The sequence below is a fragment of the Streptomyces xanthophaeus genome, assembly GCF_000725805.1.
In the GTDB taxonomy this organism is placed as follows: domain Bacteria; phylum Actinomycetota; class Actinomycetes; order Streptomycetales; family Streptomycetaceae; genus Streptomyces; species Streptomyces xanthophaeus.
In genome coordinates this window covers 398356-456026 of sequence record NZ_KL647132.1, presented here as the reverse complement: position 1 = coordinate 456026, position 57671 = coordinate 398356, and the positions used below count along the sequence as shown (strand labels likewise).

At 71.7% G+C, this 57671-nt stretch carries 51 protein-coding genes (1 of these 51 running past the window's edge); 29 read left to right on the top strand and 22 right to left on the bottom strand.

Features of this window, described 5'->3' with window-relative positions:
* The first annotated feature begins 38 nt into the window (after positions 1-38).
* Positions 39-1307: an FAD-dependent oxidoreductase gene (locus tag IO30_RS0131440; protein ID WP_031148632.1), complete on the top strand. Its 1269-nt coding sequence runs from the start codon at positions 39-41 to the stop codon at positions 1305-1307.
* A gap of 52 nt (positions 1308-1359) precedes the next feature.
* On the opposite strand, the gene IO30_RS0131435 is transcribed toward IO30_RS0131440, so the two are convergent.
* The gene (locus IO30_RS0131435) at positions 1360-2799 is read right to left on the bottom strand and encodes an NsdA family TPR-like regulatory protein (protein ID WP_031148630.1); all 1440 of its coding nucleotides are present in this window, start codon (positions 2797-2799) and stop codon (positions 1360-1362) included.
* A gap of 384 nt (positions 2800-3183) precedes the next feature.
* Here IO30_RS0131435 and IO30_RS0131430 point away from each other — a divergent pair, with 384 nt between their 5' ends.
* From IO30_RS0131430 to IO30_RS0131385, 10 genes are all read left to right on the top strand, one after another.
* On the top strand, positions 3184-3375 hold the full coding sequence (locus tag IO30_RS0131430; protein ID WP_031148628.1) for a hypothetical protein: 192 nt from the start codon (positions 3184-3186) through the stop codon (positions 3373-3375).
* Complete coding sequence (locus IO30_RS0131425; RefSeq protein WP_031148627.1) at positions 3362-3883, top strand: DUF6879 family protein; 522 nt, start codon at positions 3362-3364, stop codon at positions 3881-3883. Before IO30_RS0131430 ends, IO30_RS0131425 begins: the two co-directional genes overlap by 14 nt.
* On the top strand, positions 3880-4710 hold the full coding sequence (locus tag IO30_RS0131420) for a helix-turn-helix domain-containing protein (protein ID WP_078904869.1): 831 nt from the start codon (positions 3880-3882) through the stop codon (positions 4708-4710). Before IO30_RS0131425 ends, IO30_RS0131420 begins: the two co-directional genes overlap by 4 nt.
* Before the next feature lie 868 nt (positions 4711-5578).
* Positions 5579-6010, top strand: a complete 432-nt coding sequence (locus IO30_RS46510) for a glycine-rich domain-containing protein (protein WP_202205134.1) — start codon at positions 5579-5581, stop codon at positions 6008-6010.
* Between the two features lie 121 nt (positions 6011-6131).
* On the top strand, positions 6132-6503 hold the full coding sequence (locus IO30_RS0131405; protein WP_237403476.1) for a hypothetical protein: 372 nt from the start codon (positions 6132-6134) through the stop codon (positions 6501-6503).
* Positions 6504-6785: 282 nt separating this feature from the next.
* Positions 6786-7118 (top strand): hypothetical protein, encoded by a 333-nt coding sequence (locus IO30_RS44000; protein ID WP_078904868.1) that lies wholly within the window; start codon positions 6786-6788, stop codon positions 7116-7118.
* 75 nt (positions 7119-7193) lie between these two features.
* Positions 7194-7991 carry a lipoyl(octanoyl) transferase LipB gene (gene lipB, locus IO30_RS0131400; protein ID WP_031148618.1) on the top strand — a complete coding sequence of 266 codons (798 nt, stop codon included), beginning with the start codon at positions 7194-7196 and terminating at the stop codon, positions 7989-7991.
* 110 nt (positions 7992-8101) lie between these two features.
* Positions 8102-9061 carry a lipoyl synthase gene (gene lipA, locus IO30_RS0131395; RefSeq protein WP_031148616.1) on the top strand — a complete coding sequence of 320 codons (960 nt, stop codon included), beginning with the start codon at positions 8102-8104 and terminating at the stop codon, positions 9059-9061.
* 220 nt (positions 9062-9281) lie between these two features.
* Positions 9282-9479, top strand: a complete 198-nt coding sequence (locus tag IO30_RS0131390) for an SCO2195 family GlnR-regulated protein (protein WP_031148614.1) — start codon at positions 9282-9284, stop codon at positions 9477-9479.
* Between the two features lie 9 nt (positions 9480-9488).
* Positions 9489-10187, top strand: a complete 699-nt coding sequence (locus IO30_RS0131385) for a DUF4191 domain-containing protein (RefSeq protein ID WP_031148612.1) — start codon at positions 9489-9491, stop codon at positions 10185-10187.
* Between the two features lie 109 nt (positions 10188-10296).
* Here IO30_RS0131385 and IO30_RS0131380 read toward each other — a convergent pair whose 3' ends face one another.
* Positions 10297-10764, bottom strand: coding sequence for an RDD family protein (locus IO30_RS0131380; RefSeq protein ID WP_037895705.1), 468 nt, complete (start codon positions 10762-10764; stop codon positions 10297-10299).
* A gap of 185 nt (positions 10765-10949) precedes the next feature.
* Here IO30_RS0131380 and glnA point away from each other — a divergent pair, with 185 nt between their 5' ends.
* A complete protein-coding gene (glnA, locus tag IO30_RS0131375; protein WP_031148608.1) occupies positions 10950-12359 on the top strand; it encodes a type I glutamate--ammonia ligase in 1410 nt (469 codons plus the stop codon).
* Positions 12360-12512: 153 nt separating this feature from the next.
* Here the strand turns inward: glnA and IO30_RS0131370 are convergent, their stop codons facing one another.
* Positions 12513-14477 (bottom strand): serine/threonine-protein kinase, encoded by a 1965-nt coding sequence (locus IO30_RS0131370; RefSeq protein WP_051902678.1) that lies wholly within the window; start codon positions 14475-14477, stop codon positions 12513-12515.
* A gap of 374 nt (positions 14478-14851) precedes the next feature.
* Here IO30_RS0131370 and IO30_RS46505 point away from each other — a divergent pair, with 374 nt between their 5' ends.
* Complete coding sequence (locus IO30_RS46505; RefSeq protein WP_031148604.1) at positions 14852-15391, top strand: hypothetical protein; 540 nt, start codon at positions 14852-14854, stop codon at positions 15389-15391.
* Positions 15392-15469: 78 nt separating this feature from the next.
* On the opposite strand, the gene IO30_RS0131360 is transcribed toward IO30_RS46505, so the two are convergent.
* The gene (locus tag IO30_RS0131360; protein WP_031148603.1) at positions 15470-16123 is read right to left on the bottom strand and encodes a TetR/AcrR family transcriptional regulator; all 654 of its coding nucleotides are present in this window, start codon (positions 16121-16123) and stop codon (positions 15470-15472) included.
* A gap of 88 nt (positions 16124-16211) precedes the next feature.
* Between IO30_RS0131360 and IO30_RS0131355 the strand changes: the two genes are divergently transcribed.
* Positions 16212-16982, top strand: a complete 771-nt coding sequence (locus tag IO30_RS0131355) for an SDR family NAD(P)-dependent oxidoreductase (protein WP_031148600.1) — start codon at positions 16212-16214, stop codon at positions 16980-16982.
* Between the two features lie 8 nt (positions 16983-16990).
* Here the strand turns inward: IO30_RS0131355 and IO30_RS0131350 are convergent, their stop codons facing one another.
* From IO30_RS0131350 to IO30_RS0131325, 6 genes are all read right to left on the bottom strand, one after another.
* Positions 16991-17509, bottom strand: coding sequence for a DUF4240 domain-containing protein (locus IO30_RS0131350; RefSeq protein WP_031148598.1), 519 nt, complete (start codon positions 17507-17509; stop codon positions 16991-16993).
* Between the two features lie 119 nt (positions 17510-17628).
* Positions 17629-20313 (bottom strand): pyruvate dehydrogenase (acetyl-transferring), homodimeric type, encoded by a 2685-nt coding sequence (gene aceE, locus IO30_RS0131345; RefSeq protein ID WP_031148596.1) that lies wholly within the window; start codon positions 20311-20313, stop codon positions 17629-17631.
* A 219-nt stretch (positions 20314-20532) separates the two neighbouring features.
* Positions 20533-21156: a GntR family transcriptional regulator gene (locus IO30_RS0131340; RefSeq protein WP_031148594.1), complete on the bottom strand. Its 624-nt coding sequence runs from the start codon at positions 21154-21156 to the stop codon at positions 20533-20535.
* A gap of 150 nt (positions 21157-21306) precedes the next feature.
* The gene (gene sucB, locus IO30_RS0131335; protein ID WP_031148592.1) at positions 21307-23091 is read right to left on the bottom strand and encodes a 2-oxoglutarate dehydrogenase, E2 component, dihydrolipoamide succinyltransferase; all 1785 of its coding nucleotides are present in this window, start codon (positions 23089-23091) and stop codon (positions 21307-21309) included.
* Positions 23092-23144: 53 nt separating this feature from the next.
* Positions 23145-24533: a dihydrolipoyl dehydrogenase gene (gene lpdA / locus IO30_RS0131330; protein WP_031148590.1), complete on the bottom strand. Its 1389-nt coding sequence runs from the start codon at positions 24531-24533 to the stop codon at positions 23145-23147.
* Between the two features lie 300 nt (positions 24534-24833).
* Entirely contained in the window at positions 24834-26372 is a 1539-nt protein-coding gene (locus tag IO30_RS0131325) for a leucyl aminopeptidase (protein WP_031148588.1), read from the bottom strand.
* Positions 26373-26729: 357 nt separating this feature from the next.
* Here IO30_RS0131325 and IO30_RS0131320 point away from each other — a divergent pair, with 357 nt between their 5' ends.
* From IO30_RS0131320 to IO30_RS0131300, 5 genes are all read left to right on the top strand, one after another.
* Positions 26730-28757, top strand: a complete 2028-nt coding sequence (locus IO30_RS0131320; protein ID WP_051859738.1) for a hypothetical protein — start codon at positions 26730-26732, stop codon at positions 28755-28757.
* Between the two features lie 129 nt (positions 28758-28886).
* Positions 28887-30500 (top strand): GT4 family glycosyltransferase PelF, encoded by a 1614-nt coding sequence (pelF, locus tag IO30_RS0131315; RefSeq protein WP_031148585.1) that lies wholly within the window; start codon positions 28887-28889, stop codon positions 30498-30500.
* Positions 30497-32095, top strand: coding sequence for a hypothetical protein (locus IO30_RS0131310; RefSeq protein ID WP_308443106.1), 1599 nt, complete (start codon positions 30497-30499; stop codon positions 32093-32095). Before pelF ends, IO30_RS0131310 begins: the two co-directional genes overlap by 4 nt.
* A 40-nt stretch (positions 32096-32135) precedes the next feature.
* Positions 32136-32798 carry a spherulation-specific family 4 protein gene (locus IO30_RS0131305; protein WP_031148582.1) on the top strand — a complete coding sequence of 221 codons (663 nt, stop codon included), beginning with the start codon at positions 32136-32138 and terminating at the stop codon, positions 32796-32798.
* Positions 32795-33631, top strand: a complete 837-nt coding sequence (locus tag IO30_RS0131300; RefSeq protein ID WP_051859737.1) for an endo alpha-1,4 polygalactosaminidase — start codon at positions 32795-32797, stop codon at positions 33629-33631. The genes IO30_RS0131305 and IO30_RS0131300 overlap by 4 nt, the downstream gene beginning before the upstream one ends.
* 28 nt (positions 33632-33659) lie before the next feature.
* Here IO30_RS0131300 and IO30_RS42310 read toward each other — a convergent pair whose 3' ends face one another.
* The 5 genes from IO30_RS42310 to IO30_RS0131275 all read right to left on the bottom strand — a co-directional run bounded on the left by IO30_RS42310 (position 33660) and on the right by IO30_RS0131275 (position 39983).
* Positions 33660-34844, bottom strand: a complete 1185-nt coding sequence (locus tag IO30_RS42310; protein WP_107066947.1) for a sensor histidine kinase — start codon at positions 34842-34844, stop codon at positions 33660-33662.
* Between the two features lie 71 nt (positions 34845-34915).
* Positions 34916-35629, bottom strand: coding sequence for a hypothetical protein (locus IO30_RS46500; protein ID WP_031148576.1), 714 nt, complete (start codon positions 35627-35629; stop codon positions 34916-34918).
* Entirely contained in the window at positions 35626-37521 is a 1896-nt protein-coding gene (locus tag IO30_RS0131285; protein WP_031148574.1) for a phosphatidylglycerol lysyltransferase domain-containing protein, read from the bottom strand. Before IO30_RS0131285 ends, IO30_RS46500 begins: the two co-directional genes overlap by 4 nt.
* An 84-nt stretch (positions 37522-37605) precedes the next feature.
* On the bottom strand, positions 37606-38670 hold the full coding sequence (gene cobT / locus IO30_RS0131280; protein ID WP_031148572.1) for a nicotinate-nucleotide--dimethylbenzimidazole phosphoribosyltransferase: 1065 nt from the start codon (positions 38668-38670) through the stop codon (positions 37606-37608).
* Positions 38671-38777: 107 nt separating this feature from the next.
* Entirely contained in the window at positions 38778-39983 is a 1206-nt protein-coding gene (locus IO30_RS0131275) for a bifunctional adenosylcobinamide kinase/adenosylcobinamide-phosphate guanylyltransferase (RefSeq protein ID WP_031148570.1), read from the bottom strand.
* A gap of 104 nt (positions 39984-40087) precedes the next feature.
* Here IO30_RS0131275 and IO30_RS0131270 point away from each other — a divergent pair, with 104 nt between their 5' ends.
* Positions 40088-40300 (top strand): hypothetical protein, encoded by a 213-nt coding sequence (locus tag IO30_RS0131270; protein ID WP_031148568.1) that lies wholly within the window; start codon positions 40088-40090, stop codon positions 40298-40300.
* A gap of 82 nt (positions 40301-40382) precedes the next feature.
* On the opposite strand, the gene IO30_RS0131265 is transcribed toward IO30_RS0131270, so the two are convergent.
* Together IO30_RS0131265 and IO30_RS0131260 are read right to left on the bottom strand one after the other, a co-directional pair.
* A complete protein-coding gene (locus IO30_RS0131265; RefSeq protein ID WP_031148566.1) occupies positions 40383-41129 on the bottom strand; it encodes a class I SAM-dependent methyltransferase in 747 nt (248 codons plus the stop codon).
* 65 nt (positions 41130-41194) lie between these two features.
* Positions 41195-41803 carry a DUF3043 domain-containing protein gene (locus tag IO30_RS0131260; protein ID WP_107065210.1) on the bottom strand — a complete coding sequence of 203 codons (609 nt, stop codon included), beginning with the start codon at positions 41801-41803 and terminating at the stop codon, positions 41195-41197.
* A 278-nt stretch (positions 41804-42081) separates the two neighbouring features.
* On the opposite strand from IO30_RS0131260, the gene IO30_RS0131255 reads away from it, so the two are divergent.
* Complete coding sequence (locus IO30_RS0131255) at positions 42082-42873, top strand: PspA/IM30 family protein (RefSeq protein ID WP_078904332.1); 792 nt, start codon at positions 42082-42084, stop codon at positions 42871-42873.
* A 13-nt stretch (positions 42874-42886) separates the two neighbouring features.
* Positions 42887-43165, top strand: coding sequence for a PspA-associated protein PspAA (pspAA, locus tag IO30_RS0131250; RefSeq protein ID WP_031148561.1), 279 nt, complete (start codon positions 42887-42889; stop codon positions 43163-43165).
* Between the two features lie 98 nt (positions 43166-43263).
* Here the strand turns inward: pspAA and IO30_RS0131245 are convergent, their stop codons facing one another.
* Positions 43264-44145 carry a hypothetical protein gene (locus tag IO30_RS0131245; RefSeq protein ID WP_237403478.1) on the bottom strand — a complete coding sequence of 294 codons (882 nt, stop codon included), beginning with the start codon at positions 44143-44145 and terminating at the stop codon, positions 43264-43266.
* A gap of 85 nt (positions 44146-44230) precedes the next feature.
* Between IO30_RS0131245 and IO30_RS0131240 the strand changes: the two genes are divergently transcribed.
* The 3 genes from IO30_RS0131240 to IO30_RS0131230 all read left to right on the top strand — a co-directional run bounded on the left by IO30_RS0131240 (position 44231) and on the right by IO30_RS0131230 (position 49137).
* Complete coding sequence (locus IO30_RS0131240; RefSeq protein WP_051902677.1) at positions 44231-45049, top strand: adenosylcobinamide-GDP ribazoletransferase; 819 nt, start codon at positions 44231-44233, stop codon at positions 45047-45049.
* Between the two features lie 36 nt (positions 45050-45085).
* Complete coding sequence (locus IO30_RS0131235; RefSeq protein WP_051859734.1) at positions 45086-45823, top strand: response regulator; 738 nt, start codon at positions 45086-45088, stop codon at positions 45821-45823.
* Positions 45824-46005: 182 nt separating this feature from the next.
* Positions 46006-49137, top strand: a complete 3132-nt coding sequence (locus tag IO30_RS0131230; protein WP_031148555.1) for an efflux RND transporter permease subunit — start codon at positions 46006-46008, stop codon at positions 49135-49137.
* A 76-nt stretch (positions 49138-49213) separates the two neighbouring features.
* Here IO30_RS0131230 and nadA read toward each other — a convergent pair whose 3' ends face one another.
* Positions 49214-50401: a quinolinate synthase NadA gene (nadA, locus tag IO30_RS0131225; protein WP_078904331.1), complete on the bottom strand. Its 1188-nt coding sequence runs from the start codon at positions 50399-50401 to the stop codon at positions 49214-49216.
* Between the two features lie 296 nt (positions 50402-50697).
* On the opposite strand from nadA, the gene erpA reads away from it, so the two are divergent.
* Complete coding sequence (gene erpA, locus IO30_RS0131220) at positions 50698-51054, top strand: iron-sulfur cluster insertion protein ErpA (RefSeq protein WP_031148553.1); 357 nt, start codon at positions 50698-50700, stop codon at positions 51052-51054.
* Positions 51055-51127: 73 nt separating this feature from the next.
* Here erpA and IO30_RS47760 read toward each other — a convergent pair whose 3' ends face one another.
* The gene (locus IO30_RS47760) at positions 51128-52591 is read right to left on the bottom strand and encodes a hypothetical protein (RefSeq protein WP_031148551.1); all 1464 of its coding nucleotides are present in this window, start codon (positions 52589-52591) and stop codon (positions 51128-51130) included.
* A gap of 76 nt (positions 52592-52667) precedes the next feature.
* Positions 52668-52907: a hypothetical protein gene (locus IO30_RS0131210; RefSeq protein WP_051859733.1), complete on the bottom strand. Its 240-nt coding sequence runs from the start codon at positions 52905-52907 to the stop codon at positions 52668-52670.
* A gap of 132 nt (positions 52908-53039) precedes the next feature.
* Here IO30_RS0131210 and IO30_RS0131205 point away from each other — a divergent pair, with 132 nt between their 5' ends.
* The gene (locus tag IO30_RS0131205; RefSeq protein ID WP_031148547.1) at positions 53040-54017 is read left to right on the top strand and encodes a carbohydrate kinase family protein; all 978 of its coding nucleotides are present in this window, start codon (positions 53040-53042) and stop codon (positions 54015-54017) included.
* A 70-nt stretch (positions 54018-54087) separates the two neighbouring features.
* On the opposite strand, the gene IO30_RS0131200 is transcribed toward IO30_RS0131205, so the two are convergent.
* Positions 54088-55467, bottom strand: coding sequence for a cysteine desulfurase/sulfurtransferase TusA family protein (locus IO30_RS0131200; RefSeq protein WP_031148545.1), 1380 nt, complete (start codon positions 55465-55467; stop codon positions 54088-54090).
* Positions 55468-55750: 283 nt separating this feature from the next.
* Between IO30_RS0131200 and ctaC the strand changes: the two genes are divergently transcribed.
* Positions 55751-56725, top strand: a complete 975-nt coding sequence (gene ctaC / locus IO30_RS0131195) for an aa3-type cytochrome oxidase subunit II (RefSeq protein WP_031148543.1) — start codon at positions 55751-55753, stop codon at positions 56723-56725.
* Positions 56722-57671, top strand: the 5' portion of a protein-coding gene (gene ctaD, locus IO30_RS0131190) for an aa3-type cytochrome oxidase subunit I (protein ID WP_031148541.1). 784 nt of this gene lie beyond the right edge of the window; the window shows 950 of its 1734 coding nt (coding positions 1-950); it begins with the start codon at positions 56722-56724; its stop codon lies beyond the right edge, outside the window. Before ctaC ends, ctaD begins: the two co-directional genes overlap by 4 nt.

Sequence of the window (57671 nt, the reverse complement as noted above, 5' to 3'; positions counted from 1 at the left end):
CATCCCCACACAGCCGCGCCGACCTCGGGGAGGGGCACGTGCTCAGCAGCGCACACCATGCCGCACACCATGCGGACGTAGTCATCGTAGGAGCCGGGGTCTCCGGACTCGCGGCCGCGCACCACCTGATCGCGGCGGGGGTCACCGTCACCGTGCTGGAAGCCGCGGACGATCCCGGCGGGCGGATGGCCACCGAGTCGGCCGACGGGTTCCGGCTGGACCGGATCGGCCAACTGCTCAACACCTCGTACACGGAACTGACCCGCACCCCCGGCCTGGAGGGGCTCACCCTGCGCCCCTTCGCCCCCGGGGTCCTCGTCCACACCGAGGGCAAACAGCTCCGGGCCGGGGCACTCACCCCGGCCCGCGCCCTGGCCAGCGGCTCCCTCGACCAGGCCCGGCTCAGCGCCGCCCTCGGCCGGCTCGCCGCCCTGCCCCCGGAGCGGCTGCTCGCCCGGCCCGAACGCACCGCCTCCGCCGCCCTGCGCTCCCGGGGCCTGCCGCCCCGCACCGTCAACGCGGTGGTGCGGCCCCTGCTCGCGGCCCTGCTGCGCGACCCGGACCTCACCACCTCCAGCCGCATCGCCGACCTCGCGCTGCGCACCTTCGCCCGCGGCCGCCTCGCGGTGCCCGAGGGCGGGGCCGCGGCCCTGCCCGGTCTGCTCGCCGCGGGCCTGCCGCCCGGCACCGTCCGCACCGGCATCCGGGTCCGCTCGGTCGCCACGAACCTGGTCACCACCGAGGAGCACGGCGACTTCCGCTGCCGCTCGGTCCTCCTGGCGACCGGCGCCCGCGCCGCCGCCGGACTCCTGCCGGGCCTGCGCGTCCCCGGCTTCCACGAGGTCACCGTCCTGCACCACGCCGCCGCCGCGCCCCTGCCCTGGGACGGCTCGCTGCTCCTGGACGGCGACCCCAAGTGGCCCGTGGCGCACACCGCCGTGATGAGCGCGGTCGACCCGACGCGGGCCCCGGCCGGCCGCGCCCTGGTCACCACCACCGTGCTCGGCCCGCCGCCGCCCGCCCGTACGGTCGCCTCCCGGCTGGCCCGGCTCTATGAGACGGCCACCCGCGACTGGGAGCTGCTGGCCGTCCACCACACCCCGGAGGCCGTCCCCGCCATGCCCCCGCCGCACGACCTGCGCCGCCCGGTCCGCGTGGTGGCCGGGCTGTACGTGTGCGGCGACCACCGCGACACCAACACCGTGCAGGGCGCCCTGCGCTCGGCCCGCCGCGCCACCACCGCGGTCCTGCGCGACTTCGGCATCCCGCTCCCGGCCGCGGAGCCCGCACTCCCGGTGGCGGCCTGAGAACCACCCCAGACCGGGCCCGGCCTCTCCCCCGTGGAGGCCGGGCCCGTACCTACGAAAGGGCCGCCACCCGGTCCCGGTAGGTCCGCACGGCCGAGGCGTCCCGGAACGGCTCCAGCCGCCGCTCGAAGTCCCGTACGTACTCCACCGCACGCACCGACCGCATCTCCATCGCCTGCTGCGCCGCCTCCGCGCCCAGCGCACACGCCTGGTCCAGCTCGCCCAGCCCCAGCCGGGCCGTGGCCAGCACCACCCGGCAGAACAGCCGGGACCGGGCGTACGCGGGCGCCCGCAGCTGGAGCGAGCGCTCCGCGTGCTGCGCCGAGGCCCGGTACTGCTGGAGGTCCCGGTGGCAGTGCCCGAACTCGTCCGCCAGCTGCGCCTCGTCGAAGAACCGGCCCCAGTGCGGTACGTCGTCCCCGGGCCGCGCCGCGCCCAGCGCCCGCTCGGCCCGTACCAGCGAGGCCGTCGACGCCCGGACCTCGCCCAGGACCGCGTGCCCCCTGGCCTCCGCCGAGTGCAGCAGCGCCTGGACCACCGGCGGCGGGCCGGACCCCACGCCCTGCTGCGCGACCCGGGCCAGCTGCACCGCTTCCCGACCGTGCCCCAGGTAGACCGCCTGGCGGCTCATCGTGACCAGCACGTAGCTGCCGTACGGCCGGTCCCCGGCGGCCTGCGCGAGGCGCAGCGCCTGCACGAAGTAGCGCTGGGCGAGCCCGTGCGCGGCGATGTCGTACGAGGTCCAGCCGGCGAGCCGGGTCAGATCGGCGGCGGCCGCGAACAGCCGCCGCCCGGTGGTCTCCCCGTAGGTCCCGCGGAGCATCGGCTCCGCCTCGTGCTCCAGGTACCGCACCAGCGCCTGCCGGGCGTGCCCGCCCCCGTAGGCCTGGTCCAGGGTGCGGAACAGCTCGCTCACCGAGCGCAGCGCCGCGATGTCCCCGCCCGTCACGCGCTGCCCGGGGCTGCGGTCGATCTGCCGCTGCCGGGGCACCGAGGTCCGCCCCTGCACCGGGACCCGCGCGGCCGCCGCGTCCGCGCCCCGGCCCACCCGCTCGTCGGCGCGCCCGATCAGCCAGTCCCGGCTGGGCACCACCAGCCCGGCCGGGGTGAAGGCGATCTTCCGCAGCTCGGCGTGGGAACCGGAGTCCTTGCGCCACAGCCCGCTCGCGATGTCCACGGCCTCCTCGGGGGTGGCCGCGAACTCCAGCCCCGCGTACACGGGCGCGCAGGCGTCCAGGCCGAGGTCCTGGGCGGACAGCCGCCGCCCGAGCCGCCGGGTGAAGACCTCGGCGATCAGCGCGGGGGTGGTCCCGCGCGGCTGCTGGCCGCGCAGCCACCGGGTCACGGAGGTCTTGTCGTACCGCAGGTCGAGACCGTGTTCGAGACCGAGCTGGTCGACGCGGCGGGCGAGCCCGGCGTTGGAGAACCCGGCTTCCGCGATCAGCGCCGCGAGCTGCCGGTTGGGGACGCGCTGGGCAGGTCGTTCCGTCATCGGCTCCACGGTCTCCTGACGTGACGGACCGGGGTCCCGGCCCTGTGAACGGCGTGAATGTAGCGGCGAACTCCCTCTGTGCCGCCCTGTCTGTCCCACATTCATCCGATCGTGTGCAGAACGGAGCCCGGGGTGGACAGTCGCCCGTGGCCGGGAAGGATCGTTGGCCGATAACTGGCCCATGGACACGTCAATGCTGGATAGGTGTAGCGGTGCTGGCGTGGTGCTGGATTCCAATCAAGGGGCCCCGGTCATGAGGCCGGGGGTTTCTGCTGTGTGGTCCGGTTTCCCGTTCTCTCAACCGTGATCGCTTGACCCTGTGGTCACCGGCTCGGGAGCATCGAACGCGGCACTACGCCGCACGGGAGAGGGGAACCGGAAGCCATGAAGGTGACCAAGCTGATCAGCACCTGTGACGTGAAGGACTGCCCGACGCTCTACGCGACCGACCGGGGTACGTTCCTGGTGCAGGGGGAGACGCCGACTGACCACGGCCTCAAGATTCCCGCTCACGAAACCCTTGTGGAGATCCCCGTCGAGCTGATCGAGAAGGCCATCGCCGATGGCCTCATCTAGCACCCTCGCCGAACTCTTCGAGCGGTTCCGGCACGAGGCATTCCGTCTGGAGACCCTGGACGACTACAGCGGCTCGGGGAACGTGGACGCCTACCGGGCGTTCCAGGCCGGTCAGCCGCAGCCCGAGGGCTACAACGCCGCATGGGTCGCGGAGCTGCGCGGCCTCGCCCACGAGGGCAAGCGGGTGTACCGCGTGCACGTCCTTCGGCGGCCCCTCACGGAGTACCTCCGCTTCGAGCTGGGATGGGGCTACCGGACGAACATGACCGGCGGGGAAGAGTTCTTCATCCTCGACGTGACGGACGCTCCCAACCCGCTTGAGGGCGTCCCGGACTTCTGGCTCTTCGACTCCACGGACACGGCCGTCATGGGCTACGACGACCACGGCGCCTACCAGGGCTCGCAGGTGCTGTCCGCGACGGAAGCTGACCGTTTCGTCGGCTACCGGGAGCTGGCGCTCACCCATGCGGAGCCGTTCACCGACTGGTGGGCCAAGTACGGCGAGTGAACAAAGCACAGCTCGGGGCCGCGCTGCGGGCACTGCGAGAGGCATCCGGGAAGGAAGCCAAAGCGGTCGCCCGTAGCGCCCTCATGTCCCCTTCCAAGCTCTCCAAGATCGAGAACGCGAATCTCCTCCCGAGCGCCACGGATGTGGAACGCATCCTCACCGCCATAGGCGTCTCGGACGCCATCCAGGCGGAGTACACGGAAGTCGCCCGCGCAGCCACCACGGAGGCCACCGCGTGGCGCCTCCTCAGGCGAGCCGGCCTTCACAAGGGCCAGCAGGCGGCAAAGGCCCTGGAAGCTCAGATGGCCGTCCTGCGGCTCTTCCAGCCCGCCCTAGTTCCCGGGCTGCTCCAGACCCCCGAGTACATCCGCGCCATCCTCCGACGCCACGACCTCAGCGACGACGCCCTCACCCGAACCATCAGCGGACGCCTTGAGCGTCAGGCCGTGCTGTTCGACAGCACGAAGAAGCTCCGCTTCGTCATCACCGAACCCGTTCTCCGCTGGCGGATCGTGCCATCACAGATGATGGCTGCGCAGCTCGACAGGATCGTCTCCGTGTCTCGGCTCGCGCACGTAGACATCAGGGTCGTGCCGCTCTCAGCGCCACAGACGGACATCGCGAACCACGCCTTCGTCATCCGTGACGACCGGATGGTGACCGTCGAAACCGTTCACGCCGAGATAGTCGTAACGGACCCACGCGACGTTGAAATGTACGTCCGGAAGTTCGAAGGGTTCGAGAACTCGGCCTTGTCCGGCGACGGAATGCGGAGTCTCGTCGAAGGCATCCGAGACGGCTTTTTGACGGAACAGGAAACAGGCTAGGAACTGCCTCCGGCCCTGGTCAATATTGCTGCCGACGCAGCGAGGGTGACGTGAAGGGGTGCGGTGATGGCGGTAGCGACGACGGCACAAAAGCAGGTGACGAGGCTCTTCCCGAACCCCTGGGTTGCAGCTCCTGCGAACTGCGACAGGTGCCAAAAGTGGGCCAGGGCGCGTGCCCTGGCCAAGGGCCCGCTTAGCGGCACAGTCGTAAGCGACATGAACGTGTTGATCCGGCGCCACGCGGCTCGGGGGCACCGGTGAAGGTCGTTGGTAGCGCGGTCATCGACAAGAGCCAGTGGCCGGAGGCCGACGAACACTGCGGGGTCTGTGCGGCCCTGGATGCCGAGCGGCTCGAAGCCTACGACGAAGGTGACCTTCGCACCGTGGCTCAGGTGAACACGGAGATCCGCAACCACCCGCACATGAGGCGGCGTAGGTGATCGGTTGCACCAGCCTCGGCAGCGCTGCCGAGATACGGCCGTGACGCCTGGCCCTGACCCGGTAGACAGCGGCACTCGCCTGATCCCCGGAGTCACCTACTGCGGTACCTGTATCGGGCGCCGGACGGTTCGGTGCGACTACTGCTGCGGCTTCGACTACGAGCGGTGCCGCATGTGCAAGCTCGGCCGCCGCCGCTGCCCCGACTGCGCCGGGGGAAACGCACAGCGCATCCGCTGGTGAGCCCCGCCCAACCGGGCTTAGACGCCCGCCCCCTCGTAGGGCGGGCGCGTATAGCGGCCGCAAGTCGAGAGGAGGTGCATTCATGACCGACCCCGGAGACAAGGACGGCGGCGAGGAGTTCCCGCCCCCTCCCGCCGCGTAACCAGTCCCCAACCGTGAAGAGAGAGGCAATCTCACTGTGACGACCATGCTGGAAACCCCCGTCGCCTTACGGCACGGGCGGGACCTCGTCAGTCCCGAGCTGTTCGAGAAGGTCTCTGAGTTCTGCGCGGAGGAGTACGGACACGAGCTGTCCACTGCCCGCAGGATCGTCGACCAGGCCCTTGCCTTCCTCAAGGTCATGGGCGACACCCACGCGTTCGACATGACCCCGTCGGACGCCGTTGACCCCGGGTGGCACTCGTTCGTCCTCCACACGCAGGCGTACGCCACCTGGTGTGAGGAGCAGTTCGGGTTCTTCCTCGGGCACGAGCCGAAGGCCACCGTCCGCACGCGGCCTCTGATCGGTTCCGTGGTGGACCGCGTCAAGGCCGCGGGCTTCTTCGTGGATGACGGGCTGTGGGGCTCCGCGAAGGACTGCAACCCCCCGGCCTGCTGCGGCGACGGCGACGGCTGCTGATCAACCCGAGAGATGGGCCCCGGGTGCGGCCAATGCGCCCGGGGCCCACCCAGGAACAGAGGTTAGCCGTATGGCAGTTGTTGAGCCCTTGGCAGGGCAGAGTCGAGTCACGGTGTTCCGAATGTTCGGCACCGTGTACGGCTACGCCACCCACTCACTCGACAGCAGGAACATCGGTGACGTGGCGATCATCGGCCCGCTGACTCCTGGGGTCGAGTGGGGGCGTCTGTGGGACACGGCTCGGAAGATGTGCCGGGAGACGGAAGGTCCTCCCGAACACGCGCGCTGGATCATGGCGCAGGCAAGCCGATCGTTCACGTGCGGCAGCGATGTAGTGGTGAAGCTGCCCGCCGGAAACTGGAAGATCACGCAAGGGCACCGGGCCGACCTGCACGGGTACTGCTACCGCGACCACCTGTGGACTGGGAACATGGCCGTGGAGGAGGTCACACCGGACCAGGTGGCCGCGTACGAGCCGATCTACAAGGCGTAGCTGTAGCGAGTTGAGAACGGCCCTCCATCACCGTCACAGCCGACACGTACGGGCACATGACGCCGGACTCCATGGTCCAGGCCGTGAGCGTCCTTGACGGGATCATGGGGCTGGCCGCGTAACGGCGACTCAGCACCGGTGGTGACCCCGTGCTGAGATGTGCTGGCATTAGCACATGGAGCAGTCCATACGTGCAGGTCAAAGCCATACTCACTCGTTTGTGTGCAGAATCGGTAGGGCGCTTTACGGACCGGCCCCCTCTGTCCGCGTACGCTGCGGCCCATGACCCGCCGGCCCAGCGGGGCACCCCTCCCCGAGGTACGCCCCGAATCCACCGCTCCGCTGCCACCGCCCGAGCTGACCGAGGCCGAGTGCAGGCGCTGCGGCACCTACATCGCGGGGCTCGACGGCCGGTACGCGTGCGGGGTGTGCGGCTGGGTCAACGACCACTCGGAGGGCCACCGGCGGCTGCCGCGGGCCGAGGAGGACCCGGACCGCCCGGCCGGAGGCAGGCGACGGCCCAGGCAGCTTCCCGGGCCGCCCCCGGAGGCGCCGGTTCCGGCCGAGGCCGGGCCGGGGGCGGGGTCTGGTCCGGAGCCGGGAACGGGGCCCTGACGGGTCCGGCACGGGCGGCCGTACCCTTGCTGGTGCGATACGTGCACACAGCAGGTTCAACGAGGAGGCGCCGCGGTGGCTGAGCTTGGGTTTGTCCATCTGGGCTTCGGGCCGGATGCCGTCGAGTACACCGTGGCCTGGGAAGAGCAGCGCCGCGTGCACGCCGCACGGTTCGCCGACGAGACGGGCGACACCTGCCTCCTGCTGGAGCACCTGCCGGTCTACACGGCGGGCCGGCGCACCGATCCCAGCGAGCGCCCGCTCGACGGCACCCCGGTCGTCGACGTGGACCGCGGCGGCAAGATCACCTGGCACGGCCCCGGCCAGCTGGTGGGCTACCCGATCATGAAGCTGCCGCGCCCGGTGGACGTGGTCGCCCACGTACGCCGTCTGGAGGAGGCCCTCATCCGGACCGCCGCCGAGTTCGGCCTGGAGACCACCCGCGTCGAGGGCCGCTCGGGCGTCTGGGTCCTCGGCGACCCCGTGGAGGACCGGCCGCAGCTCGGCGGGCTCTCCCTCGACTTCGATCCGAGGATCGGCGACGACGAGTTCGACCCCCGCCTCAACGGTCCCGAGTACGCCCCGTCCAACGCCGGCCAGCGCCGCGAGGACCGCAAGCTCGCAGCCATCGGCATCCGCGTCGCCAAGGGCGTCACCATGCACGGGTTCGCGGTCAACGTGAACCCGGACAGCACCTGGTTCGACCGGATCATCCCCTGCGGCATCCGGGACGCCGGTGTGACCTCGCTCTCGTACGAACTGGGCCGGGAGGTCACCATCGCCGAGGTGCTGCCGGTCGTCGAGCGTCACCTGAAGGGCGTACTGGAGCAGGCTGAACTGCGGCCCCGGGACATCGAGCCGGCCGTGGGCTAGCCGCCCGGGGAATGCGTCCGGCCGCTCCCAGGTTGGTCGGCGTAAGAGCGTATGAAATTACGGGCGTACCCTGGTGGGCGCCGAAGAATCGAAGTCACAGGGAGCCGGTCGTGTCCGCAGTCGCACCCGACGGACGCAAGATGCTGCGCCTCGAGGTCCGTAACGCCCAGACCCCCATCGAGCGCAAGCCCGAGTGGATCAAGACCCGGGCGAAGATGGGCCCCGAGTACACGAAGATGCAGGCCCTGGTGAAGGGCGAAGGACTGCACACGGTGTGCCAGGAAGCCGGCTGTCCGAACATCTACGAATGCTGGGAGGACCGCGAGGCCACCTTCCTCATCGGTGGCGACCAGTGCACCCGGCGCTGTGACTTCTGCCAGATCGACACGGGCAAGCCCGAGGCCCTCGACCGCGACGAGCCGCGCCGCGTCGGCGAGTCCGTGGTCACCATGGACCTGAACTACGCCACCATCACCGGCGTCGCCCGCGACGACCTGGCCGACGGCGGCGCCTGGCTGTACGCGGAGACCGTGCGCCAGATCCACGAGCAGACCGCGGGCCGTGAGAGCGGCCACACCAAGGTCGAGCTGCTGGCCCCCGACTTCAACGCGGTCCCGGAGCTGCTGGAGGAGGTCTTCGCCTCCCGCCCCGAGGTCTTCGCGCACAACGTCGAGACGGTGCCCCGGATCTTCAAGCGGATCCGTCCCGGCTTCCGCTACGAGCGTTCGCTGGACGTGATCACCCGGGCCCGCGCGTACGGCCTGGTGACCAAGTCCAACCTGATCCTGGGCATGGGCGAGGAGCGCGAGGAGGTCTCGCAGGCGCTGAAGGACCTGCACGAGGCCGGCTGCGAGCTCATCACCATCACCCAGTACCTGCGTCCCTCGCCGCGGCACCACCCCGTCGAGCGCTGGGTGAAGCCGCACGAGTTCGTCGAGCTGGCGAAGGAGGCCGAGGAGATCGGCTTCTCCGGTGTGATGTCGGGCCCGCTGGTCCGCTCGTCCTACCGGGCCGGGCGCCTCTACCAGCAGGCGATGGAGAAGCGCAGCACCACCGCAGGGACTGTGTGAACTCCCGCACAAAAACTTACTAAGCAGTAACACCGCACGGACGCGGCCCCTAGGCTCTTCTCAGAGGAGTCCGGCGGGCCGCGTCAATGTTTCGGAAACGTTTGACCGGCCGGTCATGCACTGGTAACACCGAACAGTGACGATGGGTCCACGCACCGCACACACCGCGCACAGCCCCGCACACCACGCAGACGTGAGCTCCGTGAAAGGGATCGACATCATGCAGGCCGCGCCCGTACGCGCCATCGCCATCCCGTCCGTCACCGACGCCTTCCGCGGCATCGAGTCGCTGCTCATGAGCGGCGCCCGCCGCAACGCCTGGAGCGCGGTCCTGGAGGACCGCCGCCGGGCCAAGGACCGGGTCGAAACCGAACACGTACTTGAGGCCGCGGCGACCCGGACCCCTCAGGCCACGTAAACTCGCTGTATGGCGAGGAAGTCAAACGCAGAGACTGCTGCGAACCCAGGGCGACTGAAGCAGATCGCCCTCACGTACAAGATGACGCGCAAGGCCGACCCGAAGGTCGGTCTGATCGTCGCGGGTGTGGGAATCGTCACCTTCGGTGTCTTTCTCGCGATCGGCTTCCTGATCGGCCACCCGGTCTACCTGGGCATCCTGGGCTTCCTGGTGGCGTTCCTCGCGATGGCGATCGTCTTCGGACGACGGGCCGAGCGGGCTGCCTTCGGGCAGATGGAGGGACAGCCGGGCGCGGCCGCGGCCGTACTGGACAACGTGGGACGGGGCTGGACCACCACCCCGGCCGTCGCGATGAACAAGAGCCAGGACATCGTCCACCGGGCGGTGGGCAAGGCCGGCGTCGTGCTGATCGCCGAGGGCAACCCGAACCGCGTGAAGCTCCTGCTCGCGAACGAGAAGAAGAAGCTGGCCCGGATCATGCCGGACGTGCCGGTCCACGACTTCATCGTGGGTACGGGCGAGGGCGAGGTGCCGCTCAAGAAGCTGCGCACCACGCTGCTCAAGCTGCCGCGCGTGCTGTCCGGCCCCCAGATCACCAAGGTGAACGACAAGCTGCGCGCCATGGGTGACCTCATGAGCAACATGCCGCTGCCGAAGGGTCCGATGCCCAAGGGCATGAAGATGCCGCGCGGCGGGAAGATGCGCTGATCCGCTGACCTGCTTTTCGTATACGAACGAACACGTGGACATGTGAAAGGCGCCCCCCGGCTTCGGCCGGGGGGCGCCTTTCACATGTCCACGTGTTCGTGTGCGTGCGCTAGATGCGGACCTGGATGGCGCGGGCGAACCTGTCGTGCAGGCCGCGGCCGTCCCGGTCCCAGACCACTGCCGGGATGAGCAGGGCCAGCAGCAGGGTCCGCAGCACCACCCGGCCGACGCTCAGGCGCCCGCCGTCCTCCGCGACGACCCGCAGGCCCACGAGCCGCTTGCCGGGCGTGGAGCCGACGGTGCCCACGGTGAGGAGGCTCAGGATCACGAAGAGGCCGAGCGTCCAGTTGCCCGTGGCCTTCGCGTCACCGCCCGTGATCAGCCCGTAGGCAATCACCTGACAGGTGACCCAGTCGATGGCCAGCGCGCCGAGCCGGCGCCCGAAACGGGCGATCGACCCCGGGCCCTCCTGCGGCAGGCCGAGCTGCTGACCCCGGTAGCCGAAGTCGGCCCCCATGTCCTCGGCGGCCGCGCGGGGGCCGGACAGCCACGATCCGATTGCACTCCTCTTATCCACGCGACCACGGTACCCGTGGTGCTCCACGGCACTCCGGCCGGTCCCTGGTTAACTTGTGCGAAACAAATGGGTCATGCTTGGGAAATCCCGTCTGCTTATGGTCGGGTCAGCGTGCGACACCGCACTGACGCACCACGAGCTATAAAACCCGTCCCTGCCCCGGGGCCGGGAGTAGGAGGAGTTGGATGTTCCAGAACGCCGACGAAGTGAAGCAGTACATCGAGGAGAACGACGTCAAGTTCGTTGACGTCCGCTTCTGCGACCTGCCTGGTGTGATGCAGCACTTCACCATCCCGGGGCGCGCGTTCGACCCGAACGAGGAGCTGGCCTTCGACGGCTCCTCGATCCGCGGCTTCCAGGCGATCCACGAGTCCGACATGGCGCTGCGTGCCGACATCAGCACCGCGCGTCTGGACCCGTTCCGCAAGGACAAGACGCTCAACATCAACTTCTTCATCCACGACCCGATCACGGGCGAGGCCTACAGCCGTGACCCGCGCAACATCGCGAAGAAGGCCGAGGCCTACCTGGCCTCGACCGGCATCGCCGACACCGCGTACTTCGGCCCCGAGGCCGAGTTCTACGTGTTCGACAGCGTGCGCTTCGCGACCACCGCGAACGAGAGCTTCTACCACATCGACTCCGAGGCCGGCGCCTGGAACACCGGTTCCGAGGAGAACAACCGCGGCTACAAGGTCCGCTACAAGGGTGGTTACTTCCCCGTAGCCCCGGTCGACCACTTCGCCGACCTGCGTGCCGAGATCTCCCTGGAGCTGGACGCGCAGGGCCTCCAGGTCGAGCGCCAGCACCACGAGGTCGGCACCGGCGGCCAGGCCGAGATCAACTACAAGTTCAACACGCTGCTCGCCGCGGCCGACGACCTGATGCTCTTCAAGTACATCGTGAAGAACGTCGCCTGGCGCAACGGCAAGACCGCGACCTTCATGCCGAAGCCGATCTTCGGTGACAACGGCTCGGGCATGCACGTGCACCAGTCGCTGTGGGCCAACGGCGACCCGCTGTTCTACGACGAGGCCGGCTACGCGGGCCTGTCGGACACCGCCCGCTACTACATCGGCGGCATCCTCAAGCACGCCCCGTCGCTGCTGGCGTTCACCAACCCGACGGTGAACTCCTACCACCGCCTGGTGCCGGGCTTCGAGGCGCCGGTCAACATGGTGTACTCGCAGCGCAACCGCTCCGCCGCCATGCGCATCCCGATCACGGGCTCGAACCCGAAGGCCAAGCGCGTCGAGTTCCGCGCGCCGGACCCGTCCTCGAACCCGTACCTGGCGTTCGCGGCGCTGCTGCTCGCGGGCCTCGACGGTGTGAAGAACAAGATCGAGCCGATGGAGCCGATCGACAAGGACCTCTACGAGCTCTCGCCCGACGAGCACGCGAGCGTCCCGCAGGTCCCGACCAGCCTGGAGGACGTCCTCAAGGCCCTCGAAGAGGACCACGAGTACCTCCTGGCCGGCGGTGTCTTCACCCCGGACCTGATCGAGACCTGGATCGACTACAAGCGCACGCACGAGATCGCCCCGATCGCGCAGCGTCCGCACCCGCACGAGTTCGAGCTCTACTTCGACCTCTAGCCAACGGCGCTGACCTGCGGCTCCCCGCTACGGCGGGCCGCAGGGGCAGGCGCTTCACGGTCGTGCACACCACGGGCCGTACCCCACTCCTGCGGAGCGGGGTACGGCCCGTCGGCGTTGGCGTCGGCGCGCCGGGTGTCCGGGCGGGCGGTGTCAGTCCGGGCAGGTGCCGACCGTGGCCCAGCGGAGGTACTCGTCGGTGCCGGCGGTGTCCCGGACGAGGACGGCGTACCGCGTGAACGGCCAGTCCGCCGACCGGCCGGCTTCCGCGGTCAGTCCCGTGCAGGCGTGGGCGGCGGCCTCGCGGGCCCAGGCGCCCCGGGTGGCCGCGTCCCACCGGGGCTCGGTCGCCCACACGTACATGGTGCGGCTGCCGGGGTCGAAGCCGACGCTCATGGTGTCGTGGCCGATCCGGTCGTGGCCGGCCCCGCCGTTCCAGGACGTGATGATCGTCGTGGCGATCCTGTGGGCGACGCGGATCTGGTCCGGGTCGCGGGAGGGGATCACGGCGGTGAGCATGCCCGCCGAGCCGGGGTACCAGTCGGCGGCCCGCCCCTCCCCGGGAGCGGCGGCGCGATCGGTCAGGGAGGTCGAGCAGGACGGGTTGGCGCGGAAGTCGTCCGACCACACCACGGCCGGGCCGCCCTCGCGTTCCGTGTCCACCACCACGTACGTGCGGTACGGGAGGTCCGGATAGGCGGTGCTCAGGTCCCGCAGGCCCAGGCAGGCGAGCTCGGCGATGTCGTGGACCGCGCCCTGGTCGAGTTCCTGCCCGCTGAGGGCGACGTAGACCTCGCCCCGGGGCCGGTGGAAGGTCAGGGCCCGGTCCTGGTCGGGATGGGCGACGGGGTCCAGCCAGGGTCCCGTCCCCATGGACGGACCCGCGTCGTTCTCGGCCGGCGTCTGCGCCGCGCGGGCCTGGCGCCAGGTCGCGATGCTGGGGGAGTCGTCGGCCGCGGGCGACGCCCCGGTCCCGGCTCCGGCCTGCGTGCCGGACGGCGGGGCGGACGGCGGGGCGGCCGTTGCCCGGCCCGTGCCGGTCGGGGCGGGGGGCGGCGCGGAGTGGCCCGCCCGCTCCTGCCGGGTCTCCGGGGACAGGGCGAGGAGGCCCCCGGCGAGAGCGCCGACGAGGGCCGCACCGATGCCCACGGTGAGCAGCGGGCGCCGCCGCGGCCGGACCGGCGGGCCCTGCCAGGCGGGGTCGTCCAGGGCGGGCAGGTCCCACTGCGCGGCGACGGGATCTCCGGCCGTGGTGGGGGTGGAGGTGAGGAGCTGGGTGGTCTGGGAGGCCAGCAGCGCCGTGCACTGCCCGGCGGCGTCCTCGCTCGTCAGCCGCCCCTCCGGCTCCTTGGCCAGGGCGCGCACCAGGAGCGTCAGGAGCGGGCCGGGAACGCCGTCGAGGTCGGCCTCGCCGGACATCACGCGGAAGGCGACCACGTCGGGCGCCCCGGTGCCGAAGGGCAGCCGTCCGGTGGCCGCGTAGGAGACGAGGGCGCCCCAGGCGAACATGTCGCCGGGCGGTCCGGCGGTGCCCGTGCGGTAGTGCTCGGGGCTGATCCAGCCCGGTGTGCCGGTCATGACCCCGGTACGGGTCACGGACGTCCCGTCGGCGGCGTGGGCGATGCCGAAGTCCAGGACGCGGGGTCCCGCGGGGCTGAGGATCACGTTCTGCGGCTTCACGTCCCGGTGGACGACTCCGGCCCGGTGGATGGCGGCCAGCGCCTGGGCGGTGCCCGCGGCGAACGCGTACAGGTTCCCGCCCGCCAGGGGCCCGTGGACGGCCAGGTGCTGGTCCAGGGTCGGGCCGGGCGCGTAGGCGGTGGCCAGCCAGGGGGCGGGGGCGTCGGGGTCGGCGGCGAGCAGGGGTACCAGGCAGGGCCCGGTGACGCGCGCGGACAGCTGCACCTCGCGCCGGAAGCGGGCCCGGAACTCGGGGTTCTCGGCCTGCGCGGTACGGATCACCTTGACCGCGACCCGCTGTCCGCCGGCGTCCAGGGCGGCGTGGACGGTGCCCATGCCGCCCGCGCCGAGACGGCCGATGATGCGGTACGGGCCGATGCGGGCGGGATCGCCGGGAAGGGCGGGCCGTACCCGTCCCGCGGGGCCGACTGTGCTCACGTTCCATCCCCCCCGTGTCGCCGGGCGGCGTGGAGCGGCCACCCGGGCCTGGATGGTACCGAGTTGGTGCGGTCGGCGCCGGGCCGTCTCATGGTCCGGCGTCTCTTCGGCCCCCTCCGTCGGCCCGCGTGCGCGTCCGACGCCACGTGACGGTTCCGTGCACGGAACGTGCGGGCGGCCGCCGGATCCGGCTTGCTTCCCCGGCCTCGGCCCGGGCCGCTACGGAAAGGGGATCATGCCTGGTGGGAGGCCTTGTATCGGGCTCCGCGGGGGGTGGCGGGGGGCCGTTTCGCTTTGACAGGGCGGCGGGGGCGGGTGAGGGTGGAAATGACCTAAACGCCTAATAAGCGAGACATGTTCGGAGGTGCATGAAAATGCGCCGTAGGATCGTTGCGGCAGTCCTGACAGGGGCCGCAGGAGTCGCGATCGGCCTGCTGCCGGTCGCGGGCGCCTCGGCCGCGACCGTCACCGGTGGCGGTGGCGGCGGCGGCAACTGGAGGTGCTCCGAGAACTGGAACGGGCGCTGGGACGAGTGCTGCAACCGGGACTGGCGCGACCGGCCCAGCTGGTGCTGGGACGAGGGCGGGGTCGGCGGAAACGGCGGCAACTGGCGCGACCACAACTGGAACAACTCCAACTGGCGTGACAACAACTGGCACGACGCCAACTGGAACGACTCCGGCCGCGGTGGCAACGGCGACTGGGGCAACAACGACTGGGGCAACGGCCGCGGTGGCAACGGTGACTGGAATAACGGCGGTGGCGGCAACGGCGACTGGGGTGGCGGCCGCGGCGGCAACGGCAACGGTGACTGGGGCGGCGGCGGAGGCGGCGGCAACGGTGACTGGGGCGGTGGCGGCGGTGGCGGCGGCAACGGTGGCTGGGGTGGCGGCGGAGGCGGCGGCGGCCGCTGAGGCCCGCCCGCACCCGTAGGACACGTCAGAACCGCAAGGACCCCACGATCGCGGACCGATGCCCTTGCTGCGCCGGACTCAGCGCAGCAAGGGCATCGCGCCGGTCAGGTCGCGCAGGCAGCGCACCGCGAGTTCGGCGGGGGAGCCGGGGCCCGACACCGGGGCGTCCGTGGCCGACCAGAGTTCCAGGGAGATGCGGATCGCGTCCGTGGCCGCCGCGGCGAGCAGGCGGACGGCCAGCGCGTCGGCGTCCGGTCCGGCCAGCCGGGACACCACCGGGACCAGGCGCTCCTCGGAGTCCTGGTTCACCCGGTACCAGACCGCGCGCAGGGCCTCGTCGGTCGTCGCCGCGCGCAGCAGCCCGCGGGTCACCTCCAGGCCCTCGGCAACCGCCTGGGGCCCGCTCAGCGAGCGGGTGACGGCGCGTTCCAGCGCTTCCGTGAGCGGGGTGCCGGGGTCCTCCTCGGCGAGCAGTGCGCGCCAGGCGTCACCGCCGCCCGCGAGCAGCGGGGCCACCGCCTCCTGCTTGTTGCGGAAGTAGCGGTAGAACGTGCGCAGCGCCACGCCCGCCCGGTGGGCGATGTCCTCGGCGGTGGTGCCGTCGGGGCCGTGCTCGGCGAAGAGCTCGCACGCCGCGCGGGCGATGTCGAGCTGGGTGGCGGCCTTGCGGCGCTCGGTCAGCGACTGGGTTCCGGGGCCGGCCTGGGGAGAGTACGGACGTGGGGATCTCACGAGGTGAAGCGTACCCCTCGCGCGCGCAGCTGATTGCACGCTTTGACGCTCTGGCAAAACGTGTCATCCACTCGGTACTCTCACCCCCATGAACCGTTACGAAGGACGTCGCGTCCTCATCACCGGCGGCGGATCCGGCATCGGCCAGGCCACCGTCCACCGCATCCTCGCCGAAGGCGGCCGCGTCCACACCGTGGACGTCAGCGAGTCCGGCCTCAAGGCGACGGCCGAGCGGGCCGCCGCCGACGGGCACGCGGACCGGCTGACCACCGCCCTCCTCGACATATCCGACGAGAGCGCGGTGCAGGCCGGTGTCCCCGCCGCCGTCGGAATCCTCGGCGGACTCGACGTACTCGTCAACGCCGCCGGCATCCTGCGTTCCGCGCACACCCACCAGACGACGCTGGACTTCTGGAACAAGATCATCTCGGTCAACCTCACCGGCACCTTCCTGATGATCCGCGAAACCCTCCCGGCGCTGTTGGAGGGCGACCAGCCCGTCGTCGTGAACTTCAGCTCCACCTCGGCGTCCTTCGCCCACCCCTACATGTCGGCCTACGCGGCCAGCAAGGGCGGCATCCAGTCCATGACCCACGCCCTGGCCGCCGAGTACAGCAAGCAGGGGCTGCGCTTCGTCGCCGTGGCGCCCGGCTCCATCGAGTCCGGCATGACCACCGGCACCGGCCCCGGCCTGCCCGAGGACACCGACTGGTCGCTGTTCACCAAGCTCGCCCCGGCCCTCGGCCAGGGCTTCGCCGGCCCGCAGACCGTGGCCGGCGTGGTCGCCATGCTGGGCTCCGAGGACGGCGCCTTCATCACCGGTACGGAGATCCGCATCGACGGCGGCACCCACTACTGAGCCGCCGGTCAGTCCCGGAAACGGTCCCAGAGCCGGGGGAAGCGCTCCGCGAGCACGCCTTCGTTCTCGAAGTCCAGCGGGGTGCCCTCCGGCTCGGCCGGCTGGAGCGGCACCCCGAGGTCCGGCGCCACCGAGCCGGTCAGCTGCTCGTAGGCCTCGTCGGCCGCGTACCCGAGCTCCTCGCCGTCCCCGTCGATCTCCTCGTCGAACTCCCCCAGCAGCTCCGCCAGCTGGTCGGGGTCGTGCACACCGCCCTCGAAGACCTCCCGGCCCTGGCCGATCAGCCAGCAGCGGAAGTAGTCGAAGGCGTCGTCGCTCGCGCCGTCGAGCAGCACCCAGGCGGCGCCCCACAGGTCCCAGGTGTACGCACGGTTGTACCGCGACTCGAAGTGCCGGGCGAAGTCCAGGACGGAGTCCGGGTCCAGCTGCGCCAGCCGTTCCACGAGCAGCTCGGCATGCTCCTCGGGGTCGCCCTCGGCGGCCTCGCGGGTACGGTCGACGATCTCCCAGAACTCCGTCTCGTCCATCACGGCTCCAGCATCACGGGTCCGCCCCCGCGCCGCCACCGCGCACACGGCGAAAGGCCGGTGTCCGACCCCGTTGGCGGGGTGGACACCGGCCTTTCGCCGTGTGCGGTGCTCAGAACTCAGAGGCCGTAGCGCTCGCGGGCTTCCTTGATGGAGGACGCCGGCACCTCGCCGCGGCGGGCGAGCTGGGCCAGCGCGGCCACCACGATCGACTGGGCGTCGACACCGAAGTGACGGCGGGCGCCCTCACGGGTGTCGGACAGGCCGAAGCCGTCCGTACCCAGCGAGGTCCAGTCCTGCTCCACCCACTGGCTGATCTGGTCCGGGACCTGACGCATCCAGTCGGAGACGGCGAGGACCGGGCTGGTGACGCCCTCCAGCGCGCGGGTGACGTACGGGGTGCGCACCTCGCCGCGCAGCAGTGCCTCGTCGCACTCCAGCGCGTCGCGCCGCAGCTCGCCCCAGGAGGTGGCGGACCAGACGTCGGCGGCCACGTTCCAGTCGGCGGCGAGGAGCTTCTGCGCCTCGAGCGCCCAGTGGATCGCCGTACCGGAGGCCATCAGCTGGATCTTCGGGGCGTCGGCGGCCGGGGCCGCCTCCGCGAGGTCGGCCGCCGTGTTGAAGCGGTAGAGACCCTTGAGGATGCCCTCCTCGACGCCCTCGGGGATCGCGGGCTGCACCTTCGGCTCGTTGTAGACCGTCAGGTAGTAGAAGACGTCTTCCGGCTTCTCGCCGTACATCCGGCGCAGACCGTCCTTGACGATCACCGCGATCTCGAACGCGAAGGCCGGGTCGTAGTTGAGCGACGCCGGGTTCGTGGACGCGATCAGGTGCGAGTGGCCGTCCGCGTGCTGCAGGCCCTCACCGGTCAGCGTGGTGCGGCCGGCGGTGGCGCCGACGATGAAGCCCTTGCCGAGCTGGTCGGCGAGCTGCCACATCTGGTCGGCGGTGCGCTGCCAGCCGAACATCGAGTAGAAGATGTAGAACGGGATCATCGGCTCGCCGTGCGTCGCGTACGACGTGCAGGCGGCGATGAAGTCGGCCATGGCGCCGGCCTCGGTGATCCCCTCGTTGAGGATCTGGCCGTCCTTGGCTTCCTTGTAGTACATGAGCTGGTCGCGGTCGACCGGCTCGTACGTCTGGCCCAGCGGCGAGTAGATGCCGGCCGACGGGAAGAGGGACTCCATGCCGAAGGTGCGGGCCTCGTCGGGGACGATCGGCACCCAGCGCTTGCCGGTCTCCTTGTCCCGCATCAGGTCCTTGACGAGGCGGACGAAGGCCATGGTGGTGGCCATCTCCTGCTTGCCGGAGCCCTTGAGCAGCGGGGCGAAGGAGCGGTCCGCCGGGGCGGGCAGGGCCACGTGCTTGACCTTGCGGGCCGGGGCGGGGCCGCCGAGGGCCGCGCGGCGCTCGTTCAGGTACTGGACCTCGGGGCTGTTCGCGCCCGGGTGGCCGTACGGGACCTGGCCGTCGGCGAAGGCGCTGTCCGGGATCGGCAGGCCAAGGAGGTCACGCATGTCCTTGAACTCGTCGATCGTCAGCTTCTTCATCTGGTGGTTCGCGTTCTTCGACTCGAACCCGGCACCCAGCGTGTAGCCCTTGACGGTCTGCGCCAGGATGACCGTCGGCGCGCCCTTGTGCTCCAGGGCGGCCTTGTACGCGGCGTAGACCTTGCGGGGCTCGTGGCCGCCGCGGGAGCTGTGGAAGCACTCGGCGATCTTCGCGTCGGAGAGCACACCGGCCAGCTGCACGAGCTCGGCGTCGGCGCCGAAGAAGTGCTGGCGGATGTAGGCCACGTCGCGGGTCGCGTACGTCTGGAACTGCGCGTCCGGTACCTCGCGCAGGCGGCGTACCAGGGCGCCCGTGGTGTCGAGCTGGAACAGCTCGTCCCAGGCGGAGCCCCACAGCGACTTGATGACGTTCCAGCCGGCGCCGCGGAACTGGGCCTCCAGCTCCTGGACCACGCGGAAGTTGGCGCGGACCGGACCGTCGAGGCGCTGCAGGTTGCAGTTGATGACGAAGGTCAGGTTGTCGAGCTGCTCGCGGGAGGCGAGGGCCAGGGCGGCGGTCGACTCGGGCTCGTCCATCTCGCCGTCGCCCAGGAAGGCCCAGACGTGCGAGTTGGCGGTGTCCTTGATGCTCCGGTTCTGCAGGTAGCGGTTGAAGCGCGCCTGGTAGATCGCGGAGAGCGGGCCGAGGCCCATGGAGACCGTGGGGAACTCCCACAGCCACGGCAGGCGCCGCGGGTGCGGGTAGGACGGCAGGCCGTTGCCGCCGGACTCCTGGCGGAAGTTGTCGAGCTGCTGCTCGGAGATCCGGCCGTCGAGGAAGGCGCGGGCGTAGATGCCGGGGGAGGCGTGGCCCTGGATGTAGAGCTGGTCGCCCGATCCGTCGGCCTCCTTCCCGCGGAAGAAGTGCTGGAAGCCGGTCTCGTAGAGCCACGCGGCGGAGGCGAAGGTGGCGATGTGGCCGCCGACGCCGTACTTGGAGCCGCGGGTCACCATGGCGGCCGCGTTCCAGCGGTTCCAGGCGGTGATCCTGGCTTCCATCGCCTCGTCACCGGGGAACTCCGGCTCCGCGGCGGTGGGGATGGTGTTGACGTAGTCCGTCTCCAGCAGCTTCGGCAGCGCGAGGCCGGCGGCCTCGGCGTGCTGGAGCGTGCGGCGGAGCAGGTATTCGGCGCGGCGCGTACCGGCGGCCTGGGCGACGGCGTCGAGGGAGGCCGCCCATTCGGCGGTCTCCTCGGTGTCGCGGTCCGGGAGCTGGTCGAGCTCGCTCGGAAGCTTTCCTACGGGGTCGGACATCGGTGTGCGCCGCCTTCCGGACAAAGGAGAGGTGGTGAAAAAATCCCTGACGGGCAGGACAGGGTCGTTGGACCTGGTTGAGGTCCGCACCGACTGTAAATCGCTGATCGATGATCGATCAAACAAATGTGGCGAGAAAATGTCGAAGTGACGAAAGTCGGCACCGCGTGCCAGGAAACAAGGCACGCAGTGCCGGTCAAACCAGGGCAAAGAGCCGGGTCAGGCGCGGGGTGCGCAGCCCAGCACGTGCCGCTTCACCAGCAGACCGATGTCCGGATCCTGATTGCGGAAGGCGTCGACGAGGGCCTCGTGCTCCTCGGCGTAGGACTTCTGGACCGTTCCGAGCCAGCGGATGGACAGGGCCGTGAACACCTCGATGCCCAGGCTCTCCCAGGTGTGCAGCAGCACGCTGTTCCCGGCCGCCCGGACCATCTCCCGGTGGAAGCCCACCGTGTGCCGCACCTGGGCCGTGCCGTCCTCGGTGCGGTCGGCCTCCCACAGGGCCGCGACGTGCGGCTCCAGGGCCGTGCAGTCGGCCGCCAGCCGGGGCGCGGCCAGCTCCGCCGCGATCTGCTCCAGGCCCGCCCGGACCGGGTAGATCTCCTCCAGGTCCGCGGCCGAGAGGTTGCGTACGCGCACGCCCTTGTTCGGCGCCGACTCGATCAGCCGCAGGGTCTCCAGCTCGCGCAGGGCCTCGCGCACGGGCGTCTGGCTGACTTCCAGCTCCACGGCGATCCGGCGCTCCACGATCCGCTCGCCGGGCTTCCAGCGTCCGCTGACGATCCCCTCCACGATGTGCTCGCGGATCTGCTCGCGCAGCGAGTGCACGACGGGTGGGGTGATCATCGGGGCTTCATCTCCTGATGGCTGGGCAGGTCGCGCGGGGCCTGATGCGTAGACAATACGGCGGCGCCCCCGTCCGGAAGTATTCCGGACGGGGGCGCCGACGGTGAGGCTGGTTACAAGCCGACCGTGTTCAGGTCGTGCAGGCCCTTAGAGACCGAGCTCGACCTCGAACTCGCCGGCCTCGAGGATCGCCTTGACGGCCGAGAGGTACCGGGCCGCGTCCGCGCCGTCCACCAGGCGGTGGTCGTAGGACAGGGTCAGGTACGTCATGTCGCGGATGCCGATGTTCGTGCCCTCGGCGGTCTCGATGACCACCGGGCGCTTGACCGTGGCACCGATGCCCAGGATGGCGACCTGGTTCGGCGGCACGATGACCGTGTCGAACAGCGCACCGCGCGAGCCGGTGTTGCTGATGGTGAAGGTCGCGCCCGACAGCTCGTCCGGCGTGATCTTGTTGCCGCGGACCTTGGCGGCCAGATCGGCGGTCGCCTTGGAGATGCCCGCCAGGTTGAGGTCACCGGCACCCTTGATGACCGGGGTCATCAGGCCCTTCTCGGAGTCCACGGCGATGCCGATGTTCTCCGAGTCGAAGTAGGTGATGGTGCCCTCGTCCTCGTTGATCCGGGCGTTGACGACCGCGTGGGCCTTCAGCGCCTGGGCAGCGGCCTTGACGAAGAACGGCATCGGGGACAGCTTGACGCCCTCGCGGGCGAGGAAGCCGGCCTTGGCCTTCTCGCGCAGCTTCATGATCTTGGTGATGTCCACCTCGACCACGGAGCTGAGCTGCGCCTGCGAGTGCAGGGCCTTCATCATGTTGTCGCCGATGACCTTGCGCATGCGGGTCATCTTGACCGTCTGACCGCGCAGCTCGGACACCGCGGCGGCCGGGGCCTTCGCGGCCGGAGCGGCAGCAGCCGGCGCCGGAGCGGCGGCAGCGGCCTTGGCGGCCTCGGCGGCGGCCAGGACGTCCTGCTTGCGGATACGGCCACCGACACCGGTGCCCGAGACCTGCGACAGGTCGACGCCGGACTCCGAGGCGAGCTTGCGCACCAGCGGGGTCACGTACGCGGCCTCGTCACCGGCGAACGCCGGGGCGGCCGGGGCAGCGGCCGGAGCCGGGGTCACCGGAGCCGGAGCGGCCACCGGGGCGGCAGCCTGGACCGGAGCCGGAGCCGGAGCCGGAGCCGGAGCGGGGGCCGCGGCCGGAGCCGGAGCGGCGACCGGGGCCGGAGCGGCGACCGGGGCCGGAGCCGCCGGGGCAGCGACCGGGGCCGGGGCCGGGGCGGCGGGGGCCGGGGCGGCCGCGGGGGCGGCACCGGCAGCGCCGATGACGGCCAGAACGGCGCCGACCTCGGCGGTCTCGTCCTCACCGATCCGGATCTCCAGCAGCGTGCCGGAGACCGGCGCCGGGATCTCGGTGTCGACCTTGTCCGTGGAGACCTCGAGCAGCGGCTCGTCGGCCTCGACGGACTCGCCGACCTGCTTCAGCCAGCGGGTGACGGTGCCCTCGGTGACGGACTCGCCCAGGGCGGGGAGCACGACATCCGTACCGGCGGCAGCCGGAGCGGCAGCGGCGGGGGCCTCGGCTGCCGGGGCGGGGGCCGCGGGGGCCTCCGCGACCGGGGCCTCGGCGGCCGGGGCCTCGGCAGCGGCCGGCTCGGCGGCCGGAGCCGCAGCCTCGGCCGGGGCGCCGGAGCCGTCGTCGATGACGGCCAGCTCGGCGCCGACCTCGACGGTCTCGTCCTCGGCGACCTTGATGGAGGCCAGGATGCCGGCGACGGGCGAGGGGATCTCGGTGTCGACCTTGTCGGTCGAGACCTCGAGCAGCGGCTCGTCGGCCTCGACGCGCTCGCCCTCGGCCTTCAGCCAGCGGGTGACAGTGCCCTCAGTGACGCTCTCGCCGAGCGCCGGAAGGGTTACGGAAACCGACATGGTTTCTGTTGCTCCTTACGAAAGTGCGGAAGTGGTCGTCGCGCCCGAGACGATTAGTCGTGGGAGTGCAGCGGCTTGCCGGCCAGGGCCAGGTGGGCCTCGCCGAGCGCCTCGTTCTGGGTCGGGTGCGCGTGGATGAGCTGCGCGACCTCGGCCGGCAGAGCCTCCCAGTTGTAGATCAGCTGGGCCTCTCCGACCTGCTCGCCCATCCGGTCACCGACCATGTGGACGCCGACCACGGCACCGTCCTTGACCTGGACGAGCTTGATCTCGCCCGCGGTCTTCAGGATCTTGCTCTTGCCGTTGCCCGCCAGGTTGTACTTCAGGGCCACGACCTTGTCCGCACCGTAGATCTCCTTGGCCTTGGCCTCGGTGATGCCGACGGAAGCGACCTCGGGGTGGCAGTAGGTGACGCGCGGGACACCGTCGTAGTCGATCGGGACGGCCTTGAGGCCGGCCAGACGCTCCGCGACCAGGATGCCCTCGGCGAAGCCGACGTGCGCGAGCTGGAGGGTCGGGACGAGGTCACCGACGGCCGAGATGGTCGGCACGTTGGTCTGCATGTACTCGTCGACCAGGACGTAGCCGCGGTCCATCGCGACGCCCTGCTCCTCGTAGCCCAGGCCCTGCGAGACCGGACCGCGGCCGATGGCGACCAGCAGCACCTCGGCCTCGAAGGTCTTGCCGTCGGCCAGCGTCACGCGGACGCCGCTCTCGGTGTACTCGGCCTTGTCGAAGAAGGTGCCGAGGTTGAACTTGATCCCGCGCTTGCGGAACGCGCGCTCCAGCAGCTTCGAGCTGTTCTCGTCCTCGACCGGCACGAGGTGCTTGAGGCCCTCGACGATGGTGATGTCGGTGCCGAAGGACTTCCACGCGGAGGCGAACTCGACGCCGATGACGCCGCCGCCGAGCACGATCGCGGACTGCGGGACGCGGTCCAGCACCAGCGCGTGGTCGGAGGAGATGATGCGGTTGCCGTCGATGTCCAGGCCCGGCAGCGACTTCGGCACGGAGCCGGTCGCCAGCAGGATGTGGCGGCCCTGGATGCGCTGGCCGTTCACGTCGACGGAGGTCGGCGAGGAGAGGCGGCCCTCACCCTCGATGTAGGTCACCTTGCGGGAGGCGACCAGGCCCTGCAGGCCCTTGTACAGGCCCGAGATGACCTCGTCCTTGTACTTGTGCACACCCGCGATGTCGATGCCCTCGAAAGAGGCCTTGACACCGAACTGGGCGGCCTCGCGGGCCTGGTCCGCGATCTCGCCCGCGTGCAGCAGAGCCTTCGTGGGGATGCAGCCGTTGTGCAGGCAGGTGCCGCCGAGCTTGTTCTTCTCGATCAGGGCAACGTCCAGACCCAGCTGGGATGCGCGCAGAGCTGCGGCGTAACCGCCACTGCCACCGCCGAGGATCACTAGGTCGAAAACGGTGCTGGCGTCGTTCGCCACGTCACGTCCTCCATGCATGTGCGCCGGGCACCGGTCCTCTGTGACCGGGCGGCGGCTGGTAATCGGCCGCTAGTTCTTCGGCCCTGTGGTGGGGGCCCTGTCCTGCCGAGAACCCATCTTCGCATTTGTCGGGGGAACGCGGGACGCCGGGCCCACGATGTGGCAGGTCGTTCTGCCCGAAGCGGGGGTTACCAGTGCGTAGAAACCTACGGATTTCGTTGTCGGTGAACATGCCTCAAGCCCCGATCGAGTGGACGACCAGGGCTTGAGACATGTCACATCCAGCGGACCGGGGCTGCGTCAGCCCAGATCGCCCGTGGCCGTGCGCTCGGCCAGGCGCACCAGGGTACGCACGGCCGAGCCGGTGCCGCCCTTGGGGGTGTAGCCGTACGGGGCACCCTCGTGGAAGGCCGGACCGGCGATGTCGAGGTGGGCCCAGGTGATGCCCTCGCCGACGAACTCGCGCAGGAAGAGGCCGGCCACCAGGCCGCCGCCCATCCGGACACCCATGTTCGCCATGTCGGCGGTGGGGGAGTCCATGGTCTTGCGCAGCTCCTCGGGGAGCGGCATCGGCCAGGAGGCCTCGCCGACCTCCTCGGCGATCTCGTGCAGGGAGGTGCGGAAGGCGTCGTCGTTGGCCATGACGCCGAAGGTGCGGTCGCCCAGCGCCAGCACCATCGCGCCGGTCAGGGTGGCGACGTCGACGATCGCGTCCGGGTTGTCCTCGGAGGCCTTGGTCAGCGCGTCACCCAGGACCAGACGGCCCTCGGCGTCGGTGTTGAGCACCTCGACGGTCTTGCCGCTGTACATGCGCAGCACGTCACCCGGGCGGGTGGCGGAGCCGGAGGGCATGTTCTCGGCGAGGGCGAGCCAGCCGGTGACGTTGACCCGAAGGCCCAGCTTGGCGACCGCGACGACGGAGGCGAAGACGGCGGCGGCGCCGGCCATGTCGCACTTCATCGTCTCGTTGTGGCCGGCCGGCTTCAGGGAGATGCCGCCCGAGTCGTAGGTGATGCCCTTGCCGACGAAGGCGAGGGTCTTCTCCGCCTTGGGGTGGGTGTAGGACAGCTTCACCAGGCGCGGCGGGTTCTCGGAGCCCTTGCCGACGCCCATGATGCCGCCGTAGCCGCCCTTGACCAGGGCCTTCTCGTCCAGGATCTGGACCTTGACGCCGTTCTCCTTGGCGGTCGCGGACGCGACGGCGGCGAAGGCCTCGGGGGTGAGGTCGTTCGGCGGGGTGTTCACGAGGTCACGGGCGACGTTGACCTCGGTCGCGACGACCGAGGCGCGCTCGGCCGCGGCCTTGTGCTCCTTGTCGCGCGGCTTGGCGCCCAGCAGGGCCACCTCGGCGAGGGGCTGCTTGGGGCCGGCGTTCTTGTCACCGTTGCCGGACTTCTTCTCGCCGCCCTGGTAGGCGGTGAAGGCGTAGGCGCCCAGCAGTGCGCCCTCGGCCACGGCGGTGACGGCGGAGGCGTCGTCCAGGGGGAGGGCGAAGGCGGCCTTCTTGCGGCCGTGCAGCGCACGGGCCGCAGCGCCGGCCGCGCGGCGCAGCACCTCCTCGTCGAAGGACTCGTCGTCCTCGGGGGCGGAACCGAGCCCGACCGCCAGCACGACGGGAACCTTGAGGCCGGCCGGGGCCGCCAGCTTGGTGATCTCGCCTTCGGCGCCCGAGGCTCCGAGGGCGTCGAGCACGGCGGCGAGCTTTCCGTCGTACGCCTTGTCCACGGCCTCGGCGCCCTGGGCGACGACGAGGCCCTTGGGGCCCTTCGCCACGCCGACCACGAGGGCATCGGCGCGGAGCGTCGCCGCGCCGGCAGTGCTGAGAGTCAGAGCAGTCACGGTGGTGAAGTCTCGCTTCCGTTTGTGTGTGCGGGGCTGCGGTCACGTCAGGGTCGCCGGCCGCTCCGCAGCGATCGTAATCCGGCCCGTCGGCCGCCAGAAATGAGCCTACGCGTACGTACTCGTCCGTACGTCACTCGAAGGTTTGGCAAGTTGTTCGATCAAGGGGCCAGCAGGTTCACCCATCTGTGTCCTCTGCTCCAGGTTTGCCTCGTAGACCTGACGAGGTCCGAAAGACTCGGTCCACTCTCGCAAGGGGACGCGGGGTTCCTTTGCATGATTTCCACAGAGCCTCCCCGGCCAGGCCTACCGCCAAAGGGCCGGAGTCGAGGGACGCCTGCGGGGGGAAAGGCCGAAATGGTCAACAAGAACCGGATGAACAGGATCGCCGCCGCATGCGCCGCGGCGGCCCTGATCTCCGTCGCACTGCCCGCCGCGTCCGCCCACGCGGCCACGGCGCCACGCATCGACCTGAAGGTGCTCGTCGTCGACGACGGCGGCAGCTCGGTCGAGGCGATCACCGCGGAGCTCCGCGACACCGGGGTGCCCTACACCCGGGTGCAGCTGGGCAGCAGCAGCCGCCCGGTGATCAACGCGGCCTACCTCAGCGACACCGTCGACGGCCGCCCGCGCGCCAAGTACCAGGGCGTCGTCCTGCCGAACGAGAACCCCTTCGGCGAGGGGTCCGCCGAGATGGCCGCCCTCACCGCGTACGAGACGACGTACGGGATCCGCCAGGTCGACGCCTACACCTGGGCCCACCCGGGGGTGGGGCTCGAGTACACGGACAACGGCGGGTACAGCGGCCAGCTCGACGGCACCCAGGCCGCGGTCACCCCGGCCGGCAAGGCGGGCCCCTTCGCCTACCTCGGCGGACAGGTCGCCTTCGAGGACAATTCCGCGCTCGTCCCCGAGAGCTTCGGGTTCATGGGCAAGCCGCGGGCCGGCTACACCAGCTACCTCGACGCCCCCGTCGGCTCCGGGCGGGCCTCGCTCGTCGGCGAGTACACCCACGACGGGCGCAGCGAACTCGTCGTCACCTTCGGCTACAACCAGTACCAGCAGCAGTTCCGGCTGCTGGCCCGCGGCATCGTCGACTGGCTCACCCAGGGCGTCCACCTCGGCCAGAGCCGCAACTACTTCGCGGTCCACGTCGACGACGTCTTCGCCCCCGACGCCCGCTGGAACAAGGAGCTCAACTGCACGCCCGGCGACTACGCCTGCGCGGGCGGCGAGGGCCTGGAGAGCACCATCCGGATGACGGCCGCCGACGCCCAGTACGCGGCGCAGTGGCAGACGTCCAAGAACTTCAAGCTGGACATGCTCTTCAACGCGGGCGCGGGCGAGGAGTGGAAGGCGGAGAACGGCGGCACCGACGCCCTCACCGCGCAGCTGGTGGCCGACCGGGCCAAGTACCGCTGGATGAACCACACCTACACGCACCCGTTCCTCGGCTGCGTCCAGGACACCACCACCTCCCCGTGGACCTGCAAGAAGAACGCCCAGGGCGCGATCCAGTACATGAGCCGCGCGGAGATCTCGGCGCAGATCCGCGACAACAACAACTGGGCCGCTGCCAAGGGCATCACCACCGACCGCACCGAGCTGGTCACCGGTGAGCACTCGGGCCTCAAGACCAACCCGCAGCAGCCCCAGGACAACCCCAACCTGGCCGGGGCGCTGGCCGACAACGGCGTGAAGTGGGCGGGCAGCGACAACTCCCGCGAGCCCGCGCAGCGCGCCCTCGGCGCCGCCCTGACCGTCCCGCGCCACCCGATGAACGTGTACTACAACACGGGCACCAACGCCGAGATGGCCGACGAGTACAACTGGATCTACACCAGCCGCGCCCACGGCGGCAGCGGGATCTGCGAGGACAACCCGGGGACCTCGACCTGTCTGCCCGCGCCGGTGGACGCCACCACCGGCTACCTCGACTACATCGTCCCGCAGGAGGCCCGCACGGCCCTGCGCCACGTGCTGGCCAACGACCCCCGGCCGCACTACGTGCACCAGTCCAACCTCGCCGAGGACCGCACCCTGTACCCGGTGCTCAACCAGGTCCTCGACACCTACCGGGGCCTGTACGCGCCCAGCGCACCGATCGTCAACCAGAGCATGAAGGACACCGGCGTCGAACTCAGCCGCCGCGCCGCCTGGGACAAGGCGATCGCCGACAACAAGGTGACCGCCTACCGCATCGGCACGGCCGTCACCGTCAAGGCCCCGTCCGGCGTCCTGGCCCCGGTCACCGCACCCACCGGCACCAAGAAGCAACTCCTGCTCGGCACCGCCGACTTCGGCACCGCCTACGCGGGCACCCGCTCCACCTGGACCGGACCGGAGCTGCTCCAGAGCGCCGTCACGCTGCGCCTGCCCAGCTGAACCACCCGGAGGGCCCGCCGGACCGGCCACAGCCAGGCCTCCGGCAGGCCTCCACCAGTACCACTAGCGCCGGCGCTCCGCGAAACCCACGGGCGCCGGCCCCTTTTCCGTCCTGGGGGGACACACCGTATGAGTCATGGGCGTCACGTCACCATGCTCACCGAAGGCACCTACCCGCACGTCCACGGAGGCGTCAGCACCTGGTGCGATCAACTGGTCCGCGGCATGCCGGAGGTGGACTTCAACGTCATAGCCCTGACCGGCTCCGGACGCGAGCCGGTCACCTGGGAACTCCCGCGCAACGTCTACCGCCACACCGCCGTCCCGCTCTGGGGCCCGCCTCCGGCCTCCGCCGGCCGGCTCCCCTTCGGCCGCGGCCGCCGGACGGCCCTGCGGGGCAAGGCCCTCCGCCGCTTCACCGAGGTCTACGAGGCCTTCCTGCTGGCCCTGCTCACACCGCCGGGCGACCCCACCGGCCCATCAGGCCCCACCGGCCCCGCCGCCCCTTCCCGCCCCGGCTTCTCCGAGGCCCTGCGCGAACTGGCGCTCCTGGCCCGGGCCGGGAAACTCGCCCCCGCCCTGCGCTCCGAGTCCGTCCTGCGCCTGCTGATGACCGTCTGGACCCGCCCCGGCCTCGTCACCGCCGACGCGGCGCCGACCATCCACGACGCCCTCACCGCCACGGACCTGCTGGAACACGCTCTGCGGCCGCTCACCGTCCGCATCCCGCCCGACAGCGTCGCGCACGCCGTCAGCAGCGGCCTCGCCACCCTCCCGGCCCTCGCCGCCAAGTACCTCGACGGCGTCCCCTTCCTCCTCACCGAGCACGGCATCTACCTGCGCGAGCGCTACCTCGGCTACCGCACGGCCGAACAGCGCTGGCCCGTCAAGGCCCTCATGCTCGGCTTCTACCGCGAGCTCAACACCGAGGGCTACCGGCAGGCCGACCTGATCACCCCGTGCAACCAGTACAACCGCCGCTGGGAAGAGCGCGGAGGCGCCGACTCCGAGCGCATCCGCACCGTCTACAACGGGGTCGACCCGCACGCCTTCCCCGACGCCGGACCCGAACCCGAGGTGCCCACCCTCAGCTGGTGCGGACGCATCGACCCCATCAAGGACCTCGAAACCCTCATCCGCGCCTACGCGTTCATGCGCGAGGAACTGCCCGCCCTGCGACTGCGCCTCTTCGGGCCCGTCCCGGCCGGCTGCGAGGGGTACAAGCTCCGCCTGGAGAAGCTCGCCGCCGAACTCGGGGTGTCCGACGGGATCACGTACGAGGGCCGCATCGAGCAGGTCGCCAAGGCGTACGCGGCCGGCACCGTCGTGATGCTCTCCAGCATCAGCGAGGGCTTCCCCTTCAGCATCATCGAGGCCATGTCCTGCGGCCGCACCACGGTCTCCACCGATGTCGGCGGCGTGCGCGAGGCCGTCGGCGACACCGGCCTGGTCGTCCCGCCGCGCGAACCGGAGACCATGGCCCGCGCCACCCTCGCCCTGCTCCGCGACGGCGAACGCCGCGCCGAACTCGGCCGGATGTCGCGCAGGCGGGTGGTGGAGAAGTTCACCCTGCACCAGTCCGTGGACGGCTTCCGGCACATCTACCGGGAACTCGCCGGCCAGCCCGTCCTGCCCGTCCACGAGGGCGACGCCTGGACCCAGCGGCTCGCCGCCCCCTGGTACCGCGAACTCGCCGCCCTGGGCCGTCCCCAGGCGGACGCCGCCGAAGGAGGTGCCTGGTGAGCGGATCGCTGTGGCTGCGGGGGCCCGACCAGGGCGGCGTCCGGGTGCCCGCCGGCCACGCGGCCGCCGGGCGCCGCGGCACCGCCCCGCCGCCGGGTGCGGGACCCGTCACCCTGCCCGGCATCCCCCGGCCGCGCCGCGAGGGCCCGGCCGCGGACCCGATGGACGAACTCGCCGAGCGCCTCGACGGGTTCGTCGCCGCCGCCGTCCACCCGGACGAGATCGCCGCCGTCCTGGAGTCCGACGGCATGACCGACGAGTACATCCGGCTCACCTACGGCCGCCACGACTCCTTCGCGCTCGCCGAGGAGCTCTACGCCCGGGTGCCGCGCGCCTTCCCCGAACCCGTCGACGTCCCCGACCCCTGGAAGGTCTCCCTCACGGCCTGCCTGCTGCGCGGAGTGATCTTCGCGCTGCCCGGCCTGGCCTACGTGCTCGGCGCGCCCCTGCTCGAAGGCCCGCCGGACCGGCTCGGCCTGCCCGCCGGGACGCTGACCCTGCTCGCGGGCGCCCTCATCGGCTGGGTGTGGGACCAGACCCTGTCCCACCGGGCCTATTCCTGGCTCGGCCTCGGCGACCGGGCCGCCGCCGGACGGACCCTGCTCCTCGGCGCCCCCGCCGGATCCCTGCTGGGCACCGCCGCCGCGCTGGCGGTGCCCGGCGGACCGCCGTTCTCGTACGGCTTCGCCGCCGGACAGGCGCTCTACGTCGGGGCCGCCACCGTCCTGCTCGTCCTCGGCCGCGAACGCGTCCTGCTGTGCGCACTCGCCCCGATGGCCGCGGGAGCCGTGCTCGCGCTCTTCGTGGACCTGCCCGTGCCGGTACGGGTGACCCTGCTCGTGGTGTCCCTGATCGCCGCCTGCACCCTGGCCGTACGGGAGCTGCCGCTCGCCGAGGGGCTGCGCAGGGCCGCGCGCCGCATCCGCGGCTGGGCCGATCGGCAGGCCCTCGAAGGTCCGGTCCGCTGGCAGATGCTGCGCGGCGCCGAGGAGGAGAGGCGCCCCCGCGGACCCCGGCTCGGGGACTCCGTTCCCTACGGGGTCTTCGGCCTCGGCACCGGCCTGCTCGTCCTGTACGCAGCCCTCGGGGAGGTGCTCGCCGGAGGCCCGGCCGAGGCGGTCGCCGCCCCCTCGGCGGTGGCCCTGACCCTCAGCATGGGCCCCGCCGAATGGCTCCTGCACCGGTTCCGCAGCGGCAGCCTGGCCGGCCTGCGGGCGGCCCGCTCGCCGCAGGCGTTCTGGCGCCGGATGCTCGTCACCCTGACCCGCTGCCTCGCCGTGTACCTGACGGTGCTGCTGGCCCTGGGCCTGACCGGCACCCTGCTCTGGCCGGACGCCCCGGGCCTCACCGCGGTCCGCGTCGCCACGCTGCTGCTGCTCGGCACGGTGATGTGGACCGGGCTGCTCCTGCAGTCCTTCGGGGCGGTCCGGCCCGCGGCCGTGGTCTGCGCCTCCGCCGCGGTGGCGCAGAGCCTGGCCCTGCTGACCGGGCTGGGGCAGCCCCGGCTGGTCCAGCTGGTGGTGGCCGGCACGGCCGCCGCCGCCCTGGCCGCACTGGTCTGTCTGCTCCTCGGCCGTGCGACCGCGCACCGCTGACCCTACGGTTCTGACGAGAACGCACGAGAAGAAGGACGTCATGCTGCTGGTGCCCCTCTACGAGCACCCCGCCGACCGGCCCGACGCCTGGGAAAGGCTCATCAGCGCCGCGGGCCGGCTGCACTCGGTGGTGCTCAACCCCGACAGCGGGCCGGGCGAGGCCCCCGACGAACGGTTCGCACGGGTCGCCGAGCGGCTGCGCGAGGCCGGGGTGCCCGTGCTGGGATACGCCGACACCGACTACGGGCGGCGCCCCCACGCCGCGGTGGTGCAGGACCTGCTGCGCCACCGCGACTGGTACGGCACCGACGGGGCCTTCCTCGACCAGGCCGCCTCCGGCCCCGAACTGCTGCCGCACTACGGGCGCCTCGCGGTCGCGGCCCGCGCCGCGGGCGCCCGCACCCTCGTCCTCAACCACGGGGTGCACCCGCACCCCGGCTACGCCGCACTCGCGGACCTGCTCGTCACCTTCGAGGGACCCTGGGACGCCTACCGGGACGCGGCCGAGGCGCCCTCCTGGACCGCCGACCATCCCGCCCAGCGGTTCTGCCACCTCGTCTACGCCGTCCCGCCCGGCGAGTCCGCGGCCGAACTCGCCGAGGAACTGGCCACCCAGCGCGGCGCCGGGGTGCACTGCGCGGTCCCCGGGACCGGCGCGCACCCGTGGGGGACCCTCCCGTACGCCCTGGAGACGGCGGGATGAACCGTTTCCGCGCCCGCCTGCGCGCCCGTACCCCGCTGCTGCTCCTCCTGCCGCTGCTCCTCCTCGCCGCGTGCACGGCCGAGCCGGAGCCGGAGGAGGAGGGGCCCGGTCCCTGGCCCGACCAGGCGCCGGGGGAGCGCTGGCAGCCCCGGCCCGGGACGGGCTGGCAGTGGCAGCTCACCGGGAAGCTCGACACCTCCGTGGACGTGCCCGTCTACGACGTCGACGGGTTCACCACCACCAAGGAGCAGGTCAGCGCCCTGCGGAAGGCCGGCCGCAGGACGATCTGCTACCTGTCCACCGGGGCCTGGGAGGACTTCCGCCCCGACGCGGACGCCTTCCCGAAGGACATGCTCGGCCGGGGCAACGGCTGGGAGGGCGAACGCTGGGTGGACATCCGGCGGCTCACCGAGCTGGAGCCGCTGATGGCCAAGCGGTTCGACATGTGCCGCGACAAGGGCTTCGACGCGGTGGAACCCGACAACATGGACGCCTACCGCAACACCTCGGGCTTCCCGCTCACCGCCGGGGACCAGCTCGCGTACAACCGGCTGGTCGCGAAGCTCGCCCACGACCGGGGCCTGGCGGTCGGCCTGAAGAACGACCTCGACCAGATCCCCGAGCTGGTCGGCGACTTCGACTTCGCGGTCAACGAACAGTGCGCCGAGTACCGGGAGTGCGAGCGCCTGACCCCCTTCATCGAGGCGGGCAAGGCGGTGTTCCACGTGGAGTACGAACTGCCGGCGTCCCGGTTCTGCGCGCACGCGCGCGAACTGAAGCTGAGCTCCCTGGAGAAGAAGTACGAACTGGGGGCCTGGCGCAAGGCCTGCTGAGCCGCGCGGCAGCGGCCGGTCAAGCCGGTCAGGCCGGCAGGATCGCGTGGACCCGGTAGCCGCCGCCGTACCGGGGCCCCGCGAAGCAGGACCCGCCGAGGGCGGTGGCCCGCTCGCGCATGCCGAGCAGGCCGTGCCCGCCGCCGGACTCGGCGGGTTCGGCCGGCTCCGGGTTCCCGTCCGCGGCGGAGCCCCCGTCGTCCAGTACGGTCACCTCCACCGAGGCGCCGACCCGCACCACGCTGACCTCGGCCCTGGCCCCCGGACCCGCGTGCTTGCGCACATTGGTCAGCGCCTCCTGGATCACCCGGTACGCCGCCAGGTCCACGGCCGCGGGCAACGCGGGGTCCGCGGAGCCCAGCTGGAGCATCACCCGCACCGGCAGACCGGCGTGCAGGAAGGTGTCCACCAGCTCGTCGAGCACGGCCAGCCCGGGCGCGGGCTCGGTCGGCGCCTCCGGGTCGCCGGACTGCCGCAGCAGCCCCACCGTGGCCCGCAGTTCGTTCAGCGCCGACCGGCTGGCGTCCCGTACGTGGGCCAGGGCCTCCTTGGCCTGGTCGGGCCGCTTGTCCATGACGTGTGCGGCCACCCCCGCCTGAACGTTGACCAGGGCGATGTGGTGGGCCACCACGTCGTGCAGGTCCCGGGCGATCCGCAGCCGTTCCTCGGCGACCCGCCGACGGGCCTCCTCCTCGCGGGTCCGTTCGGCCCGTTCGGCCCGCTCCCGGATGGCGTCGACGAAGGCCCGCCTGCTGCGCACCGCGTCCCCGGCCGCCGCCGCCATCCCGGTCCAGGCGAAGATCCCGAGGTTCTCCTGCGCGTACCAGGGCAGCGGTCCGGCCAGCATCGCCACGCCCGTCAGCCCCGCCATGGTCAGCAGCCCGATCCGCCAGGTCGTGGGCCGGTCGGTCAGGGCGGCCACCGTGTACAGGGCGATCACCGTGCACATCGCGACGGGCGCCCGTGGCTCCCCGGTCGTCAGCTCCAGCAGCGAGAGCCCGCAGGTCACGGCGAGCACGGCGCGCGGCTGCCGCCGCCGCAGCACCAGGGCGGAAGCGCCGAGCAGCATCAGCAGCAGGGAGAACGGCTCGGGCGTGCGGGTCCCGAAGGTGGGCCCGTGCGGCCCGTGCGGATCGGCGAAGGAGCCGACCACCATGGCGACGAGGGCCCCGAACGCCAGCACGGCATCGGTGGCCAGCGGATGGGTCCGCATCCACTGCCGGGTGGGCGCGAACGGCCCGAGGTCTGTCGTCACCCCGATACGGTACGGCCTGTTCCGTCGGTTCAGAGAGAGTCCAGGGGCGGCGGCCGCCGCCCGAGCGGCAGGCGGGAGGGGCGCGGCCCCCACCGGGCCCGGACCAGGCACACCGCCATCACCGCGGCGATGGCCGCCAGGTGCTCCTTGCCCGCCAGGTTGTTCTTGACCAGCACCTCACCGGTCATGGCCAGGATCACCAGCGCGCCCGTCAGGTACGCCCCGTAGCGCCAGCACACGTAGATGGCGAGCCCCACCACCGCCGCCGAGGGGCCGGTGTCGTTGACGATGCGGTCGGAGTCGGGCAGGCCGAAGGGATGGTCCGCGCCCAGCGAGAGCCCGATCCGCGCGTAGGTGGTCCCGGCGAGGGTGGCGACGTAGCCGATCAGCAGGGTGCGCCACCAGCCGATGCAGATCTCCGAGATCCCGAAGACGAGCAGGATCTGGGCGAGCGCGCCCCACACCGGCAGGTCCAGGGCGGGCACGAACAGCGACAGCGGCGTCCGCAGCAGGGCGAGCCACAGCGGGTCGACGGCCTTGACCGACCCGAGGTCCTGGACCGGCTGGAACCCCCAGGACGTGTTCTGCACGATCTGGAAGAGCGAGGTCAGGCAGACCGCGCCGAGGGTCATCGGGACGGCGCGCCACTTGTCGCGGACGAGCGCGTCCCGGACGGTCCAGAACAGGGGCCCCCACTCGCGGCGGGCGAACCGCCGGAGTGGGGATGTGGTCCGCGCTGTCAACGACGGGTCTCCAGGTGTCTGCGGTGCAGCCACTTCGGCAGGCCGGGGGCCTCCAGGAAGCCCTCGGCCCGTCCCGCCGCGATGCCGATCCGCAGCAGGTCCGAACTCTTCTCGAAGAGCATGAACCGCGGTTCCCAGATCGGCCGGTATTTGGCGTTGGCCCGGTAGAGGGACTCGATCTGCCACCAGCGGGAGAAGAAGCTGAGCAGCGAGCGCCACATCCGCAGCACGGGACCGGCGCCGAGCCGGGACCCGCGCTCGAAGACCGACCGGAACATCGCGAAGTTCAGCGAGACCTGGGTGATCCCGATCTCCTTGGAGCGTTCCAGGAGTTCGATGACCATGAACTCCATCAGGCCGTTCTCGGAGTCCCGGTCACGGCGCATCAGGTCCAGCGACAGGCCCTTGGGTCCCCACGGCACGAAGGACAGCACCGCACGCAGTTCGCCCCGGCCGTCGGTGCACTCCAGCATCACGCACTGGCCGTCACCGGGATCACCCAGCCGGCCCAGCGCCATCGAGAAGCCGCGCTCGGTCGCACCGTCGCGCCAGTCGTCGGCGCGGCGCACCAGTTGGTCCATCTCCCCGGCCGGGATGTCCGCGTGGCGGCGGATGCGGACCGTGTACCCGGCCCGCTTGACCCGGTTGTACGCCTGGCGGACGGTGCGCATCGCACGGCCCTCCAGGGTGAACTCGTCGGTCTCGACGATCGCCTCGTCGCCGAGCTCCAGCGCGTCCAGCCCGTGCCGGGCGTAGACCTGCCCGGCCTCCTCGCTCGCCCCCATCACGGCCGGCACCCAGCCGTGCTCGCGGGCCTCGGCCAGCCACGGATCGATGGCACCGGGCCAGGCCTCGGGGTCGCCGATCGGGTCGCCGGAGGCCAGTGAGACCCCTCCCACGACGCGGTAGGTGACGGCCGCCTTGCCGGTCGGGGACCAGATCACGGACTTCTCGCGGCGCAGCGCGAAGTAGCCGAGGGAGTCGCGCTCGCCCTGCCTGGCGAGCAGTGCCCGCAGCCGCTCCTCGTCCTCCGCGGTGATCGGGTCGACGGCCCGGCGCGAACGGAAGGCCGCGAACAGCACGGCGAGGAGCAGCATCATCGACATGAAGTTGATGGCGACGTCCACCCAGCCGGGCGGGGTGATGGCGTTGTGGATCCGGCTGTCCGGGGCGAGGGTGATCAGCCGCATCACCCCGTACCGCCAGCGGGCCAGGAAGGTGGCCTCGGAGGCGTCGGGGTCGGTGTTGGTGACGCCGACGAGCAGGGCCGCGACCAGCGAGGTCACCAGCAGGCCCGCGGCGGCGACGACGGTGGCCAGGGCGGGGTTGGAGCGGTCGCCCCGGGCGTAGAACTCCCGTCGTCCCAGGAGGAGGGCGCCGACGAAGGCGGCGGTCAGCCCGAGGGACACCCAGTTCTGGGCGTGGTCCCGGAACTCCGGGTAGCACATGTTCCATTCGCCGCCGGTGCAGGGCGCGAAGGCCGCCACCGCGAAGGCGAGCAGCAGGGCGCCGCTCACCGCGAGGTTCAGGATCCAGGCGGCGCGTTTGCGCCGCCCCATGGTGACGGCGAGCAGCAGCGAGAACAGGCCGGAGGCGAAGCCCGCCGTGAGCAGGTACGGGGTGTAGAAGTCGGCGGTGTTGTGGCGGCGCAGGTCCTGCCCGAGCGAGAGCCACACCGCGCTCAGGAAGTTGACGAAGGTGACGGCGCGCAGGTACCAGACCGCGAAGGCGGCGCCGCGCCGTGAACGGGTGCTTCCCCTGCCGGTCTCCCGGCCGCCCCCCGCCCCCTTGCCGGCGGGGTCGCCGCCGGTCTCTTTCCTGCCGGACGCCGGACCGGGTGCCTGTGCGGCGCCCCGGGCGGTCTCTGCGCTGGTCAAACGGACCTCTCCCATAAAAAGCGATCATATGGGGCGCCACCGTCCACGGGTGCGCGGTCCGGGGACCACGGCCTGGTCAGGGCCGGTGGTCCCGGTGGCTCATTCCGTCGGCTCCGGCGCTGCCCTCTCCGGGAGTTGCGCCGCGAGCGCGGCGGCCGCCTGGACCAGGGGGAGTGCCAGCAGGGCCCCAGTACCTTCGCCCACAGAGACGCCGTGGTCGAGGAGAGGGTTGAGTGCCATCCGGTCCAGGGCCTTCGCCTGGCCCGGTTCGCCGCTCGCCTGCCCGGCCAGCCACCAGTCGGGGGCCCGGAAGGCGGCCCGCTGGGCGACCAGGCCGCAGGCCGCCGAGACCACGCCGTCCAGGATGACCGGCGTACGGCGCACCGCGCACTGGAGCAGGAAGCCGGTGATCGCGGCCATGTCCGCCCCGCCGACCGCCGCCAGCAGCGCGACCTGGTCCCCGAGGACCGGGCGGGCCCGGCGCAACGCGTCGCGGATCGCCGCGCACTTGCGCATCCAGGCCAGGTCGTCGATGGGCTGCCCGCCGCGGCCGGTGACCACGGAGGCGTCGGTCCCGCACATGGCGGCGACCAGGGTGGCGGCGACCGTGGTCCCGCCGACGCTCAGGTCGCCGAGGACGACCAGGTCCGTCCCGGAGTCGGCCTCCTCGTCGGCGATCCGCATCCCGAGCCGCAGGGCCGCCTCGGCCTCCTCGGCCGTCAGCGCGTCCTCGACGTCGATCCGCCCGCTGCCGCGCCGGACCCGGTGCCTGACCACGTCCTCGGGCAGCAGCCCGGGATCGCAGTCCAGCCCGGCGTCCACGACGCGTACGGGCACACCGGCCCGCCCGGCCAGGACGGCGACGGGGCTGGTCCCGTCCAGTACGGCGCGCACCAGCTCGTGGCCCCCGGCGGCGGACCGGGCGGAGACGCCCCGGGAGGCGATCCCGTGGTCGGCCGCGAACAGCACGACACGGGGGTGTTCGACCGGCCGGACGGGCACCTGCCCCTGCGCGGCGGCGAGCCACTCGGCGAGGTCGTCGAGCCGGCCCAGCGCGCCGGGCGGCACGGCCAGCCGTTCACGGCGGTCCTCGGCGTCACGCCGGACGCCCCCGTCGGGGCGCTCGATCAGATCGGAGAAGTCGTCGAGATTCAGCGTGCTCATCTGCCGAAGCGTACAGCCGGTGAGGCCCTCCCCAAGAGGCCCTGCACCGGGGCGTGGCACGGGCCGTGGCAGGGGCCGCGGCCGGTACGGGGCCTCTTGGGGAGCCGCTATTCCTTGAGGGCGAGGGCCTGCCCCGCGACCACGAGGAGCACGTGCTCGCACTCGCCCGCCACCCTCGCGTTCAGGCGGCCCAGCTCGTCGCGGAAGCGCCGCCCCGACGCCGTCGCCGGGACGATGCCCGAGCCCACCTCGTTGCTGACGAGCACCACCGTGCGCCGGGTCGCGCGGACGGCCGCCACCAGCTCCGCGGTCCGTTCGCCGAGCTGCTGCCGGCCGCCCTTGGCCCAGATCGCGTCGTCCCAGGCCCCGGCCCGGTCCATCGCGTCCGTCAGCCACAGCGCCAGGCAGTCGACGAGCAGCGGCGGTCCCGCACCGGCGAGCAGCGGCTCCAGCTCGCACGTCTCCACGGTCTGCCAGGTCGAAGGCCGCCGCTCCCGGTGCAGCCCGACCCGCTGCGCCCACTCCGCGTCCCCGTCACGGGTGCCGCCCGTGGCCACGTACACCACCTCGGGGAAGGAGGCGAGGCGCTGCTCCGCCTCGTAGGACTTGCCCGACCGGGCCCCGCCCAGCACCAGGGTCCGGCGCGGCAGGGCGGGCACGGCGCGGTACTCGCCGACGAGCACGGTGGTGCCGTCCGGCACCGCCCGGGCCCCGGCGGCCGCGCAGCGCCGGTCCAGCTCCGGGCCCGGCGGTGTGTCGTGGTCCAGGTGCACGGCGATCACGTCCGTGGAAGGACCGACCGCACCGCTCGCGCGCAGCCGCGCCAGCGCCTCGGGCCGGCCCAGCACGTCCGCGAGGACCATGTCGTACGGGCGCTGCCCGGTCACGCCATTGGTACCGGCCGGAGCGCCGCCGGGCGGCAGGTAAAGCAGCCGGCTCCCGTCCGGCCCGGTGACCTCGTACCCGGTGCCCGGTGCGTCCATCGGCACCGCCCGCACCCGGTGCCCGGAGATCACCGACAGCTCCCGTCCGTCCGGCACCCGCCCGGCCGCGGGCAGCCCGGGCGGCAGTTCCACGGCGGGCCCGTCGTGCGGGTGGGTCAGCAGGACCTGCCGTACGCCGGCCAGCGAATGGCCTGCCCGGGCGCCGGCCAGGACCGCCCCGGGGGTGAGGTCGAGCAGCAGCGCCCCGTCGACGAGTACGGCCGTTGCGGCGCGGGAGCGGGTGCCGACGGAGACCGCGCAGGCCGCACAGGGGCAGCCGGGGCGGGGCAGGCCCTCGGGTGTGCCGGTGCCGAGCAGAGTGAGTTCCACAGGATGATCCTCCCGCGTCGCCGAGACTGCTGCGCGCCCGGTTACTCTGCGGGCACACTCAAGACGAGAAGCGTGCGAGCAGCGGACGAGCAACGGAGGCGGACATGGCGTGGACGTGGCGGTTCGAAACGGCCGACGGCAGCGAGACCAGCCCGGCGGTGGTCCCGGAGGAGTTCACCACGCAGGGGGACGCCGAGTCCTGGATCGGCGAGGTGTGGAAGGAGCTGCTGGAGGGCGGCACGGAGCAGGTCAAGCTGTCCGACGACAGCGGCACCGAGCTCTACACCATGAGCCTGCGCGCGGCCCTGGACGCCTGATCCCGACGGCTGACGGGCCCGGAGGCTCCGGATTCCCCGGAGCCGCCGGGCCCACCGGTGTCCGCCCCCGGAGGGGGAGGGGCTACTGCCCCCGGACGCCGCACAGGTGCAGCAGCGCGGCGACGCCCCGGTAGGGGTCGGTCCGCCCGGCGCGGTCCTCGGCGGCCAGCAGCCGCTCCAGCTCCTCGTCCTGCGGGAGGGTCTCCCCGGCCTCGGTCCCGTCGGTGAAGACGCGTACGCCGTACCAGGCCTGGAGCGGGGCACCGATCCCGGACAGGGTGGCCGTCAGCCCGGCCAGCCGGTCGGCGCGCACTTCGAGGCCCAGCCGGTTCGTGTAGTCGACGCTGTCGAAGGCGGTCAGCGCGCCCTTCCAGTCACCGCCCAGGCCGGGCCGCATGGCGAGCGCGTCCCCGTTGCGCACCAGCAGGGACAGCAGTCCGCCGGGGGCGAGCATCCGGGCCAGCCCGGCCAGCATGGCGTCGGGCTCGGGCACGTACATCAGCACGCCGTGGCACAGCACCACGTCGAAGCTGCCCGGCAGGAAGTGGGCGCCGGTCTCGCGGCCGTCGCCCTCCATGAGGCGGACGCGGTCCTGGATCCCGGCGGGTTCCCCGGCCAGCGCCTCCTGGGCGACGGCCAGCATCCCGGGGTCCTGCTCCAGGCCCGTGACCTTGTGCCCGGCGCGGGCGAGGCGAAGCGCCTGGGTGCCCTGGCCCATGCCGACGTCGAGCACGCGCAGCCGCTGTCCCACCGGGAAGCGGTGCGCGATCTGCTCGTCGACCTGCCGGCCCACCAGCTCCTGGCGGACGGCGTTGCGCAGTCCCCCCAAGCCTTCGAGCCAGAGCCGGGCCCCCTCCGCGAAGCCGTCTCCCGACGGTCCGGGCTTTACTCGGCTCAGGGCCGTTCCCCGCGCTTGACCTGCGGCTTCGGCAGACGGAGCCGGCGCATCTGGAGGGTGCGCATCAGGCCGTAGGCGATGGCGCCGCGGCGGGGCTCGTCCGGGAAGCGGCCGATGAGGGCCTTGCGGAGGCGGAACACCAGGCCGGCGGAGTCGACGATGATCAGGGCGATCACGCCGAGCCACAGCAGCAGCGCGATGTTCTTGACCGCCGGCGCCGGCATCATGCTCAGCACCAGGATGACCACGGCCAGGGGCAGGAACAGCTCGGCGACGAAGAAGCGGGAGTCCACGAAGTCGCGGACGTACCGGCGGACCGGGCCCTTGTCCCGGACGGGCAGGTACCGCTCGTCGCCGTTGGCCAGCGCTTCGCGCTGCTTGGTCATCTCTACCCGGCGGCGTTCACGGGCTCGCTTTGCGTCCTCCTTGCGATTGCCGGTCGAGGCCACCACGGCCTTGCGCTGCGACTGAGCCACGGCGCGCTTCGGCGTAGGGCGGCCCTTCGGGGCCTGCGGGTCACGGGGCTGCGAGAGGTCGGCGCTCACCTTGTCGGTGGCGGCGGCCTTCTCTTCCTTGGAGGAGCGGCTACCAAACACAAAACCCAAGCCTACGTGGTGGAAGGCATGGGCCCCACCCCGGCGGGGAACGATCCGGCAACGGCGCGCGTCTTTCGGGTACACGGTTCTCGCGTGTGGGCCCGTCCTCCTCCCGGCATCCGTCGGGGGCGCACCTACTCCTTACGCCTGACACGGCGCGGGCGTAGTCGTCCTGGAGGAGGAGCGCATCCGCTCTCGAACAGTGCGGTAATGGAGACAGGGCCCGTACTGTGGGTTCTGTTGGTGACCTGGAGCACAGTCCGTCTAGAAGGGGGCGCGCGAAGCCCATGAGCGGTGTCATGAAGCGTATGGGGATGATCTTCCGCGCGAAGGCGAACAAGGCCCTTGACCGGGCCGAGGACCCGCGCGAGACCCTCGACTACTCGTACCAGAAGCAGCTGGAGCTGCTGCAGAAGGTGCGCCGCGGCGTCGCCGACGTGGCGACCTCCCGCAAGCGCCTGGAACTGCAGCTGAACCAGCTCCAGGGACAGTCCGCCAAGCTGGAGGACCAGGGCCGCAAGGCCCTCGCCCTCGGCCGCGAGGACCTGGCCCGCGAGGCCCTGTCCCGCCGCGCCTCGCTCCAGCAGCAGGTGAGCGACCTGGAGGTGCAGCACCAGACCCTGCAGGGCGAGGAGGAGAAGCTGACCCTCGCCGCCCAGCGGCTCCAGGCCAAGGTGGACGCCTTCCGCACGAAGAAGGAGACCATCAAGGCCACCTACACCGCGGCCCAGGCGCAGACCCGGATCGCGGAGTCCTTCTCCGGCATCTCCGAGGAGATGAGCGACGTCGGCCTCGCCATCCAGCGGGCCGAGGACAAGACCGCCCAGCTCCAGGCACGCGCGGGCGCGATCGACGAGCTGCTGGCCTCCGGGGCCCTGGACGACCAGTCCGGCCTCGCGCGGGACGACATCCAGACCGAGCTGGACCGCCTGTCGGGCGGTACGGACGTGGAGCTGGAGCTCCAGCGGATGAAGGCCGAGCTGGCGGGCGGCCCGTCCGCGCAGCAGCAGGCCATCGAGGGCGGCGCCCAGGGCACCGCGCAGCCCTCCCAGAGCCAGCACCGGTTCGACAAGCAGTAGGACGGGGCCCGTCATGATTGTCCGCATCATGGGGGAAGGCCAGGTCGAGCTCGGCGACGAGCACCTGCCCGAGCTGAACAAGCTGGACGACGAACTGCTCGCTGAGATGGAGGGCGGCGACGAGGAAGGCTTCCGGCGCACGCTGGGCGCCCTGCTCGAAGCCGTACGGCGCCTGGGCAAGCCCTTGCCCGACGAGGCGCTGGAGCCCTCCGAGCTGATCCTGCCCGCCCCGGAGGCGACGCTGGACGAGGTCAAGGAGATGCTCAAGGACGACGGCCTGATCCCGGGCTGAGCGCCGTGGCGGCCGGGCGGCCGCTCTCCGGAACACCGACAGCACGACGGGCCCGCTCCCTTACGGGAGCGGGCCCGTCGGCGTCCGGGGGCGCCGCCTCAGTGCGGTGCGGGCGGTTCCGCCCTGCCGCCCGGTTTGCCGGGCCCGGCCGCCTCGCCCGGCCCGCCCGGTCCTGGGCCACCGCCCATTCCGGGCCCGCCGACCGGGCCCGCGCCGCTGCCCTCGCCCGCGCGTACGGCCCGCATCGGGTCGGGCGTCCCGCCGATGAAGTTCTCGAACTTGCGGCGCGGCGCCGCCCACCGCCGGTCGTGGTGGAAGGCGCGCAGCCCCGCCTTGGCGCGGGCCCTCGGGCGGTTCGCGTAGAACTTCTTCGCGTACGGCGATCCGGGCCGGGCCAGCCGTACCGCGCCGATCAGCGCCACGAACGGGATGACCGTCCCGAACACCGCCGTGCGCGCCTTGCCCTTCCACAGGGCGAGCAGCGCCAGGAAGAAGTTCGTGGCGGTGTTCATCACGACCAGCCCGCGGCTCTGGCGTTCGTCGTGGGTGAGCTCGTTGACCCCGAAGGGCAGGAAGCCGCCCAGTACCAGCGCGACCACCGCGGCCGTCAGCACCACGATCTCCACGCTCTTGCGGCCCTGCTCGCTCCAGTAGACGTCGTCGAGGTGCAGGATGAGCGCGAACTCGTCCAGGACCAGGCCCGCGCCCAGCCCGAAGATCACCGCCGAGAGCAGCGCACCGAAGCTGTGGTTGCTGCTGCCCACCGCGCCGAACCCGCCGATGACCACCAGGATCACCCCCGGCACCACGTGGTGGACGTGCATCCCGCCCGGGGTGACGTTCTTGAACGGCCCCCGCCCCGCGCGGATCAGGCGGGTGATCACCCGGGTGATCAGGAACGAGAGGACGAAGGAGAGCAGGGCGAGCAGCAGCGGCAGCTTCCCGGGTTCGAGGATGTTGCGGTACCACCAGTGACCCATAGCACCGGCCCTCTCTGTGGCGGCTGCCCATTCGCCCCGTATTGGGCAATTTACCGCTCACTGTAAGCGGGTAGCGTTCGCGCCGATGACAGATTCGTTCGAAGACCCTCAGCTGCCGCCCTCCGAGCGCGCCTCGCTCCGCGACGGCGTCCGCTTCGCGTTCGGCACGCTGACCGTGCTGCCCGCCCGCATCACGCGCTGGGACCGTCCCGCGGCCCGTACCGGAATGGCCTGCGCCCCGCTCGCGGGGCTGGTCGTCGGCCTGCTCGCGGCCGTTCCCGGAGTGCTCCTGCTGCTGGGCGGCGGCGGCCCGCTGCTCGCCGCGGCCGTCACCGTCGCCGTACCCGCCGCGCTGACCCGCGGGCTGCACCTGGACGGGCTCGCCGACACCGCCGACGGGCTGGGCAGCGCCAAACCGGCCGAGGCGGCCCTGCGCATCATGAAGCAGTCCGACATCGGCCCCTTCGGCGTCGTGACCCTGGTGCTCCTGCTGATGGTGCAGACCGCCGCCCTGGCCGACGCCTACGCGGACAGCTGGGTGCGCGGCGGCCTCGCCGCCGTGGTCGCCGCCGTGACCGCCCGCCTCGCCATGACCCTGGCCTCCCGCGAGGGCGTCCCGCCGGCCCGCCCCGAGGGGCTGGGCGCCGCCGTCGCGGGCGTGGTGCCGCACACCGTGGCCGCCGCCGTGACCGCCCTGGCCGTGGCGGGCGCCGTCCTCGCCGCGCTCCCGCTGGGCCTGCCCGCCGCGGGCCGGTGCGCCGCGGCGGTCCTGGCCGGGCTGCTCGCCGCGGAACTGCTGCTGCGCCGCTGCGTGCGCCGCTTCGACGGAGTCGCCGGTGACGTCTTCGGAGCCCTGGCCGAGGTCGCGGCGACCACCGCCCTGATCGTGCTCGCCCTGGGCTGACCCCGGCGGCGTCCGGGGCCCGCGTACGCTCGTCCCGTGGATCACACCCCGACGGACCCGGCCGCCCCCGTACCCGGCGCACCCATCAAGGTGCTGCTCGCCGACGACCAGGCCCTGCTGCGCAGCGCCTTCAAGGTGCTCGTCGACTCCGAGCCGGACATGGAGGTCGTGGGGGAGGCCTGCGACGGGGCCGAGGCCTTCGAACTGGCGCGGCGCAGCCGCCCCGACGTCGTGCTCATGGACATCCGGATGCCCGGCACCGACGGGCTCGCCGCCACCCGCATGATCAGCGCGGACCCGGAACTGGCCGCCGTACGCGTGGTGATGCTGACGACCTTCGAGGTCGACGAGTACGTCGCCGCGGCCCTGCGGGCCGGTGCCTCGGGCTTCCTCGGCAAGGGCGCCGAGCCCGAGGAACTGCTCAACGCGATCCGCGTCGCCGCCGCCGGTGAGGCACTGCTCTCCCCGGCCGCGACCAAAGGGCTGATCGCCACCTTCCTCGCCCAGGGCGGCGGGGCCGACCCGCACACGGCCGCAGCCGCGGCCGGGGCGCACGCGCAGCGGCTCGGTGCACTGACCGTCCGGGAGCGCGAGGTCCTCGTCCACGTGGCCGCGGGGCTGTCCAACGACGGGATCGCCGCGCGCCTGGACGTCAGCCCGCTCACCGTCAAGACCCACGTGAACCGGGCCATGGCCAAGCTCGGCGCCCGCGACCGGGCGCAATTGGTGGTCATTGCCTACGAATCGGGACTGGTCCGGCCCCGCGCCGACTAGGTCGTCTCCCGCCGGGGCGGGAACGCAGTAGTACGGCGTACTGCGGACGCGGTATGCCGCACATAAGGACGGGACCTGCGAGCGACGCAGCGCGCCCGGCGCGTGGGCCAGGGTGGGAATCCCCTGGCGCGTGCTGCCCGACGGCACGGCTTCGTCACGTCACTGCAGAGAGATCCCCGCCCATGTCCTGGCTGTCCCGCTTCAGCCTTGCCCAGAGAGCCCTGATCGGCCTCGTGTCGGTCGTCGCCCTGCTCTTCGGTGCCATAGCCATCCCGCAGCTCAAGCAGCAGCTGCTGCCGTCCATCGAACTGCCCATGGTCTCCGTGCTCGCGCCGTACCAGGGCGCTTCGCCCGACGTGGTGGAGAAGCAGGTCGTGGAACCGATCGAGGCCACCCTCAAGGGCGTCGACGGCATCACCGGCATCACCTCCACCGCCAGCGAGGGCAACGCCCTCATCATGGCCACCTTCGACTACGGCGACAGCGGCACCAAGCAGCTCGTCGCCGACGTGCAGCAGGCCGTCAACCGCGCCCGCGTCCGGCTGCCCGCCGAGGTGGACCCGCAGGTGGTGGCCGGTTCCACCGACGACATCCCCACGGTGATCCTCGCCGTCACCTCCGACAAGGACCAGCAGGCCCTCGCCGACCAGCTGGAAGGCTCCGTGGTCCCCGTCCTGTCGGACATCGACGGCGTCGGCCAGGTCACCGTCGACGGAGTCCAGGAGCTCCAGGTCACCGTCACCCCCGACGACGCGAAGCTCGCGGCCGCCGGCCTCGACGGGGCCGCCCTCGCCAGGGGCCTCCAGGCGGGCGGCGCGACCGTCCCCGCCGGATCCTTCGACGAGGCGGGCAAGAACCGCAGCGTGCGCGTGGGCGCCGGATACACCTCCCTCGCCCAGGTCGAGGACCTGCGCCTGAGCCCCGGCCCCGGCAGGCCCGCCGTGCGCCTCGGCGACGTGGCCGCGGTCAAGCAGGAGGCGGCCAAGCCCGTCTCCATCACCCGGACCAACGGCAAGCCCAGCCTCGCCCTCGTCCTGACCATGGACAAGGACGGCAGCGCCGTCGCCATCTCCGACGCGGTCGAGGACAAGCTCCCCGAGCTGCGCTCCACCCTCGGCGCCGGCGCCGAGCTGACCGTGGTCAGCGACCAGGGCCCGGCGGTCGCCAAGTCCATCTCCAGCCTCACCACCGAGGGCCTGCTCGGCCTGCTCTTCGCGGTGATCGTGATCCTGGTCTTCCTCGGCTCGCTGCGCTCGACGCTGGTCACCGCGGTCTCCATCCCGCTGTCCGTCGTCCTCGCGCTGATCGTGCTGTGGACCCGCGACCTGTCCCTGAACATGCTCACCCTGGGCGCGCTCACCATCGCCATCGGCCGGGTCGTCGACGACTCGATCGTGGTCCTGGAGAACATCAAGCGCCACCTCGGCTACGGCGAGGAGCGCCAGTCGGCCATCCTCACCGCGGTCAAGGAGGTCGCGGGCGCGGTCACCTCCTCCACGCTCACCACCGTCGCCGTCTTCCTGCCGATCGGTCTCGTCGGCGGCATGATCGGCGAGCTGTTCGGCTCCTTCTCGCTGACGGTCACCGCGGCCCTGCTGGCCTCGCTGCTCGTGTCGCTGACGGTCGTGCCGGTGCTCTCGTACTGGTTCCTGCGCGCCCCGAAGGGCGTGACGGAGGGCGATGCCGAGAGCGCGGCGAAGGCCCGCCGCGAGGCCGAGGAGAAGGAGGCGCGCAGCCGCCTGCAGACCTTCTACGTAAGGGTCCTGGGCTTCGCCACCCGGCGCCGCCTGACCAGTGTGGCCATCGCCGCGGTCGTCCTCGTCGCCACCTTCGGGATGACCCCGCTGCTGAAGACCAACTTCTTCGACCAGGGGGAGCAGGACGTCCTGACGGTCAAGCAGGAGCTGGCCCCCGGCACCTCGCTGGCCGCCTCCGACGAGGCGAGCCGCAAGGTGGAGGAGGCGCTGTCCGGCATCGACGGCGTGAAGAGCTACCAGGTCACCGTCGGCTCCTCCGGCTTCCTCGCGGCCTTCGGCGGCGGTACGGGCTCCAACCAGGCCTCGTACCAGGTCTCGCTGAAGGACGCGGGCGACGCGGACGCGGTGAAGAAGGACATCGAGGGCGCGCTCGCGGGGCTGGACGGCATCGGCGAGACCAAGATCGTGGCGGGCGACGGCTTCGGCAGCCAGAACCTCAGCGTGGTCGTCAAGGCCGGTGACGGCGAGGTCCTCGCCAAGGCCGCCGAGCAGGTCCGCGCCGAGGTCGCCGAGCTCAAGGACGTCACCGACGTCCAGAGCGACCTGTCCCAGTCCGTGCCGCGCATCTCGGTCACGGCCACCCCCAGGGCCGCGGAGGCGGGCCTGGACCAGGCCGCGCTCGGCGCGCTCGTCGCCCAGGCCGTACGGGGCACCCCGGCGGGCAAGGCGGTCCTGGAGGACACCGAGCGCGACATCGTCATCAGGTCCGCGCAGCCGGCCACCACCCTGGCCGAACTCCAGGCCCTCCCGGTCGGCCCGCTGAAGCTCGGCGACATCGCCGAGGTCAAGGAGGTCCCCGGCCCGGTCGCGATGACCCGGATCGACGGCGCCCGCGCCGCCACCGTCACCGCGAAGCCGCTCGGCGACAACACCGGCGCGGTCAGCGCCGCGCTCCAGACGAAGCTCAAGGAACTGGACCTGCCCGAGGAAGCCACGGCCTCCATCGGCGGTGTCTCCCAGGACCAGGACGAGGCCTTCGGCTCGCTGGGCCTGGCCATGCTCGCGGCCATCGCGATCGTCTTCATGCTGCTGGTGGCGACGTTCCGCTCGCTGGTGCAGCCGCTGATCCTGCTGGTCTCCGTGCCGTTCGCGGCCACCGGCGCACTCGGCCTGCTCCTGGTCACCGGCACCCCGATGGGCGTCCCGGCGATGATCGGCATGCTGATGCTCATCGGCATCGTGGTGACCAACGCGATCGTCCTGATCGACCTGGTCAACCAGTACCGGGCCCAGGGCCTGGGCGTGGTCGAGGCGGTCGTCGAGGGCGGCCGGCACCGGCTCCGCCCGATCCTGATGACGGCCCTGGCGACGATCTTCGCCCTGCTCCCGATGGCGCTCGGTGTCACCGGCGAGGGCGGGTTCATCTCGCAGCCGCTCGCGGTGGTCGTGATCGGCGGTCTGGTCAGCTCGACCCTGCTGACGCTGCTCCTGGTGCCGACGCTGTACACGATGGTCGAACTCCGCAAGGAGCGCCGCCGCACGAAGCGCACGGCGCGCCTGACGGTGGTCCCGGCCCCGGCGCGGTCCTCCGACGAGGAGACCCCGGCCGGAGTCTGACCGGCAGGGCTCCTTCGAGAGCCACGAAGGGGCGGTCCCGTGGGGGGACCGCCCCTTCGTCGTCCGGCGGGCGCCGTTACGGGAGCGCGAGCATGCGCTCCAGCGCGAGCTTGGCGAAGCTCTCCGTCTCCTTGTCGACCTGGATCTGGTTGACGAGGTTGCCCTCGGCCAGGGACTCCAGGGTCCACACCAGGTGGGGGAGGTCGATGCGGTTCATGGTCGAGCAGAAGCAGACCGTCTTGTCGAGGAAGACGACTTCCTTGTCCTCGGCGGCGAATCGGTTCGCCAGCCGCCGGACCAGGTTCAGCTCGGTGCCGATGGCCCACTTGGAGCCGGCCGGGGCCGCCTCCAGCGCCTTGATGATGTACTCGGTCGAGCCGACGTAGTCCGCGGCCGCCACGACCTCGTGCTTGCACTCGGGGTGGACCAGCACGTTCACGCCGGGGATGCGGGCGCGGACGTCGTTGACCGAGTCGACCGAGAACCGGCCGTGGACCGAGCAGTGGCCGCGCCACAGGATCATCTTGGCGTCCCGCAGCTGCTCGGCGGTCAGGCCGCCGTTCGGCTTGTGGGGGTTGTACAGCACGCAGTCGTCCAGGGACATGCCCATGTCGCGGACGGCGGTGTTGCGGCCCAGGTGCTGGTCCGGGAGGAAGAGCACCTTCTCCCCCTGCTCGAAGGCCCACTCCAGGGCCTTCTTCGCGTTGGAGGACGTGCAGATCGTGCCGCCGTGCTTGCCGGTGAAGGCCTTGATGTCGGCGGAGGAGTTCATGTACGAGACGGGGACCGTGCTCCCGGCTATGCCGGCCTCGGTCAGCACGTCCCAGCACTCGGCGACCTGCTCGGCGGTGGCCATGTCGGCCATCGAGCAGCCGGCGGCCAGGTCGGGCAGGACCACCTTCTGGTCGTCCGAGGTGAGGATGTCCGCGGACTCGGCCATGAAGTGGACGCCGCAGAAGACGATGTACTCGGCCTCCGGCTTGGCCGCCGCGTCCTTGGCCAGCTTGAAGGAGTCACCGGTCACATCGGCGAACTCGATGACCTCGTCACGCTGGTAGTGGTGGCCGAGGATGAAGACCTTGTCCCCGAGCTTCTCCTTGGCCGCGCGGGCGCGCTCCACCAGGTTCGGGTCCGAGGGCGAGGGCAGGTCGCCGGGACATTCCACCCCGCGCTCGCTCTTGGGGTCGGCCTCGCGGCCGAGCAGCAGCAGGGCAAGGGGCGTCGGCTGGACGTCCAAAGGCTGGGCGGTGGTCACGACACGCACCCTTTCTGTTCTGCGACAAGGGACTTCTGAAGGCAGAGGCGCTTCGACTTCTCGTCTATTTGACGCTATCTATCATAACCGCTTCACGTCAGTTTGACGATGCCGATAGTGTCAATGTGACGCATCTGCTGTCGTCCGGTCCGGTCCGTCCGCCTGCGTGGTGTGCGAGCATGAATATCTGAAACACGCGTCGGGACCCGGAATGAATCCGCGGCCCCGCTCGTTGCCACCGACGGCAAGAGTCCGACGTTTCCCTGTCTCCGGCGGGGAGCCGCCCACTTCGGGAGTGAATGCAGATGTCCGTACAGGACGACAAGACCACTGTGAGCGACGGCATCCTCCTGTCCGACGCCGCCGCCGACAAGGTCAGGACCCTGCTGGAGCAGGAAGGCCGTGAGGACCTCGCCCTCCGCGTCGCCGTCCAGCCCGGCGGCTGCTCCGGCCTGCGCTACCAGCTCTTCTTCGACGAGCGTTCCCTCGACGGCGACGTCGTGAAGGACTTCGACGGTGTGAAGGTCGTCACCGACCGGATGAGCTCGCCGTACCTCCACGGCGCCTCCATCGACTTCGTCGACACCATCGAGAAGCAGGGCTTCACGATCGACAACCCGAACGCCACGGGTTCCTGCGCCTGCGGCGACTCGTTCAGCTAAGCCTGCCGGGTCCCGCGAGAGGGCCCGCTCCCGGTCGTAACCGACCGGGAGCGGGCCCTCTCGCGCGTCTGGGCTACTGCCGGGCCAGCGGCTTGCCCGTGGTCGCGTCCACGACCTTGCGGTCGCCCAGCGGCTGCTGGAGCGTGGCCGTCAGCGACATCTCCTGCGCCAGCATGATGCAGGCCTGACCGGGCTGGTTCGGGGTGTCGGTGATCTTCACCAGGACCGATCCCGGCTGCTCGCGCGCCTCCAGGGCGTACGTGGAGCACGGGCTGCCCCAGAAGTTCACGGTCAGCTTCCGGTCCGCCTCCTGGTACGAGAACCCGGGCACCGTCCGGCCGTCCCCCGGCGGCACCGCGGACTCCTCGGCCGCGGCCGGCTGGCTCACCGTACGGCCGGGGCCGCCGTCCTTGCCCGCCACCTCGAAGAGCCAGGCCGGGACCAGACCGCGCGCCCCGTCCACCGTCCCGGGCACCAGCCCGAGCGCCGCGCCCCGCACCGTCTCCGTGCGCGGGGGCTTCATCGGGCGCGGTTCCGGGTTGCAGGGCAGGGTGTCCGTGGCCTGCGGCGGGGTCTGCGGGTCCAGCGGGACCGAGGTCGCGCAGGCGCTCGGTCCCGGGCCGCTGCCGTCCGAACCGCCCGAGGCGGAGTTCAGCCGGGCCAGCGCCTCCACGGCGCCCACGACCTTCTGCTCGCCCGCCCGCTGGGGCGCCTTCAGCTCGCCGCTGCCCGTCACCACCTGGGAAGCCGCGTCCACGCCCACCTTGGTGGACCAGCCCTGGGTGGGCAGGCCGCCGACCACCGGGTCCGCCGTCACCACCCGCACCGAGCCCTGGGTCAGGCGGGCGTCCAGCCGGGGCCCGTCCAGCCCGGCCGCCGCCAGGACCGGGGCAGCGGCGGCCTTGGCGGCCTCCTCGGACACCGGGGTGGCCGCGCCCTTGTCCGTGCCGGCGCCCGTGTCCGCGCCCTGGTCCGCGCCGCCCTGGGGGAGGGTGGCGGGGCCGCAGGTGTCCTTCCCCCGCACGCAGTCGTCCCCGGTGCCGTTGCCGTTGCCCGCCTGGAACCGGGTGTAGTTCCAGGTGCCGGGGGCCTTGCGGGACACCGTGAGCCGCGGTCCGGACCCGTCGGCGGCCTCCCCGGCCAGCCAGACGTCGCCGGTCAGCCGCGGGTCGCCGGGCACCCCGAGGGCCGCGGCCAGCCGGGCCACCTCCTGCGCGGAGACCTCCCCGGACGCGGTGAAGGCGGGCGCCGTCGCCGGGGCCTCCGGCAGCTTCACCTCGGCCCGGTAGACCACCCCGCCGCCGGACGGGTCGGGCTCCCCGGGCGCGATGCCCGGCCCCGAGGGGTCCCCGGCCGAACGGGGCGCGGAGGCCGCGCTGTCCGCCGCACGGCCGCCCCCGGAGCCCTCCCCGTGGGCCGTCGAGGCCCAGTACGCGCCCCCGCCGCCCGCGAGCAGGACCGCGGCCGCGATCGAGCCGATGGCCCAGGCCGGCCGCCGCCGAGTGCCGCGTGATGTGTCGGGTTCTTCGCTGGTCACCGCATCGCTCCTTCGCCCGTTCCGTCGTACGTGATGCGGGTGGGACGGAGCAGAGCCGAAACCGGTTCCCCCGGGGCTACTGGTCCCCGTACGCGGCCGTGGAGGCGATCAGCCGCGCCGAGGCGGCCGGCACCCGGATCCCGTGGATCTGGGACGGGGCCACCCTGGCCGGACGCGGGCCCGCCGGGACCGCCCAGTGCGGGGCCATCCGCGCGCAGTCGCCCAGCAGCTGCGCCAAGCCTGGCTGACGCGAGGCTTCCGCGGCGCGCAGGTCGGCGGTGTACTCGGTGTGACCGAAGCCATCGGTGAAGGTCATGTCCGAACCGTAGGCATCCGGGCGTACGTGAAGAAAGCCCTACTACGGGGTAGTTTCGTACGGTCGGAACAAGGCTGCCGACCGGGTAGTTTTGACTGTCCCCTTGCCGTCCTTCGCAGGAGCATCCACGCCGTGCGTATCGCAGTCACCGGCTCCATCGCCACTGACCACCTGATGACCTTCCCCGGCCGTTTCGCCGACCAGCTGGTCGCGGACCAGCTGCACACGGTCTCCCTCTCCTTCCTCGTCGACAACCTCGACGTACGGCGGGGCGGCGTCGGCCCGAACATCTGCTTCGGCATGGGGCAGCTCGGCAGCCGCCCGGTCCTCGTCGGCGCGGCCGGCTCCGACTTCGACGAGTACCGCGCCTGGCTGGACCGGCACGGGGTCGACACCGAGTCGGTCCGGATCTCCGAGGTGCTGCACACCGCGCGCTTCGTGTGCACCACCGACGCCGACCACAACCAGATCGGCTCCTTCTACACGGGCGCGATGAGCGAGGCCCGGCTGATCGAGCTGAAGGCCGTCGCCGACCGCGTGGGCGGCCTGGACCTCGTCCTGATCGGCGCGGACGACCCCGAGGCGATGCTCCGCCACACGGAGGAGTGCCGCACCCGCGGGATCCCCTTCGCCGCGGACTTCTCCCAGCAGATCGCGCGCATGGACGGCGAGAACATCCGCACCCTGATGGAGGGCGCGACGTACCTCTTCTCGAACGAGTACGAGAAGGGCCTCATCGAGTCGAAGTCGGGCTGGACCGACGAGGAGATCCTCGCCAAGGTCGGCACCCGGGTCACCACCCTCGGCTCCAACGGCGTGAAGATCGAGCGGGCCGGCGAGGCCCCGATCGTGGTCGGCTGCCCCGAGGAGACCGCCAAGGTCGACCCGACCGGCGTCGGCGACGCGTTCCGCGCCGGGTTCCTCACCGGTCTCGGCTGGGGCGTGGGCCTGGAGCGCGCGGCGCAGCTCGGCTGCATGCTCGCGACGCTGGTCATCGAGACCCTCGGCACCCAGGAGTACACCCTGGCCCGGGCCCACTTCATGGAGCGCTTCACCAAGGCGTACGGGGAAGAGGCCGCGGCGGAGGTCCGCGCCCACCTGGCCGCGTAACGGCCGGGCACCCGCAGGCAGGGGCCGGACCGCGCACGAGCGCGGGGCCGGCCCCTGCCTGCGCCCCGGGTCAGACCTGGCGGCGGACCGTGTACGCCACGCCCGCGGGGCGTCCGGCCTCGCCGAGGTAGGCGTGGCCCCGCATCGCGCACCACGCCGGGATGTCCAGCCGGGCCACCTCGTCGTCGGAGACGACCGTCACCGTGCCGCCCACCGGGACCCGGCCGATGGCCCGGGCCAGCTCGATCACCGGCTGGGGGCAGCGCAGGCCGAGCGCGTCCAGCTCCAGGGAGTCGGCCACCGGCTCCACCGCCGGGGGCTCGCTCACGCCGAGCTTCTCCCGTACGCCCGCCACCGCACCCGGCAGCACCTCCAGGAACGCGTTGACCTCCTCCGCCGTGGTCCCCGGCGGCAGGGACACCCGTACGTTCCCCTCCGACAGCACCCCCATCGCCCGCAGCACGTGACTGGGGGTCAGTGTGGAGCTGGTGCAGGAGGAGCCGGAGGAGACCGAGAAACCGGCGCGGTCCAGCTCGTGCAGCAGGCTCTCCCCGTCGACGTACAGGCAGGAGAAGGTGACCAGGTGGGGCAGCCGCCGGTCCGGGGCGCCGACCACCTCCACGTCCGGGACCAGCCGGACCACCCGCCGCCGGATCCGGTCCACCAGGACCCGCAGCCGGGCGGCCTCCGCCTCGGCCTCGGCCCGTACGGCCCGCAGCGAGGCCGCCGCCGCCACGATCGCGGGAAGGTTCGCGAAGCCGGGGGAGCGCCCCGACTCCCGCTCGTCCGCCGGGCCTTGGGGGGAGAACCGGACCCCCTTGCGGACCGCGAGCAGCCCGACCCCGGGCGGGCCGCCCCACTTGTGGGCGCTCGCGGCGAGGACCGACCAGGCGCCCTCCACCGGGCCCCAGCCCAGCGACTGCGCCGCGTCCACCAGCAACGGCACCCCGGCCGCGGCGCACGCCTGCGCCACCTCCGCGACCGGCTGCACCGTGCCCACCTCGTGGTTGGCCGACTGGAGGCAGGCCAGGGCGGTCTCCGGGGTCAGGGCGGCGGCGTACCGGGCCGCGTCGACCGCGCCGTACCGGTCCACCGGGACCTGGGTGACGGTGCCTCCGGTCCGCTCGTGCACGTCCGCCGCATGCAGTACAGAACTGTGTTCGACCGCCGATACGACCAGATGCCCGCCGACACGCCGGCGACCGGCGAGGACCCCCGAGAGGCCCGTGTGAACCGCGTGCGTCCCCGAAGGAGTGAACACGAGCTCGTCGGCGCGACAGCCCACGGACTCCGCGGCCGCCTCCCGCGCCGCGTCCAGCAGCAGCCGGGCGCGCCGTCCCTCCCGGTACAGCCGGGCCGGATCGGCCCAGCCCTCGTCCAGGGAGGCCTGCAACGCCTGCCGGGCCACGGGGTGCAGGGGGGCGGCGGACGCGCTGTCGAAGTACGGCATCCGGTCACGCTAGCCGGAGCCCGGGACCGTACGAGGTCAGGGGCCGTCAGATGTCTTCCGGAGGGGGCCGGTCAGGGCCGATCGCACCGTCCCCCGGACGGCGGATCCATCCCTTCGGGGGCAGTAGCGGCGCGTTGGGCACCCTCCCCGCGCGACCCCAAATAGCGTCCAGTAGGGTTTGGTCCGCATAAACATCCAAACCCCTGCCTGCGTCAGGGCCGGCGACCGACCCGAACACGGCCGCGGCCGGCCGCGCGGGCCGAGACTCTCGGGAAGGCGCTACGTGAGTCCCTACGGCTCCGACCGCTCGCCGCGGCGCCCGATGCGGCGGAAGCTGCTGCAGGCGCTGACTGCGGGCGTGGTCCTGGCGACCGCCACTGGTTGCTCGTATACATGGAAGAACTTCCCCCGCCTCGGAATGCCGACTCCGGTAACCGAGGAGGCGCCGCGCATCCTCTCCCTGTGGCAGGGATCCTGGGCAGCCGCGCTCATCACAGGCATCCTGGTGTGGGGCCTGATCATCTGGAGCGTCATCTTCCACCGGCGTAGCCGGACGAAGGTGCAGGTTCCGCCGCAGACCCGGTACAACATGCCCATCGAGGCGCTGTACACCGTGGTCCCGCTCATCATCGTTTCGGTGCTCTTCTACTTCACCGCGCGTGACGAGTCGAAGCTGCTCTCCCTCTCCGCCAAGCCGGCGCACACGATCAACGTGATCGGCTACCAGTGGAGCTGGGGCTTCAACTACATCGAGGACGTCGACGGCGACGCGGCCACCCCGAAGGCGGGCGAGGTCCCCAAGGAGCTCGCCTCCATCCCGGACCGCTTCTCCAAGGCCTTCCCCGCCGGCGCCGAGGGCGTCTACGAGAAGGGCGTCCCGGGCGACCGGAACCCGCAGACCGGCAACCCGGGGCCGACCCTGGTCCTCCCCATGGGTGAGAAGGTCCGCTTCATCCTGTCGTCGAACGACGTGATCCACTCCTTCTGGGTGGTCCCGTTCCTGTTCAAGCAGGACGTCATCCCGGGCCACACCAACGTCTTCGAGGTCACTCCTTCCCAGGAGGGCACCTTCATGGGCAAGTGCGCCGAGCTCTGCGGTGTCGACCACTCCCGGATGCTCTTCAACGTCAAGGTCGTCTCGCCTGAGAAGTACCAGGAGTACCTGAAGCAGCTGGCCGAGAAGGGGCAGACCGGCTTCCTGCCGGCGGGCATCAAGCAGACCGACCCGGCCCGGAATGCGGAGACGAACAAACTGTGAGCATCCTCAACGAACCTCAGGGTGCCGCCGCAGCTGACTCGTACGAGAACGAGCTGCCGGTACGGCGCAAGCAGCCGGGCAATGTCGTCGTGAAGTGGCTGACCACTACCGACCACAAGACCATCGGCACGATGTACCTGGTCACATCGTTCGTGTTCTTCATCATCGGCGGGATCATGGCGCTCTTCATGCGCGCCGAGCTGGCCCGTCCGGGTACGCAGATCATGTCGAACGAGCAGTTCAACCAGGCGTTCACGATGCACGGCACGATCATGCTGCTGATGTTCGCGACGCCGCTCTTCGCCGGGTTCGCGAACTGGATCATGCCGCTGCAGATCGGCGCGCCCGACGTGGCGTTCCCGCGGCTGAACATGTTCGCGTACTGGCTGTACCTCTTCGGCTCGACCATCGCGGTGGCCGGCTTCGCCACGCCGAACGGCGCCGCCGACTTCGGCTGGTTCGCCTACTCCCCGCTGTCGGACGCCGTCCGCTCGCCGGGCATCGGCGCCGACATGTGGATCATGGGTCTGGCCTTCTCCGGCTTCGGCACGATCCTCGGTTCGGTCAACTTCATCACCACGATCATCTGCATGCGCGCTCCGGGCATGACGATGTTCCGCATGCCGATCTTCACCTGGAACGTGCTGCTGACCGGTGTCCTGGTCCTGCTCGCCTTCCCGGTGCTGGCCGCCGCGCTCTTCGCGCTGGAGGCCGACCGGAAGTTCGGTGCGCACGTCTTCGACTCGGCCAACGGTGGCGCACTGCTGTGGCAGCACCTCTTCTGGTTCTTCGGACACCCAGAGGTGTACATCATCGCCCTGCCGTTCTTCGGAATCATTTCCGAAGTGATCCCGGTCTTCTCCCGCAAGCCGATGTTCGGTTACATCGGCCTGATCGGCGCGACGATCGCGATCGCCGGCCTCTCGGTGACCGTGTGGGCCCACCA

Coding starts and splice junctions, on each gene's coding strand:
- IO30_RS0131435 (WP_031148630.1), bottom strand. CDS start 2,799: ATGACGGAACGACCTGCCCAGCGCGTCCCCAACCGGCAGCTCGCGGCG.
- IO30_RS0131430 (WP_031148628.1), top strand. CDS start 3,184: ATGAAGGTGACCAAGCTGATCAGCACCTGTGACGTGAAGGACTGCCCG.
- IO30_RS0131425 (WP_031148627.1), top strand. CDS start 3,362: ATGGCCTCATCTAGCACCCTCGCCGAACTCTTCGAGCGGTTCCGGCAC.
- IO30_RS46510 (WP_202205134.1), top strand. CDS start 5,579: ATGCTGGAAACCCCCGTCGCCTTACGGCACGGGCGGGACCTCGTCAGT.
- IO30_RS0131405 (WP_237403476.1), top strand. CDS start 6,132: ATGTTCGGCACCGTGTACGGCTACGCCACCCACTCACTCGACAGCAGG.
- IO30_RS44000 (WP_078904868.1), top strand. CDS start 6,786: ATGACCCGCCGGCCCAGCGGGGCACCCCTCCCCGAGGTACGCCCCGAA.
- IO30_RS0131390 (WP_031148614.1), top strand. CDS start 9,282: ATGCAGGCCGCGCCCGTACGCGCCATCGCCATCCCGTCCGTCACCGAC.
- IO30_RS0131385 (WP_031148612.1), top strand. CDS start 9,489: ATGGCGAGGAAGTCAAACGCAGAGACTGCTGCGAACCCAGGGCGACTG.
- glnA (WP_031148608.1), top strand. CDS start 10,950: ATGTTCCAGAACGCCGACGAAGTGAAGCAGTACATCGAGGAGAACGAC.
- IO30_RS46505 (WP_031148604.1), top strand. CDS start 14,852: ATGCGCCGTAGGATCGTTGCGGCAGTCCTGACAGGGGCCGCAGGAGTC.
- IO30_RS0131355 (WP_031148600.1), top strand. CDS start 16,212: ATGAACCGTTACGAAGGACGTCGCGTCCTCATCACCGGCGGCGGATCC.
- IO30_RS0131350 (WP_031148598.1), bottom strand. CDS start 17,509: ATGGACGAGACGGAGTTCTGGGAGATCGTCGACCGTACCCGCGAGGCC.
- aceE (WP_031148596.1), bottom strand. CDS start 20,313: ATGTCCGACCCCGTAGGAAAGCTTCCGAGCGAGCTCGACCAGCTCCCG.
- sucB (WP_031148592.1), bottom strand. CDS start 23,091: ATGTCGGTTTCCGTAACCCTTCCGGCGCTCGGCGAGAGCGTCACTGAG.
- IO30_RS0131320 (WP_051859738.1), top strand. CDS start 26,730: ATGGTCAACAAGAACCGGATGAACAGGATCGCCGCCGCATGCGCCGCG.
- pelF (WP_031148585.1), top strand. CDS start 28,887: ATGAGTCATGGGCGTCACGTCACCATGCTCACCGAAGGCACCTACCCG.
- IO30_RS0131305 (WP_031148582.1), top strand. CDS start 32,136: ATGCTGCTGGTGCCCCTCTACGAGCACCCCGCCGACCGGCCCGACGCC.
- IO30_RS0131300 (WP_051859737.1), top strand. CDS start 32,795: ATGAACCGTTTCCGCGCCCGCCTGCGCGCCCGTACCCCGCTGCTGCTC.
- IO30_RS42310 (WP_107066947.1), bottom strand. CDS start 34,844: ATGCGGACCCATCCGCTGGCCACCGATGCCGTGCTGGCGTTCGGGGCC.
- IO30_RS0131285 (WP_031148574.1), bottom strand. CDS start 37,521: ATGGGAGAGGTCCGTTTGACCAGCGCAGAGACCGCCCGGGGCGCCGCA.
- cobT (WP_031148572.1), bottom strand. CDS start 38,670: ATGAGCACGCTGAATCTCGACGACTTCTCCGATCTGATCGAGCGCCCC.
- IO30_RS0131270 (WP_031148568.1), top strand. CDS start 40,088: ATGGCGTGGACGTGGCGGTTCGAAACGGCCGACGGCAGCGAGACCAGC.
- IO30_RS0131255 (WP_078904332.1), top strand. CDS start 42,082: ATGAGCGGTGTCATGAAGCGTATGGGGATGATCTTCCGCGCGAAGGCG.
- pspAA (WP_031148561.1), top strand. CDS start 42,887: ATGATTGTCCGCATCATGGGGGAAGGCCAGGTCGAGCTCGGCGACGAG.
- IO30_RS0131245 (WP_237403478.1), bottom strand. CDS start 44,145: ATGGGTCACTGGTGGTACCGCAACATCCTCGAACCCGGGAAGCTGCCG.
- IO30_RS0131240 (WP_051902677.1), top strand. CDS start 44,231: ATGACAGATTCGTTCGAAGACCCTCAGCTGCCGCCCTCCGAGCGCGCC.
- IO30_RS0131230 (WP_031148555.1), top strand. CDS start 46,006: ATGTCCTGGCTGTCCCGCTTCAGCCTTGCCCAGAGAGCCCTGATCGGC.
- erpA (WP_031148553.1), top strand. CDS start 50,698: ATGTCCGTACAGGACGACAAGACCACTGTGAGCGACGGCATCCTCCTG.
- IO30_RS0131210 (WP_051859733.1), bottom strand. CDS start 52,907: ATGACCTTCACCGATGGCTTCGGTCACACCGAGTACACCGCCGACCTG.
- IO30_RS0131200 (WP_031148545.1), bottom strand. CDS start 55,467: ATGCCGTACTTCGACAGCGCGTCCGCCGCCCCCCTGCACCCCGTGGCC.